This window comes from Pseudomonas sp. B6(2017) (assembly GCF_002112765.1).
GTDB classification, from domain to species: Bacteria; Pseudomonadota; Gammaproteobacteria; order Pseudomonadales; family Pseudomonadaceae; genus Aquipseudomonas; species Aquipseudomonas piscis.
On the sequence record NZ_NEIQ01000019.1, the window covers coordinates 1 to 56,524 of the forward strand.

The window sequence follows — 56,524 nt, forward strand, 5'->3', positions numbered from 1 at the left end:
GGCGCGTAGCGGCCGTGGGGCGTGGGGGTGGGAGGCTGGGGCTAGAGCCTTTGTCCGGTGCATTTGTCTGTGGGCGCCGGGGTATGTCGTAAACGCATCTTTGCGTGGCGTCCATAGGCATCTGGGCTCTGCGTGGCGGTCATACCATCGCATCCAAAGGGCGCAGCTTCAGGGCTGGCCTCACCGAGACGAAAGGCGCAGCGCCGCCGCTGGGAGAGACGTGATGTTCAGCAAGCAAGACCAGATCCAGGGCTACGACGATGCACTGCTGGCGGCGATCAATGCCGAGGAGCAGCGCCAGGAAGACCATATCGAGCTGATTGCGTCGGAGAACTACACCAGCAAGCGAGTGATGCAGGCCCAGGGCAGCGGCTTGACCAACAAGTACGCCGAAGGGTACCCGGGCAAGCGCTACTACGGCGGTTGCGAGCATGTGGACAAGGTCGAGGCCCTGGCCATCGAGCGGGCCAAGCAGTTGTTCGGTGCCGACTACGCCAACGTCCAGCCGCATTCCGGTTCGTCGGCCAACAGCGCCGTGTACCTGGCCTTGCTGCAGGCTGGCGACACCATCCTCGGCATGAGCCTGGCCCACGGCGGGCACTTGACCCACGGGGCCAAGGTGTCGTCCTCGGGCAAGCTGTACAACGCGGTGCAATACGGGATCGACACCAACACCGGGCTGATCGACTACGACGAGGTCGAGCGCCTGGCCGTGGAGCACCAGCCGAAGATGATCGTCGCCGGCTTCTCGGCCTATTCCAAGACCCTGGATTTCCCGCGCTTCCGGCAGATCGCCGACAAGGTCGGGGCGCTGCTGTTCGTCGACATGGCCCACGTTGCCGGGCTGGTGGCAGCCGGCTTGTATCCCAACCCGATCCCGTTCGCCGACGTGGTCACCACCACCACCCACAAGACCCTGCGCGGTCCCCGTGGCGGGCTGATCCTGGCCAGGGCCAACGAGGAGATCGAGAAGAAGCTCAACGCCGCGGTGTTCCCCGGCGCCCAGGGCGGCCCGCTGATGCATGTGATCGCGGCCAAGGCGGTGTGCTTCAAGGAGGCCCTGGAGCCTGGCTTCAAGGCCTACCAGAAGCAGGTGGTCGACAATGCCCAGGCCATGGCCGGCGTGTTCGTCAAACGTGGCTACGATGTAGTGTCCGGCGGCACCGATAACCATCTGTTCCTGGTCAGCCTGATCCGCCAGGGCCTGACCGGCAAGGATGCCGATGCCGCCCTGGGCCGCGCCCATATCACCGTGAACAAGAACGCCGTGCCCAACGACCCGCAGTCGCCGTTCGTCACCTCCGGCCTGCGCATCGGTACCCCGGCGGTCACCACCCGTGGCTTCAAGGTCGCCCAGTGCACCGAGCTGGCCGGCTGGATCTGCGACATCCTCGATCACCTCGGCGATGCCGATGTCGAGGCCAATGTCGCCCGCCAGGTGGCGACCCTGTGCGCCGATTTCCCGGTCTACCGCTGAGAGCCGCCATTGGAGCAATGACTATGCAACGCTACTCGGGCTTCGGCCTCTTCAAGCACTCTCTCAGCCACCATGAAAACTGGCAGCGCATGTGGCGCACGCCGACCCCGAAGAAGGTCTACGACGTGGTCATCGTCGGCGGCGGCGGCCATGGCCTGGCCACGGCCTATTACCTGGCCAAGGAACACGGCATCACCAACGTCGCGGTGGTGGAGAAGGGCTGGCTGGGCGGCGGCAACACCGCGCGCAACACCACCATCGTGCGTTCCAACTACCTGTGGGACGAGTCGGCGCAGCTCTACGAGCATGCGATGAAGCTCTGGGAAGGCCTGTCCCAGGACCTGAACTACAACGTGATGTTCTCCCAGCGCGGGGTCTACAACCTGTGCCACACCCTGCAGGACATCCGTGACTCCGAGCGCCGGGTCAGCGCCAACCGTCTCAACGGCATCGATGGCGAGCTGCTCAACACCCAGCAGGTGGCGGACGAGATTCCCTACCTGGACTGCTCGAAGAACACCCGTTATCCGATCCTCGGCGCTACCGTCCAGCGCCGTGGCGGCGTGGCCCGGCACGATGCCGTGGCCTGGGGTTTCGCCCGGGCCGCCGACGCCCTGGGCGTGGACCTGATCCAGCAGACCGAAGTGATCGGCTTTCGCAAGGAAAACGGCGCCTGCATCGGCGTCGAGACCACCAAGGGCTTCATCGGGGCCAAGCGCGTGGGCGTGGTCACCGCCGGTAACTCCGGGCACATGGCCAAGCTGGCGGGCTTTCGCCTGCCGATCGAGTCGCACCCGCTGCAAGCGCTGGTATCGGAGCCGATCAAGCCGATCATCGACAGCGTGATCATGTCCAACGCGGTGCACGGCTACATCAGCCAGTCCGACAAGGGTGACCTGGTGATCGGCGCCGGCATCGACGGTTGGGTCGGTTATGGCCAGCGCGGTTCCTATCCGGTGATCGAGCACACCATCCAGGCCATCGTCGAGATGTTCCCGATCCTTTCCCGGGTACGCATGAACCGCCAGTGGGGCGGCATCGTCGATACCAGCCCGGATGCCTGCCCGATCATTTCCAAGACCCCGGTGCCGAACATGTTCTTCAACTGCGGCTGGGGTACCGGCGGCTTCAAGGCCACCCCGGGCTCGGGCAACGTATTCGCCGCCAGCCTGGCCAAGGGCGAGATGCACCCGCTGGCCGCGCCGTTCTCCATCGACCGTTTCCACAACGGCGCCCTCATTGACGAACATGGCGCTGCGGCCGTCGCCCACTAACTAAAGGCCCCGTGAAAACTACTGCGCTCGGCAATACCACGTTAAAAACAGGCTCGAAATGCTCACTTAGTAAACTAAGCTCCGCTTTCTCCCCTGTTTTTGCCTTGTCTTGCCTTCGCTCGCTACGTTTTCACGGCGCTTTAGAGGAGAAACCCCATGTTGCATATCTTCTGTCCTCACTGCGGCGAGCTGCGCTCCGAAGAGGAATTCCATTCGTCCGGCCAGGCCCATATCCCTCGGCCGCTGGACCCCAATGCCTGCACCGACGAGCAGTGGGGCGAATACATGTTCTTCCGTGACAACCCCCGTGGCCTGCACCACGAGCTGTGGATCCATGCCGCCGGGTGCCGCCAGTACTTCAACGCCACCCGCGACACCGTGACCTACGAAATCCTCGAAACCTACAAGATCGGTACCAAGCCGCAATTCACCGCCAAGGCCGCGGGAGAGAAGGTATGAGCCAGACCAATCGCCTGTCCAACGGCGGACGCATCGACCGCAACAAGGTCCTGACCTTCACCTTCAACGGCCAGAGCTACAAGGGCTTCGAGGGCGACACCCTGGCCTCGGCGCTTCTGGCCAACGGGGTCGATATCATCGGCCGCAGCTTCAAGTACTCGCGGCCCCGGGGCATCTTCGCCGCCGGTTGCGAGGAGCCCAACGCGGTGCTGCAGATCGGCGCCACCGAAGCGACCCAGGTCCCCAACGTGCGGGCCACCCAGCAGGCGCTGTACCAGGGCCTGGTGGCCACCAGCACCAACGGCTGGCCCAGCGTCAACAACGACATGATGGGGATTCTCGGCAAGGTCGGCGGCAAGCTGATGCCGCCGGGCTTCTACTACAAGACCTTCATGTATCCGCAGTCGTTCTGGATGACCTACGAGAAGTACATCCGCAAGGCCGCAGGCCTGGGCCGCTCGCCCACCGAGAACGATCCGGACAGCTACGACAACATGAACCACCACTGCGACGTGCTGGTGGTCGGTGCCGGGCCTGCGGGCCTGGCCGCCGCCCTGGCTGCCGCTCGCAGCGGTGCGCGGGTGATCCTCGCCGATGAGCAGGAAGAGTTCGGCGGCAGCCTGCTGGACAGCCGCGAGAGCCTGGACGGCAAGCCTGCCGCCGAGTGGGTGGCCAGCGCCCTGGCCGAGCTCAAGGCCCTGCCGGAAGTGATCCTGCTGCCACGGGCCACGGTCAACGGCTACCACGACCACAACTTCCTGACCATTCACGAACGCCTCAGCGACCACCTGGGAGACCGTGCGCCCATCGGCCAGGTGCGCCAGCGCATCCACCGGGTGCGGGCCAAGCGTGTGGTGCTGGCCACCGGCGCCCACGAGCGGCCGCTGGTATACGGCAACAACGACGTACCGGGCAACATGCTCGCGGGCGCGGTTTCCACCTACGTGCGTCGCTACGGCGTGGCCCCGGGCAAGAAACTGGTGCTGTCCACCAACAACGACCATGCCTATCGCGTGGCCCTGGACTGGCTCGACGCCAGCCTGAACGTGGTGGCCATCGCCGATGCTCGGCACAACCCCCGTGGCGCCCTGGTGGAGGAAGCACGGGCCAAGGGCATTCGTATCCTGACGTCCAGCGCGGTGATCGAGGCCCGCGGCAGCAAGCACGTGACCGGCGCCCGGGTGGCGGCCATCGACGTCAAGGCGCACAAGGTCACCAGCCCCGGCGAGTGGCTCGACTGCGACCTGATCGCCAGCTCCGGCGGCTACAGCCCGGTGGTGCACCTGGCTTCGCACCTGGGCGGCAAGCCGGTATGGCGCGAAGACATCCTCGGTTTCGTACCGGGCGAAGCGCCGCAGAAACGCGTGTGCGTGGGCGGCATCAATGGTGTCTACAGCCTGGGCGACTCCCTGGCCGATGGTTTCGAAGGTGGCGTGCGCGCGGCCAGCGAGGCTGGGTTCCAGGTAGTCGAGGGTGTGTTGCCCAAGGCCCTGGCCCGGCATGAAGAGCCCACCCTGGCGCTGTTCCAGGTGCCCCACGAAAAAGGCACCGCACGGGCGCCCAAGCAGTTCGTCGACCTGCAGAACGACGTCACCGCTGCCGCCATCGAACTGGCGACCCGCGAGGGCTTCGAGTCGGTGGAGCACGTCAAGCGCTACACCGCCCTGGGCTTCGGCACCGACCAGGGCAAGCTGGGCAACGTCAACGGCCTGGCCATCGCCGCCCGTTCGCTGAACGTCAGCATCCCGCAGATGGGCACCACCATGTTCCGCCCGAACTACACGCCGATCACCTTCGGCGCCGTGGCCGGTCGTCATTGCGGGCATATCTTCGAGCCGGTGCGCTTTACCGCGCTGCATGCCTGGCATGTGCAGAACGGCGCCAAGTTCGAAGACGTCGGCCAGTGGAAGCGGCCCTGGTACTTCCCGAAGAACGGCGAAGACCTGCATGCCGCGGTCAAGCGCGAATGCCAGGCAGTACGCGACAGCGTCGGCCTGCTGGACGCCTCGACCCTGGGCAAGATCGATATCCAGGGGCCGGATGCCCGTGAATTCCTCAACCGCATCTACACCAACGCCTGGACCAAGCTCGACGTGGGCAAGGCCCGCTACGGCCTGATGTGCAAGGAAGACGGCATGGTCTTCGACGACGGCGTCACCGCCTGCCTGGCCGACAACCACTTCCTGATGACCACCACCACCGGTGGCGCGGCCCGCGTGCTGCAATGGCTGGAGATCTACCAGCAGACCGAATGGCCGGAGCTGAAGGTGTACTTCACCTCGGTCACCGACCACTGGGCCACCCTGACCCTGTCGGGCCCCAATAGCCGCAAGCTGCTCAGCGAAGTGACCGACATCGACCTGGACAAGGACGGTTTCCCGTTCATGACCTGGAAGGAAGGCCTGGTGGGCGGCGTGCCGGCCCGGGTGTTCCGGATTTCGTTCACCGGCGAGCTGTCCTACGAGGTCAACGTCCAGGCCAACTACGCCATGGGCGTGCTGGAGCAGATCGTCGAGGCGGGCAAGAAATACAACCTGACCCCTTACGGCACCGAGACCATGCACGTGCTGCGGGCCGAGAAGGGCTTCATCATCGTCGGCCAGGACACCGACGGCTCCATGACCCCGGACGACCTGAACATGGGCTGGTGCGTGGGCCGTACCAAGCCGTTCTCGTGGATCGGCTGGCGCGGGATGAACCGCGAGGACTGCGTGCGCGAGGAACGCAAGCAACTGGTGGGCCTCAAGCCGCTGGACCCGACCCAGTGGCTGCCCGAGGGCGCGCAGCTGGTGTTCAACCCCAAGCAGGCGATCCCCATGAGCATGGTCGGTCACGTGACTTCCAGCTACGCCCACAACTCCCTGGGGTATTCCTTCGCCCTGGCGGTGGTCAAGGGTGGCCTCAAGCGCATGGGCGAGCGGGTCTTCGCGCCCCTGGCCGATGGCCGGGTGATCGAGGCGGAAATCGTTTCTTCGGTGTTCTTCGATCCCAAGGGCGATCGGCAGAACGTCTAACCAGATCCCGTAGGAGCGAGGCTTGCCCGCGAAACGATAGGTGCGGCGCCTCAGCCAGAGCGCGATGTGCTCATCGCTGGCAAGCTCCGCTCCTACGGGTGTGATGCAAGAATTTGAAGACAGGTGCTCTATGACCGCAGTCAACGTTTACCAACAGCGCCCGAACGACGAAGCCAAGGCGCAATCGCCATTGCACCACGCCGACCTGCCGAGCCTGGTGGGCAAGGGCCGCAAGAACGCCGGGGTGATCCTGCGCGAGAAGAAATTCCTCGGCCACCTGACCCTGCGTGGCGATGGCCATGACCCGGCCTTCGCCGCGGGGGTGCACAAGGCCCTGGGCCTGGAACTGCCGGCCGCCTTGACCCTGGTGAGCAAGGGCGAGACCAGCCTGCAATGGCTGGGACCGGACGAGTGGCTGCTGATCGTGCCCGGTGGCGAGGAGTTCGCCGCCGAGCAGAAGCTGCGCGAGGCCCTGGGCCAGTTGCATATCCAGATCGTCAACGTCAGCGGTGGCCAGCAGATCCTTGAGCTGTCCGGCCCCGATGTGCGCCGGGTGCTGATGAAGTCCACCAGCTACGACGTGCACCCCAGCAACTTCCCGGTGGGCAAGGCGGTGGGCACGGTGTTCGCCAAGTCGCAGCTGGTGATCCGCCGCACCGGTGAGGAAACCTGGGAACTGCTGGTGCGCCGCAGCTTCTCAGACTACTGGTGGCTGTGGTTGCAGGATGCCGCCGCCGAATACGGCCTCAGCGTTCAGGCCTAGCAGCCTGCCAAGCCCTTGTCGCGGGCACGCCTCGCGCCTGCGGCCGGATTGTAGGAGCGAGGCTGCCCGCGATTCGACCGCCTAGCGGTTGCCTATCAAGAACAGGAGTTGTCCAGCATGAGCCGCGCCCCCGACACATGGATCTTGACCGCCGACTGCCCCAGCGTGCTCGGCACGGTGGATGCGGTGACCCGCTTCCTGTTCGAGCAGGGCTGCTACGTCACCGAGCACCACTCCTTCGACGACCGGCTCTCGGGGCGGTTCTTCATTCGCGTGGAGTTCCGCCAGCCCGATGGCCTCGACGAGGAGGGCTTTCGTGAGGGCCTGGCCGAGCGCGCCAGGGCTTTCGAGATGAACTTCGAGCTGACGGCCCCGCATTACCGGCCAAAGGTGGTGATCATGGTCTCCAAGGCCGATCACTGCCTCAACGACCTGCTCTATCGCCAGCGTATCGGCCAGTTGCCCATGGACGTGGTGGCGGTGGTGTCCAACCACCCGGACCTCAAGCCCCTGGCCGACTGGCACCAGATTCCCTACCACCATTTCCCCCTCGACCCCAACGACAAGCCGGGCCAGGAGCGCCAGGTATGGCAGGTGATCGAGGCGTCCGGCGCCGAGCTGGTGATCCTCGCCCGCTACATGCAGGTGCTGTCGCCGGACCTGTGCCGCAAGCTCGACGGCAAGGCGATCAACATCCACCACTCGCTGTTGCCGGGGTTCAAGGGTGCCAAGCCCTATCACCAGGCCTACAACAAGGGCGTGAAGCTGGTGGGGGCCACCGCCCACTACATCAACAACGACCTGGACGAGGGCCCGATCATCGCCCAGGGCGTGGAGGTGGTGGACCACAGCTACTACCCCGAGGACCTGATCGCCAAGGGCCGCGATATCGAATGCCTGACCCTGGCCCGGGCGGTGGGTTACCACATCGAGCGGCGGGTGTTCCTCAACGGCAATCGCACGGTAGTGCTTTAAACCAAGCGACAAGCCTCAAGCGGCAAGCTGCAAGCGAGAGGCGACAGGCAAAAAAGCGACACGCTCCAAGCCGCAAGAACGCGGTGTGTACTCTTCTTGCGGCTCGAAGCTTGCCGCTTGAAGCTGGCTCCACTTTCGTCACAACAACAACTACAGAGGTGACAAGCATGTCTGGTAATCGTGGTGTGGTGTATCTGGGCAGCGGCAAGGTCGAGGTACAGAAGATCGACTATCCGAAAATGCAGGACCCACGCGGCAGGAAGATCGAGCACGGTGTCATCCTGCGCGTGGTTTCCACCAATATCTGCGGTTCGGACCAGCACATGGTCCGTGGCCGTACCACCGCCCAGGTCGGCCTGGTGCTGGGCCATGAGATCACCGGCGAGGTGATCGAGAAGGGCAGCGACGTCGAGAACCTGAAGATCGGTGACCTGGTCTCGGTTCCTTTCAACGTGGCTTGCGGGCGCTGCCGTTCCTGCAAGGAGCAGCACACCGGGGTCTGCCTGACCGTCAACCCGGCCCGCGCCGGCGGTGCCTATGGCTACGTCGACATGGGCGACTGGACCGGTGGCCAGGCCGAGTACGTACTGGTGCCCTACGCCGACTTCAACCTGCTGAAGCTGCCGGATCGCGACAAGGCCATGGAGAAGATCCGCGACCTGACCTGCCTGTCCGACATCCTGCCTACCGGCTACCACGGCGCGGTGACCGCCGGTGTCGGTCCCGGTAGCACTGTGTATGTGGCCGGTGCTGGCCCGGTGGGCCTGGCGGCGGCTGCTTCCGCGCGCCTGCTGGGGGCGGCGGTGGTGATCGTCGGTGACGTCAACCCGGTGCGCCTGGCCCATGCCAAGGCCCAGGGCTTCGAGATCGCCGACCTGTCCAAGGACACCCCGCTGCACGAGCAGATCGCCGCCTTGCTGGGCGAGCCGGAAGTGGATTGCGCGGTGGATGCGGTGGGCTTCGAAGCCCGTGGCCATGGTCATGCCGGTGCCCAGCACGAGGCCCCGGCCACCGTGCTCAACTCGCTGATGGGCGTGGTGCGGGTGGCGGGCAAGATCGGTATTCCCGGGCTGTACGTCACCGAAGATCCGGGCGCGGTGGATGCCGCCGCCAAGCTGGGCAGCCTGAGCATTCGCTTCGGCCTGGGCTGGGCCAAGTCCCATAGCTTCCATACCGGCCAGACCCCGGTGATGAAGTACAACCGCCAGTTGATGCAAGCCATCATGTGGGACCGGATCAACATCGCCGAAGTGGTGGGCGTGCAGGTCATCAGCCTCGACGACGCGCCACGTGGCTACGGCGAGTTCGATGCCGGCGTGCCGAAGAAATTCGTCATCGACCCGCACAAACTGTTCAGCGCCGCCTGAACCCTGCGATAGCGACAAAGGGCGACCCACGGTCGCCCTTTTTCGTTGCCGAACCCTGTCGCCGCTGTCGAGCACCAGCGAGGCTGCGTACGGGCACGCAGCGCCCGCCAACCACCCCCCGCGTTGCATCAGTCACACCCTGGACTCAGGCCTGGCGGCCCGTGCCGTGCGCAGCCTGCGGCAGCGGCTACACGAAGCGAGGTTGTCGCCAGTTCATTGTCGGGCCCGCCAACCGGCCACAGGATCAATAGCCTTGGCCGGGATAGCTGAACCAGTGCTGTCCGTTGAGCACCTGGCTGACGAAGGCCGGGTCATACAAGCCCGGCGCATCGCGCTGGAAACGCGAACGCCATTGCGGCAGCCACCAATAGTCGAGCGCCGTACTCCTTGGGAACACCACCAGCTGCATGACGGCCTGGCCGATGGCGCCACGCTGGTACAGCCCGTGGGTGGCGTCCATCCAGCCCAGGTAGTGATCGATGGGCAGCGCGAGCATCAAGGCCGTGGCATGCACCTTTTGCGTCTCGCTGCGTTGCGGGTCGGCCAGCAGCGCCAGCGCTTCGCAGTAGTGGGCCGCGGGCCGTTGGACGATCGCCTGGGCCGCCGGGTCTTGAAGAATACCCAGGGGCCCGCCGTCGTCTCGCCAGTCGGCGCCCTGGCTGTCGTTGACATACTGGTCGATGAATTCGCTCAAGGGGCCGGAGACCACGGGCGAGCCCGGGCAGGAGGCGCCATCGACCGGGGTGCCGATGCGCCAGATGGCCACGCAGGCCGTGAGGGCTAGCAGGGTGCAGCAATAGAGCATGGGTTTCATTGGGCGCTTCCGTGCGGCGTTGGCCAGTCTGGAACCAGGCACATGCAACCATGGCCCTGGTTTTGGCGTGCGAAGTGTACCGTGCGCCGTTTTGCTGGCAAGCCGGATGCAACAAGGGGCCCTGCCGGTACAGGGGCACGTCAGAGCGCTGCCAACTGCCCCCGGTACAGCACCGGTCCGGTCGGTTGCCCGGTCGGCGAGCCACCGGAGGGCTCAAGGCTCACGGCCAGGGCAATCGGCGCGCCCAGCAGAGTGCGCTGGGCTTGGCTCAGGTTGATTCTGCCCTTGCCTCCGACCGGCACCACGCCAAGGGAGATTGGCTTGCCGTCGGCGGTAATCGCCCACAGCTCCAGGCTACGATCCAGACCCAGCGCCGGGAGGGTCAATGGCTCGACTTGCAGGTACTGGGCGTGGGCCAGGATGCGCAATGCCGGTTGCTGCTCGGCACTGAGCAACGTGGCGCTGTAGCGCACCTGGTCGTGCTGCTGGATAAAGCCGATGTACAAGGTTGCCAGCACGGCACAGGCGGCAAGAGCCAGGCGCAGGCGTATCCACAATGGATTCTTTTTCGGCAGGTGCAGCACTTGTGGTTCGATGCGTGCCTGGATGTTGTGCCACACACGCTCCGGCACATCCTTCTCCGGTAAGGCGTCCGTTAGCGCGCCCAGGCTCTCCTGCCATTGCGCCAGCTCTTGGCGCAGTGCCGGATCGTCCAGCAACAACATCTCGAAACGCCGCCGGGCAGCGCCCCGCATCAGGCCGATGGCGTAGTCGCCAGCCAGGGCGCGACGTCGCTCAGGGGTTTGGTAGTTCATGATTCCAGGCACCGGCGCAGGCGTTCCATGCCACGGCGAATCCAGGACTTCACCGAGCCCAGGGGCGCAGCCAGGTACTCGGCCAGCTCCGAGCTGGACAGGCCCCGGAAATAGGCCACGGTAATGGACTGGCGCTGCATCCCCTCTAGGCTTTCCAGGCAGCGGTTCAGGGCCTTGGCTTGTCGGGCACTGTCCAGTTGGTCGAGGGCCGAGGCCGTCTCGTCCAGCAACTGTTGTTCTTCGTGATCCTGCAAGGGGCGTTCACGTTGTTTACGCAGCTGGTCGATGGCCTGGTTGCGAGTGATGTTGATCATCCAGGTCATGGGGGCCGACAGGTGCGGCTGATAGTGGGTGGCGTTGTTCCAGATGCGTACGAAGCTTTCCTGAAGAACCTCCTCGGCCAGGTCCCGCCGCCCCATGAAGTGCAGCGCAATGCCATGCAGGCGCGGAGCAACGCTGTGGTACAGCGTCTCGAAAGCGTGACGGTCTCCCAGTGAACACTGGGCCAGCAAGTGTCTGAGAGGATCAGGATCGAGGCTGGAAATAGCGGTTCTCCAGACAAGCGGGAAGAGGGCAAATGACGACCGGCGACAGGGCATGCAGCCTGAGGTTAGTCCAGGGTCGGTCGTTGTTCCATTCACCTTCGTCCACCTCATGGCTGTACCGGTCCCGACGGACGGGGCCGGCACTCGGGACTCAGCCTTTGGGCAAGAGCACCCTGTCGATCACCTGGATCACGCCGTTGGACTGGTTGACGTCATAGGTGGTGATGTCGGCGACACCCCCTTTCTCATCCTTGATCTGGATGTTGTGCGGGCCATTCATCATCAGCCACAGCTTGCCACCGGACACGGTGGTCAGTTCGGCCTTGCCGCCGCCCGCCTGGATCCGCTTGAACAGCTCCATCATGTCCAGCTTGCCGGCGACCACGTGGTAGGTGAGCACGTGGGTCAGGGCTGCCTTGTTCTCCGGCTTGAGCAGGGTGTCGACAGTGCCGGCAGGAAGTGCGGCAAAGGCTGAATTGACAGGGGCGAACACGGTGAACGGACCTTTGCCCTTCAAGGTCTGGACCAGCCCGGCGGCTTTCACCGCTGCTACCAGGGTGGTGTGATCGGCGGAATTGACCGCATTGTCGATGATGTCCTTGGTCGGCAGCATGGCCTGGCCGCCAACCATGACGGTGTCGTGGTTCATTTCGGCGGCCTGGACGCTGGCCAGGCCCATGGCGGTGCCCAAGGTCAGGCTCAACAGGCTGGCAATCAATGGGGCTTTGATCGAGTGGCGCTTCATGATGGTGATCCTTGTGAGAGTACGGCCAGACAATTTCTGCCCGTGTGGGGTATACGCAGACCACCGGCACTTGGATGCAGCTTTTTTCGACTAGATTTCAAGCAGCCATGGATCTTGCGGCCCCTCGGAACATTCGTCCGCGCCATGAGTCCAACGGCTGTTTTCCCGCCACTCGATTCCGGGTGGTTTCTCGCCCCATGAGGTTGTTTCGATGAATATTCCACGCGGTTTCGCCCTGGCTACCCTGATGACCCTGGCAGCCGGTTCGGCCCTGGCCGGCGGTTTCAGCCTGAACGATGCGGCCAATGCCATTTCCGGCATGCAGGGTGGCGACAAGGCTGCCGCTGCGGCACCGACCTCGCAGACCGCCGGCCTGCTCGGCGCCCTGGGTTCGCAGCTCAATGTCACCCCCCAACAAGCCATCGGCGGCACCGGCGCCATGCTCGGCCTGGCGAAGAACCAACTGAGCGGCTCGGACTACTCGCAACTGAGCAAGAGCGTGCCGGGCCTGGACAAACTGTCGGGCAGCAATGCCCTGGGCAGCCTCGGTGCCTTGGGCGGCCTGCTCGGCCAGTCGTCGGGCCAGAACGCCGGGCTGGACAACGCCCTGGGTAATGTCAAGAACACCAGTGACCTGAACAATGCGTTCAGCGCCCTGGGCATGGACAGCGGCATGGTCGGGCAATTCGCCCCGGTGATCCTGCAGTACCTGGGCCAGCAAGGGGTGGGCGGCTCGCTGCTGCAAAGCCTGAGCAGCATCTGGGGCGTGGCCAAGTAAGGCGACGGCCCCGGTGCCAAGGTGCCGGGGCCAATCCTCCAGTATTCGGCGAATCGGGCCTGTGATATATCTCGCGCCCCGTTTTCCAAGGAAGCCCGAACGCGATGTTCATGGATGCACTGAAGATGTCTCTGCCCGCCAATGCGGTGCTTGGTTTTACCCTCTACATGCTGGGCGCGGCCCTGGTTTTCGCCCTCTACGCCTTCATCTACACCCGCCTGACGCCCCATAACGAATTCGCCCTGATCCGCCAGGGCAACAGTGCGGCGGCCATCGCCCTGGCCGGTGCCTTGCTGGGCTTCGCGATCCCGGTGGCCAGCGCCATTTCCCACTCCATCTCGATCATCGACTTCCTGCTCTGGGCGGCGATTGCCGCCGTGGTGCAGTTGCTGGCGCTATTGGCCGTGAGCCTGACGCTCAAGGGCTTGTCCCGGCGCATCGTCGACCAGGAGAACGCCGCGGCGATCCTGGTGGCTGCGGTTTCCGTCGGTGTCGGCCTGCTGAATGCGGCCTGCATGACTCCATCGACCTGAGGGCGCAGCGATGAAACGCAGTAGAAGCGTGCGCCTGGTACTGCTGGGCAGCGTGCCGTTCGCCCTGGCGGCCTGTGATGGCCAGCCCCAGGCGACCCGGGTCGTGCGCCAGGTCCAGCATTTCAGCACCCCAGAGGAGTGCGCCCAGGCGCAGGTTCCCATGGATATCTGCCTGGACGCCCGTCACGATGCCTGGGCATATGGCCAGGAGGAGGGTCCGCGTTATTGGGACCTGAAGCGTTGCGAGGCGGATTTCCTGCCGGGCGCTTGCACCATCTCCAGCGATGGCCGGGCCTATGTGCCGATGTTCTATGGGTTCGCCCTGACCACTGATCGCACGGTGCCGGTTACTCCAGAGGACGAGCAGCAGGCCGCGACCGATAGTTCCAGCAGCAGCTCCAGTAGCACGGGCTCCAGTAGCGGCAGCAGCTCGTTCAGCGGCGGCGGTGGTCACGGTTCGAGCTCTTCGGGTTCGAGTTTCTGGCGCTGGATCGGCCTGGACTCGACGCCTGAGCCACGCTACTTCACCGAAGGCCTGTACAAGGAGCGTGACGCCCAGGGCGGTGAACGCTTGAGTACCCTCGCCCAGCAGGTCGAGGGCGGCAAGAGCTTCCCCGGCGCCAGCAGCGGCCGTTTCGCTATCTCCAGCCCCGAGCACTTCACCAGCACGGGCAGTTCCTTCTCCGGTGCCCATGAGGTGGTCAGTCGCGGCGGTTTCGGCTCCAGCTCCAGCTCCGGCCACAGCAGCTGGGGGTTCGGTTCTTGAAGCGGGTCCACAGCACGCCGCGCCCGGACTGGCAGGCCACGGCGCAGCGACTGGGGTTCGCCTTCCACACCTTCGATGGCGAGCCCTATTGGGACGAGTCGGCCTATTACCAGTTCAGCCTGCGGCAGATCGAGGAGCACCTGGAGGACCCGACCCAGGCGCTGCATGAGTTGTGCATGGAGCTGGTGGCCGAGGTGGTGGAGAGCGAGGAGCTGCTGCAGCGCCTGGCCATTCCCGAGGCGTTCCACGAGCTGGTCCGCAGCTCGTGGAAGCGCCGCGACCCACACCTCTATGGCCGCATGGACCTGTGCTACGACGGCCACGGCCCGGCCAAGCTGCTGGAGACCAACTACGACACCCCGACCTCGCTGTATGAGGCCAGCTTCTTCCAGTACGTCTGGCTCGAACAGCAGATGCAGCGTGGCCAGCTGCCGGCGCGGTGCGACCAGTTCAACAGCATCGAGGACAAGCTGCTGCAAGCCTTCGTGCAGGGCGGTTTCGGCTCGCCGTTGTACTTCTCCTCGGTCCGTGGCTCGGTGGAAGACCGGGGCACCGTCGAGTACCTGCGCGACATCGCCCGCCAGGCCGGCCTGCGCACGCGGATGATCGATATCGAGGACATCGGCCTCGATGCTGGCGGGCGTTTCGTCGACCTGCAGGGCACGCCCATCGACAATCTGTTCAAGCTTTATCCGTGGGAGCAGATGTTCAACGAAGACTATGGCCGGGCCATCGCCGCTAGCCGCACCGGCTTCGTCGAGCCGCCATGGAAGGCGATCCTCTCCAACAAGGGCGCCATGGCCCTGCTCTGGGAACGTCATCCGGGGCATCCGAACCTGCTGCCGGCGTTCATCGACGAGCAGCCGGCCGGCGACCTGCAACCGGGCTGGGTACGCAAGCCGTTCTTTTCCCGGGAGGGCGCCAATGTGCAGATCCGTACAAACGCTGGCGAACGGTTGAGCGAGGCCGGGCCCTACGGCGCGGGCCCGAGCATTCGCCAGCAGTTCCAGCCGTTGCCGAACTTCGCCGGCAACCACACCGTGATCGGTAGCTGGGTGATCGGCGACCGGCCGGCGGGGATCGGCATTCGCGAGGACAATTCGCCGATCACCAAGGACAGCAGCCGTTTCCTGCCCCATGTGATCCTCGACTGAACCTTGTCCGATACCGCCTCGCAGGGGGGCGTGTCGTCGTTTACAAAAAAATCCCCGCTAAGCCTGGCGCTGCAAGTGCCGGGCTAGAGGGTTCTTTTTGGCATGGGCCGATCCTGCTGGCGCGCCGGGGGTTGCGCGGTGCTTGACAAGGTTTCAGGCGCGGCGCTTAGATAAGCCCCATCAGGAAAAGCGCATCAGCGTCGATGTCGCCGATCCATCCAGGTCGTACATGCCAAAGAGCAAATGAGCTCTCCCGGGGTTATCCCCGGGAGGGCTTTTTTTCGTCCGCAAAAAATAAAAATAGAGGTATCAGATATGCGTCATGGCGATATTTCCAGTAGCAACGATACCGTTGGCGTCGCAGTGGTGAACTACAAGATGCCACGCCTGCACACCCGCGCCGAGGTCCTGGCCAACGCGCAGAAGATCGCCGACATGGTGGTCGGCATGAAGCAGGGCCTGCCGGGCATGGACCTGGTGATTTTTCCCGAGTACAGCCTCCAGGGGATCATGTACGACCCGGTGGAAATGATGGAGACGGCGGTCGCCATCCCCGGCGACGAGACCGAGCTGCTGGCCCGTGCTTGCCGCAAGGCCAACGTCTGGGGGGTGTTCTCGCTGACCGGCGAGCGCCACGAAGAACACCCGAACAAGGCGCCGTACAACACCCTGGTGCTGATCGACAACAAGGGCGAGGTGGTCCAGAAGTACCGCAAGATCATCCCCTGGTGCCCGATCGAGGGCTGGTACCCCGGCGGCCAGACCTTCGTCAGCACAGGGCCCAAGGGCATGCAGATCAGCATGATCATCTGCGACGACGGCAACTACCCGGAGATCTGGCGTGATTGCGCGATGAAGGGCGCCGAGCTGATCGTGCGCTGCCAGGGCTACATGTACCCGGCCAAGGAACAGCAGGTGCTGATGGCCAAGGCCATGGCCTGGGCCAACAACACCTACGTGGCGGTGGCCAATGCCGCGGGCTTCGATGGCGTCTATTCCTACTTCGGCCACTCGGCGATCATCGGTTTCGATGGCCGTACCCTCGGTGAATGCGGCGAGGAGGAAATGGGCATCCAGTACGCCCAGCTGTCGATCTCGCAGATCCGTGATGCCCGGGCCAACGATCAGTCGCAGAACCACCTGTACAAGATCCTCCATCGCGGCTACACCGGCTTGAACAACTCCGGCGAGGGCGACCGTGGCCTGGCCGAGTGCCCCTTCGAGTTCTACAAGACCTGGGTGACCGACGCCGAGAAGGCCCGGGAAAACGTCGAGAAGATCACTCGCTCGACCTCGGGCGTTGCGCAGTGCCCGGTGGGGCGGCTGCCCTACGAGGGTGTGGAGAAAGAGGCCTGACCTGCGCGGCAGGTTGAACGGCGGGCTGTCGCAGCCAGGCGGCCCGCGTCCTTTTCTTCCCTGCGCAAGATGGAGTCATTCCCATGCCCTTCCTGACCGACATGCTGGAGCAGTCGCAGCGTCGCCAGGCCCAGGACCAGGCTCTGGCCAGCGAGAACCGCGCCGATGCGCCGCTGGTCCAGGCCCACCTGGCCAGCCAGGCGGCGCTGCACAGCCGTTACCGTTTCGATATCGAGGCCATCATGGCCAGTTTGCGCGCCGAGATCCTCGGCCAGGACCAGGCCTTGGACCGTGTCCAGGACATGCTCCGGGTGGTGCGCGCAGACATCACCGATCCACGCCGACCGCTCTACACCGCCTTGTTCCTGGGGCCCACCGGGGTGGGCAAGACCGAGATCGTGCGGGCCCTGGCCAGGGCCCTGCATGGCGATGCCGATGCCTTCTGCCGCATCGACATGAACACCCTGTCCCAGGAGCACTATGCCGCCGCGCTCACTGGCGCGCCGCCCGGCTACGTGGGGGCGAAGGAGGGCAATACCCTGTTCGACCAGGACAAGCTCGACGGCAGCCTCGGGCGCCCCGGCATCGTGCTCTTCGACGAGCTGGAGAAGGCCAGCCCGCAGGTGGTCCAGGCGCTGCTCAACGTGCTGGACAACGGCATGCTCACGGTGGCCTCGGGCGAGCGCAGCTACAGTTTTCGCAACAGCCTGATCTTCATGACCAGCAACCTCGCGGCCCGGGAGATCCAGGGCTACGACCAGCGGCGCAAGGGCTGGCTGGGCTGGTTGCTGCCCTCCACCGCGGCTTCACGGCATCGGGCGGTGGAAAAGCTGGTCAGGGCCCGCTTGCTCAAGGCCTTCGCCCCGGAGTTCGTCAACCGTCTCGACAACATCATTACCTTCAACTGGATCGAGCGTGGCCTGGTGGAGCAGTTGGTGGCGCTTGAGGTGCAGCGGCTCAACCGGCGCCTGGAGAAGCATCGCTGCAGCCTGGTGGCCACGCCCCAGGTGCTGGCCCAGGTGGCCCGCGCCGGTTTCGACCGGCAGTTCGGCGCCCGTGCGTTGCGCCGCAGCGTGCGCCAGCATCTGGAAGTGCCCCTGGCCGAATTCCTCCTGGAGTACCACGCTCCGGTCATGGGCGAGCCACCGGTGGTCTATGCGGCGCACATGGCGCAGGGCAGGATCGGGTTCAGCCGCCAGTAGGCCGCGTCGAACAAGGAGCAGTCATTCATGGTTTCACATCCGGACCAGCCCCAGATCGGGCTGCTGTTTTCCGAGACCGGCGTCACCGCCGACATCGAGCGTTCGCAGCGCTACGGCGCCTTGCTGGCCATCGAGCAACTGAACCGCCAGGGCGGCGTGGCCGGCCTGCCGATCCAGGCACTGGCGCGGGACCCCGGCGGCGATCCGGATCGCTATCGGCTGTACGCCGATGAGTTCATCCGCAACCACGGGGTACGCCTGCTGGTGGGCTGCTACATGTCCCACACGCGCAAGGCGGTGATGCCGGTGGTGGAGCGCACCGACGCGCTACTCTGCTACCCGACGCCCTACGAGGGCTTCGAGTATTCGCCGAACATCATCTACGGCGGCCCGGCCCCGAACCAGAACAGCGCGCCGCTGGCGGCCTACCTGATCCGCCACTACGGGGAACGGGTGGTGTTCATCGGCTCGGACTACATCTACCCCCGGGAGAGCAACCATGTGATGCGCCACCTGTATCGCCAGCACGGCGGCACGGTGCTGGAGGAGATCTACATCCCGCTGTATCCCTCGGACGAGGACCTGGCGCGAGCCGTGGACCTGATCGTCAAGGCCCAGGCCGACGTGGTGTTCTCCACCGTGGTGGGCACCGGCACCGCCGAGCTGTACCGGGCCATTGCCCGGCGCTATGGCGACGCGCCCCGGCCCCGGATCGCCAGCCTGACCACCAGCGAGGCGGAGATCGCCAAGATGGGCAGCGAGGTGGCCGAGGGGCATGTGGTGGTCGCGCCGTATTTCTCCAGCATCGATACCCCGGCCAGTCGCGAGTTCGTCCGCGCCTGCAATGCCTTCTTTCCCGAGGACGTCAGCATCACCGCGTGGACCGAGGCGGCCTACTGCCAGACCCTGATGCTCGGCCGGGCCATGCAAGCGGCCCAGGGCTGGCGGGTGGAGCAGGTGCAGCCCGAGCTTTACCGCCAGCGCCTGGACGCCCCCCAGGGACCGATCTGGGTGGAACAGCAGAACAACCACAGCCACTTGACCTCGCGCATCGCCGAGATCGATTCACGCGGGACGTTCCAGGTGCGCTGGCAATCCCCCGAGCCCATCCGGCCGGACCCCTACGTGGTGGTGCACAACCTGGACGACTGGTCCGCCAGCATGGGCGAGGGCTTGCACCGATGAGCGCCAACTCGATCCTCGGTTCCCTGCGCGAGCTGCAGGTGATGGTGCTGAACCCGCCCGGGGCCTTGAGCGATGCCCTGGTGTTGCAGCTGATCCGTATCGGTTGTTCGGTGCGCCAGATCTGGCCGCCACCCAAGCACTTCGATGTGCCGGTGGACGTGATCTTCACCGGCATCTTCCAGAACCATCATCACGAGCAGATCAGTGCGCTGGTCGGCAGCGGCTCGCCGCGCACCACCGTGGTGGCCCTGGTGGAGTACGAGAGCCCGGCGGTGCTGTCGCAGATCATCGAGCTGGAGTGCCACGGGGTGATCCTCCAGCTGTTGGACGCGCACAAGATCCTGCCGGCGCTGGTCGCCGCGCGCCGGGTCAGCGAAGAGCTGTTCAAGCTCAAGCACAAGCACGCGCAGTTGCAGGAACGCCTGGCCAGCCAGGTGGATATCAACCGGGCCAAGGTGCTGTTGATGCAACTGCATGGCTGGGAGGAAGGCCAGGCCCATGGGTTCCTCTGCCAGGAGGCGATGAAGAGCCGGGAGCCGATTCTCAAGGTCGCCCAGGACCTGCTGCGCCAGCACCCGGACAAATGAGCCAAGAACAACAATAACGCGAGGGTATCGTCATGCTGCTTGGATTGATTCTGCTGTACGTGGGCGCCGTGCTGTTCGTCAACGGCATCTGGCTGATGGAGCGCATCAGTGGCAGGGAGGTCGCGGTGATCAATGCCCTGGTCGGCAGCCTGAGCCTGCTGGTGGCCCTGTACATGATCTTTCTCGCCGGCGAGGTGCGGGGTGGGGCGCTGACCCTGCTGTTCGCGTTCACCTACCTGTGGGTGGCGGCCAACCAGTGGCTGGGCAACGACGGTCGGGGGCTGGGCTGGTTCTGCCTGTTCGTCAGCCTCACCGCGGCCACGGTGGCGATCCAGGCGCTGGGCGATCTGGGCGGGGCTTTCGGGGTGTGGAACGCGCTCAACTGGCTGGCCTGGACCCTGTTGTGGTTCACCTTCTTCCTGCTGCTGGGGCTGTCGCGCAAGATCCAGCGCCAGGTGGCGTTGTTGACCCTGGCCTGCGCGATCGGCACCGGCTGGATTCCCGGGCTGTTGATCCTCGGGCAGGTGCTCAAGCCCTAGGGGCGGCGCCCCCAGGGTAGCGGGATGGGGCTCAGTCGGCCCCGGCCAGCAACGCGTCGATACGCTGGTCCTTGTCGGTCCACAGCTGGTTGACCCAGTCCTGGACCTGCTGGCGGAACGCCGGGTCGTTCTCGTAGTCGCCGTGCCACAGGGCCGGGTCCAGCTCGCGAGTACGGATATCGATGATCACCTTGGGCACGTTGCCGCTGATCAAGTCCCAGAAGCCGGGAATGCGTTCCTGGGGGTAGACCACGGTGACGTCCAGCATGGCGTCCAGCTGTTCGCCCATGGCGGCCAGGACGAAGGCCACGCCGCCAGCCTTGGGCTTGAGCAGGTGGCGGAAAGGCGAGGCTTGCTGCTCGCGCTTGGCCGGGGTGAAGCGGGTGCCTTCCAGGTAGTTGACCACGGTCACCGGCTGGCGCTTGAACAGCTCGCAGGCGGCCTTGGTGATCTCCAGGTCCTTGCCTTGCAGTTCCGGGTGCCTGGCCAGGAAGGCCTTGCTGTAGCGCTTCATGAAGGGGTAGTCCAGCGCCCACCAGGCCAGGCCCAGGAACGGCACCCAGATCAGTTCCTTCTTGAGGAAGAACTTGAAGAACGGCGTGCGCCGGTTGAGGGTCTGGATCAGGGCCGGGATGTCGACCCAGGACTGGTGGTTGCTGACCACCAGGTACGAGGTGTCTTCACGCAGGCCTTCGCCACCGCGAATGTCCCAGCGGGTGGGGATGCAGGTGGCGAAGATCAGCTTGTCGATCTCGGCCCAGGTCTCGGCGATCCACATCACCGCGCCGGAGGCATAGTCCCGCAGGCGGCCCGGCAGGACCAGCTTGAGCAGGGCGAACACCATCAAGGGTCCGAACAGCACCAGGGTGTTGAGCAGAAGCAGCAGGGTGACGAGACAGCCGGTGAGCAGTCGGCGCATAGGGCACTCTTCAGATTTCTCGGGGCGCGCAATGATAAGCAGCTTCGGCGAGCAGGCCAAATTCTAGTGTGCTGACGAATGTTTCACCTGCGCTGTGACAAGCTTTTTACAAGTGTCCTGCAGACTGGTTGCGGCAGCGTCCGAACCAATCGCCCGGCGGCGGTCTAAAATCCCGCAGCCCCTTTCCTCGAGGAATCCATCGTCGTGAAATCCGTCCTTGCACTGCTGTCTCTTGTGGCGTTGCCGGTCCTGGCCGCCGAGCCGACCCTGTACGGTCGCTATGAATACATCCGCCTGCCGGAAATCGGCGAAACCCTGGCCGCCAAGATGGATACCGGGGCCCTGACCGCGTCGCTGTCGGCCAGGGACATCCAGACCTTCACCCGCGATGGCGAGAACTGGGTGCGCTTCCGCCTGGCCACCAAGGATGCCGGCGACAAGGTCTACGAACACAAGGTGGCGCGGATCAGCAAGATCAAGAGCCGTTCCGACGAAGACGACGAGCGCGACGAGCCCCAGGCCGCCAAGCGCCCGGTGGTGGAGCTGGAAATGTGCCTGGGCAACGTCAAGCGTACGGTGGAGGTCAACCTCACCGACCGCAGCAGCTTCAACTATCCGCTGCTGATCGGCGCCAAGGCCCTGCGCGAATTCGGCGCGGCAGTGAACCCGGCACGGCGCTACACCGCCGACAAGCCTGACTGCTGATTGGGCTGGCGCGCGGCGCAGGCGGCGGTGCAAGCTCCGATTGACTGTCCATAAGGCATCCGGCACCGTTCGCCCATTGAATTTGCGTGCCTGGATGCCATGCCCCATATCCTGATTGTCGAAGACGAAGCGGCGATTGCCGACACCCTGGTTTTTGCCCTGCAGGGCGAAGGCTTCAGCACCACCTGGCTGAGCCTGGGACGCGCGGCACTGGAGTACCAGCAGGCGACCCCGGCGGACCTGGTCATCCTCGATATCGGCCTGCCGGATATCAGCGGTTTCGAAACCTGCAAGCAACTGCGGCGCTTCAGCGAGGTGCCGGTGATGTTCCTCAGTGCCCGGGACGGCGAGATCGACCGGGTGGTGGGCCTGGAGATCGGCGCCGACGACTACGTGGTCAAGCCCTTCAGCCCGCGGGAAGTGGCGGCCCGGGTCAAGGCCATCCTCAAGCGCATGGTCCCGCGCCCGGCACCGGAGTCGGAAGCGGCGGCCTTGTTCACCATCGATCCCGAGCGGGTGCAGATCAGCTATCGCGGCCAGGCCCTGAGCCTGACCCGGCATGAGTTCCGCCTGTTGCAATGCCTGCTGGAGCAACCCGAGCGGGTGTTCAGTCGCGAGCAGTTGCTCGATGCCCTCGGGGTGATGGCGGACGTGGGCTACGAACGCAACATCGACAGCCATGTGAAGAGCCTGCGGGCCAAGCTGCGCCTGGTGGCGGCCCAGGCCGAACCGATCCAGACCCATCGCGGCCTGGGCTACAGCTACAGCCCGAGTCACGCCTGATGACCCTGGGCCTGCGGATCTTCCTGGTCTACCTGCTGTTCATCAGCTTCACCGGTTATTTCGTGCTGAGCACGGTGATGAAGGAGATCCGCCCCGGGGTGCGCCAGTCCACCGAGGAAACCCTGGTGGACACCGCCAACCTGCTGGCGGAGATCCTGCGCGACGACTTCAAGGCCGGCACCCTCAGCGAGAACCGCTGGCCGCAATTGCTGCGGGCCTACGGCGAGCGCCAGCCGGCCGCGACCATCTGGGGCCTGCCGAAGAACCAGGTCAACCACCGGATCTACGTGACCGACGCCCGGGGCATCGTGGTCCTGGACTCCAGCGGCCTGGCGGTGGGCCAGGACTACTCGCGCTGGAACGACGTCTACCTGACCCTGCGTGGGCAGTACGGCGCGCGCTCGTCACGGGCGGTGGCCGATGACCCGAATTCTTCGGTGATGCACGTGGGCGCGCCGATTCGCGACAACGGCCAGATCATCGGCGTGGTGACGGTGGCCAAGCCCAACAGTTCGTTGCAGCCCTATGTCGACCGCACCGAGCGGCGCTTGCTGTGGTACGGCGCCGGACTGATTGCCATGGGCCTGTTGTTCGGCGCTTTGCTGTCGTGGTGGTTGAGTGCCGCGCTGCGGCGCATGACCGGTTATGCGCTGGCGGTGAGCGAAGGGCGGCGGGCCGAGTTGCCGCATTATCGCGGCGGCGAGATGGAACAACTGGCCACGGCGGTGGAGCGCATGCGCACCCAGCTGGAGGGCAAGGCCTATGTCGAGCGCTACGTGCATACCCTGACCCATGAGCTGAAAAGCCCGCTGGCGGCGATCCGTGGCGCGGCGGAGCTGCTCCAGGAAGACATGCCCCAGGCCCAGCGCCAGCGCTTCGTCGGCAATATCGACAGTGAAAGCGCACGCATGCAGCAGCTGATCGAGCGCCTGCTGAACCTGGCCCAGGTGGAACAACGCCAGGGCCTGGAGGAGCGGGTCAAGGTGCCGCTGGCGCCCCTGGTCCAGGACTTGCTCGACAGCCAGCACGGGCGTATCGAAGGCAAGCAGTTGCAGGTGGAGCAACAGGTGCCGGCGGACCTGGCCTGGTCCGGCGAGCCCTTCCTGCTGCGCCAGGCCCTGGGCAACCTGCTGGCCAATGCCCTGGACTTCAGCCCGCCCCAGGGCTCGCTGCGATTCTCTGCCCGGCCTACGGAAGGCGGCGTGGAGCTGGAGCTGTTCAACCGGGGCGAGCCGATTCCTGACTACGCCCTGCCACGCCTGTGCGAGCGTTTTTATTCCCTGCCGCGCCCGGACAGCGGGCGCAAGAGCACTGGCCTGGGGCTGAACTTCGTCGACGAGGTGGTGCAGCTGCATGGCGGCCAACTGCGGATCGACAACGTGCCCGGCGGCGTCCAGGTGACGTTGCGCCTGCCTTGACCTGCGGATGTGGCGAGGGAGCAAGCTCTCTTGCCACAAAGGCCTTGGGGATTCTCCATAGAGTCTCCACACGGGCTCCATAAAACCCCCATGGCGGGGTCCCAGACTCTCCTGCATTCACCCAGGGAGAGCCCCATGAACCGAAATCTGTCCTTCAAGCTCGGGGCCATCGGCCTCTTGATCATGCTGTTGCTGATACCGCTGCTGATGATCAGCGGGCTGATCAGCGAACGCCAGCAATTGCGCGATGGCGTGCTCGAGGATATCGCCCGCAGTTCCAGCACCCAGCAGCAGCTTCGCGGCCCGGTGCTGGTGGTGGACTACCGCAAGACCGTGCGCACCTGGAAAACCGACGAAAAGACCAAGAAGCGCTATCAGGAGGTGGGCGAAGAGCAGGGGCGCATGTTCTTCCTGCCGGAGCAGTTCGAGCTGGACGGCAAGGTCCAGACCGAGCTGCGCGCCCGGGGTATCTACGAGGCGCGGCTGTTCCACGCCGACAACCACATCAGCGGCCAGTTCGTGGTGCCCGAGCAATACGGGATCAAGGAGGATTTTGCCGACTACAAGTTCGACCAGCCATTCCTGGCCGTGGGTATCAGTGATATCCGTGGGATCGAGAATGCCCTGCAACTGCAGCTCAACGGCCAGGTCCTGGATTTTGCCCCGGGCACTTTCGTCAGCTGGCTGGATGAAGGGGTGCATGTGACGTTGCCACCCCTGGACCTGAGAAAGGCCAGTCGCCTGGACTTCGCCTTCGACCTGCGCCTGCAGGGCACCGGCCAGTTGGCTGTGCTGCCGGTGGGCAAGACCAGCAAGGTCCTGCTGACGGCCAACTGGCCGCACCCGAGCTTCATCGGCAACTACCTGCCGGTACGTCGGGAAGTCACCGAGAAAGGCTTCTCGGCCATCTGGCAGACCTCGTTCTTCTCCACCAACCTGGAACATGCCATGGAGCGTTGCGCATTCGGCAGCCAATGCCAGGGCTTCAACAGCCGCAGCTTCGGCGTGAGTTTCATCGATCCGGTGGACCAGTACCTCAAGAGCGACCGGGCGATCAAGTACGCCTTGCTGTTCATCGGCCTCACCTTCGCCGGCTTCTTCCTCTTCGAAGTGCTCAAGAGCCTGGCGGTGCACCCGATACAGTACGGCCTGGTGGGCGTGGCGCTGGCGTTCTTCTACCTGTTGCTGCTGTCGTTGTCCGAGCACCTGGGCTTCGAGTTGGCCTATGGCGTGTCGGCCACGGCCTGCGTGGGGTTGATCGGTTTCTATGTCAGCCATGTGCTGCGCAGCTGGCGTAACGGCGCGATGTTCGCAGGCGCCCTGGCTGCCTTGTATGGCCTGCTCTACGGCCTGTTGAGCGCCGAGGACTACGCGCTGCTGATGGGTTCGTTGCTGCTGTTCGGCCTGTTGGGCGTGTTCATGGTGCTGACCCGCAAGCTGGACTGGTACGGCGTTGGCCAGCGCAAGGAGACGCAACCGCTGCACTTCGACCTGGGAGTGATCCGTGAGTAGGTCGTTGGGGTTGCGTGAGGACCAGCGCCAGCGAGAGAACCTGGCGCTGCGGATTGCCGGCTTGTTTCCAGCCAATGCCTGGTGGTTGCTGCGCCAGCCGGCCGGTCCCGGAAAACCGCTCGGGCCAAGCACTGCGCGGCGCCCAGGGCCCGACCGGTTGACCGACTAGACCGGCGGCTGGGTCGCCAGCAACGAGGCGCGCTGGCTGGCCTCGGCATACCAGGCGGCGAGCCGGGGCTGGGCCTGGCGCCACTCCAGGTCGGGGTGGCGGAAGTCCAGGTAGCCCAGGGCACAGGCGACGCTGATGGCAGCGATGTCGAAGTGGCTGGCCAGCTCGGCAATGGCGTGGGCCTCGAGCTCTGCCAGGCCCCGACGGATCTTGTCGCGCTGACCCTCGACCCATGGCTCCCACTGTTGTTCGGGCGCACGCAGGATCAGTTCGTAGCGCACCAGCAGCGAAGCATCCATGATGCCGTCGGCCAGGGCCGCGAGGGTCAGGCGCCGCCAGCGGGCCGAGCCCTCGCGGGGGATCAGCGGGTTGCCGACGTGCTGCTGGTCGAGGTACTCGAGGATCACCCGGCTGTCGTACAGCACTTGGCCGTCGGCCAGGCGCAGGGCGGGGATCTTGCCCAGGGGGTTGTCCTGGTTCAGCGTGGCATCGGGCTTGATCGGGGTCAGCTGGCAGTCATGCAGGGCGACTCGATCCAGCTGCCCGGTTTCGTGTAGCAGCACCATGACTTTGCGTACATAGGGTGATGCCGGGTTGTGGAACAGCGTCATGCTGGGGATGGACATGAATATTCCTCGTGGATAGGGGAGCACAGGCTCTCGCCCGAGGATCTTAGCGCAGCCGCTGGCACAGGCCACAGTTGCGCATGGATATGGACCAGGAGGAGTGGATGCGCAGTTCTTATCTTCGGCATGGGCTGATCAGCCTGGCCCTGACCTTGCTGGGGGCCCTGACGGTGTACCTGGCCTTGCAGTACGAGTTTCGCCGCAAGGGCGAGGGCGAGCCGGAGCTGATCATGGCGTTCGCCTACATGGCCTGGTACTGGGCCCTGCCGGCGCTGGCGCTGCCGGCCCTGGGCTGTGCCCTGCTGGGCCTGCGCGGCCCGGCCCGGGTGACCCGCCCCTGGCGCTGGGCGCTGGCCGCCAGCTACGTACCACTGCTGGGGCTGGCGCTGTTCAGCGTGCTGGTGGCCATCGAGGCGCTGCTGGAAAACCGTGGGTTCATCCCGGTGATGCTGGTCGGCCTGGTGCTGTCCATGTACCTGTGGCGCGGTTTTCCGCCCGCCGGGGTCAAGCCGCGCCCTGGCGCTTGAACAGGCCACGCAGGGCGATCAGCGCCGGCAGGCCCAGGCCGATCCAGCTGAGGCTGTCCCACAGGCCGTCGCCCAGCAATGCCGCGAACAGCCCGGCGGCGCTGAGCAGGCCGATGGCCAGGGGCGCGGCGAAGACCTTCCAGAAGCTCGCTTGACGGCGTTTCATGGGCGCACCTCCGGTAACGGCCTGGCGGCTCGACGGCGGATGATCCACAGGTACAGGCCGCTGCCCAGGACGATGATTGTCAGCACGTCCATCACGGCCCACAGCACCTTCATCGGCATGCCGCCGTAGTCACCGAAATGCAGCGGTTGCGACATGCCCATGGCATCCATGTACCAGGGGCGGCCGGCCACGGCGGTGACTTCCAGGGTGCTGGCGTCGATCAGCACCGGAGTCAGCAGGTGCGAGGTCAAGTGGCTGTCGCCCTTGAGGAACACCGCATAGTGATGCTCGCTGGAGAAGCGCGTGCCGGGGAAGGCGATGAAGTCCGGTTGCATGCCCGGAGCCGCGTCCCGGGCGATGTCCAGCAGGCGACTGGCCGGCGCCAGCGTTTGCAGCGGCGGCGCATCGCGGTAGGGCGCGACCATTGCCGCGAGGCTGTCGTTGCGCCAGGCGGCGATGATCAGGTCGGCGCAGGCGCTGATTACCCCCGTCACTCCCACCACCAGGGCCCAGGTCAGGGTCACCACGCCGATCAGGTTGTGCAGGTCGAGCCAGCGCAGGCGGCGAGACTTATCCTGGCGCACGGTGGCGAACTTCAGGCGGCGCATGAACGGCAGGTAGAGCACGGTGCCGGAGACGATCGCCAGCACGAACAGCACGCCCATGAAGGCCAGCAGCAACTTGCCCGGCAACTCGGCGAGCATGTCCACGTGCAGGCGCAGGATGAACATCATCAGGCCGTCGTTGGCCGAGGGCGTCTCCAGTGCCTCGCCGGTACGGGCGTCGAGCATGAAGGTATAGGAGAGGTTGGGATCGGTGCCGGCGGTCTTGGCCATGATGGTGGTCACGCCGTTGGGCTCGTCTTCCTCCCAGCCGAAGTACTGCAGGACCTCGCCCGGCCGATGGGCCTCGGCGGCCTTGACTAGCTGCTGCAAGTCCAGGCGCGGTGTATCGGCAGGCATCTCCCGCAACTCGGGGGCATTGCCCAGCAGGTGGTCGATCTCGTGGTGGAAGATCAGCGGCAGCCCGGTGAGCGCCAGCATCAGTAGGAACACCGTGCAGATCAGGCTGGTCCAGGTGTGGATGAAGGACCAGCGGCGGATGGTTGTGCTTTTCATGGAGCATCCAGATGCAAAAGGGCCACGGCAGTGCCGTGACCCTTGTTTCAACGGGTAGTGATCAGCCGATTACCACTTGTAGTTGACGCTGGCCATGACGTTGCGGCGGTCGCCGTAGTAGCAGTAGGTGCCGTCGCAGGTCGACATGTATTCCTTGTCGAACACGTTATTGGCGTTCAGAGCCACGCTGGCGCCCTTGAGCGAATTGCTCAGGCGTCCCAGGTCATAGTGCACGGCGGCATCGTAGACGGTGTAGGAGTCGGTATGACCGTCGGATTTGTTGGCGACATAGGGCAGGCTGCCCGCAGGGATATTGTTGGTCTCACCGATGTAGCGGGCACCGAAGCCTACGCCGAAGCCATCCAGCAGGCCGTTGTGCCAGGTGTAGTCAGCCCAGACCGCTGCCTGGTTTTCCGGGGTGATGGGCAATGGACGGTTCTTGTCCTGAGGGTCGCCGACCTTGGTCATCTTGCTGTTGGCATAGGTGTAGGAGGCGGTCAGCTTGAGGTTCTCGTTGACGTTACCCACGGCTTCCAGCTCGAAACCACGCACCTTGACCTCACCCAATGGCCGGCTGACGCCCAGGTTGTCGGTGAGCACGATGTTCTGGCGGGTCAGGTCATATACCGCAGCGGTGAACAGCATCTCGCTGCCCGGGGGCTGGTACTTGAGGCCCAGTTCGTACTGCTTGCCGGTGCTGGGCTCGAAGGCTTTGCCGGTGCTGCTGCCACCGGCTTCGGATTGGAAGGACTCGGCATAGGAAACATAGGGCGTGAAGCCCGAATCGAAGACATAGCTCAGCGCCGCGTTGCCGGTGAAGGCGTGGTCGTCGCGTTTGTCACGGGGCTGGTTGTCGATGTTGTAGAACTTGGTATCGGTGTGCAGCCAGTCCTGGCGGCCGCCAAGGGTCAGGCGCCAGTTGTCCAGGGCCATCTGGTCCTGGAGGTACAGCCCGGTGCCCTGGCGCTTCTGGTTGTAATCGTTGAACGCGGAATAGCTGACCTTGCTGAAGTCCTGGCCGTAGATCGGGCGGATGATGTTGCTGGTGGGGGCCTCGCCGTACAGCCACTTGTAGTTGGTGTTGATGCGTTGGTGATCGAGGCCTAGCAACAACGTGTGCTTGAGTTCACCAGTGTTGAAGTCGGCCTGGAAGTTGTTGTCCACGGCAAACTGGCTGATGTCTTCGTTGACGATGTTGGCCCCACGGCGGACCGTGCCATCCGGGCTTACAGCCTGGTCGGGTTTGTTGGGCCAGTAGCCGCCGCCAGCGGTGATGCCCTGGAACGACAGGTCGCTCTTGGTGTAGCGCAGGTTCTGACGGAACTGCCAGACGTCATTCATGCGGTGCTCGAAGGCATAACCCAGCGCGTAATAGGTCTTGTCGTAGAACTCCCAGCTCGGATCGCCGAGGTTCTTGTGGTATTTGATCTTGCCTGCGGGGGTCGCCAGCTTGGTGCCTTGCAGCGGCAGGAACTGGCTGGTGATACCGGTATCGTCACGGTTGAACTGGCTGAGGAAGGTCAGCTTGGTGTCTTCATCGATGTTCCAGGTCAGGCTGGGAGCCAGGTTGTAGCGTTTGTCCTGGTTGTGTTCGATGGCGGTGTTGGCATCGCGGACTACACCACTGACGCGGTACAGGAAGCGGCCTTCGTCATCGATGGGGCCTGTGCTGTCGAAGCTGATCTGTTTGCGTTGATAGCTGCCGATCTGCAATTGCACTTCGTGGCTGGCGACTTCTTCAGGGCGACGGCTGACCATGTCCAGCAAGCCTCCCGGAGGCGTCTGGCCGTAGACCGACGACGCCGGCCCACGCAGCAGGGCTACTCGTTCAAGGTCCCAGGTTTCCATCTTCGGCATGGTGTAGGTGCCCTTGGGGAGCGGCAAACCATCGAGGAATTGGGTGGGTTCGAAGCCTCGTACGGTCAGCCACTCTGCACGGCTGTCGCTGCCATAGCTGCTGGCGGTGACGCCGGGCATGTAGCGCACGGCGTCATCGAGGTTTTGCACGGCGCGGTCAGTCATCTGCTGACGGGTGGCGACGGAAATCGAGCGTGGCACTTCCCGCAGTTCCGTGTCGGTCTTGGTTCCCGCTGCGGTACGAGTGGCGGCATAACCTTCTACGGGGCCCCAGGCGGTTTCATAGCTGCCTTGGCCACTGATATTGGTTTCCGGCAGGGCCACGACGCCGTCCGGTGCGGCCACCAGGCTGTAGGTGCCGGCGCTGCTGTGCTGCAGTTGCAGGCCAGTGCCGCGCAAGGCTTCGCGCAGGGCGCCGGCGGCGTCGAACTGGCCCTGGACCGGGGCCGAGGTCTTGCCGGCCGCCAGCGACGGATTCAGGCTCAGGGCCAGGCCGGCCTGGCTGGCGATCTGGTTCAGGGTGCTGGCCAGGGGCGCCGCCGGCAGGTTGTAGGCGCGCACGCTGGAGGACTGCTCGGCCGCCATCAGCAACGGGCTGGCCAGGGGGGCGCTCAGGGCAATGGCAATGGCCAGCAGGCTGGGGCGCAACAGGGTGTCTAGGGGGCGGGACATACGGCGGCTCCTGGATGGAAATGTTTCGCAATTGCCTATGAGCCGGACGAGATTCGAAAAGTGATAGGGCGAATTGAAAATAATTTAGATTTGCGAAAGAAGGGCAGTCGCCCACCGGCTCCAAGGCAGGTTGGAGTCGGCGGGCAAAGGAGGTGTCAGGGCTTGAGGTCGGCCTTGGCGACGACGTTGACCCACCAGTCGGTGCGCCGCTCGATCTGTACCGGCAGGGTCGGCAGCAGGGCGTCGAGCGCCAGGTCGGTGTTGTGCAGCGGGAAACTGCCGGTGATGCGCAGGTCGGCCACTTCGGGGGCGACGCCCAGGTAGCCGTGGCGATAACGGCCCAGCTCCTGGATCAGGTCGCCCAGGCGGGCGTTGTCCACCACCAGCATGCCCCGGCTCCAGGCATCGGCGCCCAGGGCCAGAGCCTGTGGTGCTTGCAGGCCATCGCGCTGCATCAGTACCTGCTGGCCTTCCTTGAAGACTTTTTCGTCCTGGCCGTCCTGGGGCCGTGCGGCCACCGCCGATTGCAGCACGCCCAGGCGCGTGCCCTGGTCTTCGCGCTTGACCAGGAACCGGGTGCCCAGGGCCCGTAGCCGGCCGTCGCGGGTTTCGACGATGAACGGGCGACTGTCGCCGTGCCCGGTTTCAATCAGGACCTCGCCTTCCTGCAGGATGATGCGCCGCTGCTTGTCATCGAAGCGCACGTCCAGCGCGCTGTGGGTATTGAGGTTGACCAGGGTGCCGTCGGACAGGCGCAGCATGAGCTGCTCGCCGGTCCCGGTGCGCTGGTCGGCCAACCAGTAGTCCAGCGGCAGGTAGTGCTGCTCGAGGAACAGCGCCAGGCCTCCCACCAGCACCACGCTGGCGATCCCGCGGCCAAGCTTGCGCACGCGCCGGCGCAGGCCTTCGCGCGATTGCGCCAGGGCATTGCGCGCCGGGCCAGGAGCCAGGTTGAAGCGTTGGTCGAGCATGCCCAGTTGGCGCCAGGCGCGGGCGTGTTCTTCATGGGCGCAGTGCCATTTGGCGAACTCTTCGTGCTCCAGGGCACTGCCGCCGCCGTCCAGCGACAGCTGCCAGGCGATGGCGGCGTCCAGCACTCGGGCGGACACCGGTTTGGAACTGATGGGGGTCATGTCGGCTCCCCGTAGAGGGCGATATAGCATTGGCGGATGCCCTGGGCCAGATACTGGCGGACCCGGGGCACCGAGACCCCGAGACGGGTGGCGATCTCGGCGTGGCCCAGGCCATCGAGGCGGTTGTAGAGAAAGGCCGCGCGGGCCTTGCTCGACAGTTTATCGAGCAGGCGGTCGATAGTCTTGAGGTCTTCGAGGATCATCTGCTGTTCTTCCGGCGAGGGCTGTTCGGCCTCGGGGATCAGCAGCAGCTCGTTGAGATAGGCCTGCTCCAGGGCGGCGCGGCGGAAGTGATCGAACAACAGGCCCTTTGCGATGGCCGCCAGGAAGGCCCGGGGTTCACGGGGGGCCTTGAGTTCATCGCGGCCCAGCAGGCGCACGAAGGTGTCCTGGCTCAGGTCCTCGGCGCGTTGGGCACAGGCCACGTTGCGTCGCAGCCAGGCCAGCAGCCAACCACGATGGTCGCGGTAGAGCGCACCAACCAACTCATTGCGGGGGCTTGGGGCTGACGACAACGGGAATCACCCAGGGAGAAGTTTCAAATAACGAGAATTATTCGCGATTGTGGCAGAGGCGAAACAGTGGCGCAATTCACGCTGGTCGGCTGTCTTGTCGCTGAGGATCGCGGGTGCCCAAGGCCAGGTTCCTGTTGTGGCGAGGGCGCAAGCACGCCCAAGGCGTTGTGCCAGCTAGCCCCGGGACTCAGGGGCTACGACCGCTGCGCGACCGAGCGCGAGCACGCTCCCTCGCCACAGTAGGGGGATCAGAACGAGGGGGCCTGCTGCCGGCGCTTCCACTGGCTGAGACGCTGTTGCAGGTTCAAGGGGCTGTGGATCTGTTGCTGGCGTGCGCGGTGAAACAGGATCAGCGCCAGCTCGGCGGTGGCCAGGGCGTCGGCCGCGGCGTGGTGACGCTCCACCACCTGGAGCTTGAAGCCGTTGACCCAATCGTCCAGGCCGGCGTCGCGGATATGGAACTCCGGACACAGCAGGGGTGCCATGTCCGCCACGTCGAGAAAGTCGTGCTGCAGGCGGTAGCCCAGGCTGTCCTTCAGTGCCCGAGCGAGCATGTGCTGGTCGAAGGGGGCATGGAACGCCAGTAGCGGGCTGTCGCCGACGAACTCCATGAAATCCAGCAGGGCCTCGATCGGATCGCAACCGGCCGCGATGGCGCTGGGACCCAGGCCATGGATCAGCACGCTGGGGCTGAGCTTGTGGCCCTCGCGCTGCAAGGTGCGCTCGAATTGCTGGCGGAAGTCGATGGCGCCGTCCTCGATCGCCACCGCGCCAATGGACAGGACCTGGTCGCGATTGAGGTTCAGGCCGCTGGTCTCCACGTCCACCACCACCCAGCGCTGTTCGCGCAGGCTGCCTTCGCCCAGCGGGGCGAAGGCTGGCAGGCGCTCGCGGCGCAACTGCTGTTCGCCGTTCAAGACGCTGGCTGCCGGGCGGAACCAGTTGAACAGGCTCATAGCTGGTACCGCAGGGCCAGGCTGCTTTGCAGGCGCTGGGCCTGGCGCAGGGACTCACGCAGGATGCGCCGGTCCAGGTGGTTGAGGCTGTCCGGGTCGAGCCGGTTGGAGTAGGCCTGGTTGTCCCGGGTCTGGCGCTGGTGCTGCTGCATGCGGGTCTGCTGGATGAAGTGGTAGGCCTCTTCATAGGCGGCGCCATCGAGTGGCTCGATGACTTGCCTGGACACCAACTGGCGCAGACGCTCCAGGGTGTTGATGGCGCCGATGCCGTTGGCCAGGGCCAGCAGCCGGGCGCCGTCGACGAAGGGCGTGAGGCCCTGGACCTTGAGGTCGAGGGTGGCTTTCTCGCCGTTCTCCTTGGCCAGCACGAATTCGCGAAAGCGCCCCACTGGTGGCCGCTGGCGCAGGGCGTTCTCCGCCAGCATGCGCTGGAACAGGCGATTGTCGGCCACTTGGTCGAGGATCCCGCGGCGCAGTTGTTCGGCGCCTTGTTCGTCGCCCCAGACCACCCGCAGGTCGAAATAGATGCTCGAGCCCAGCAGGTTCTCCGGGGTCGCCTCGCGGATGAACGCCGCAAAGCGCCGGGCCCACTCGGCGCGGGACAGGCACAGCTCAGGGTTGCCGGCCATGATGTTGCCCTTGCACAGGGTGAAACCGCACTGGGCCAGGCTGTGGTTGATCTGCTGGGCGATGGGCAGCAGCTTGCCGCGGATCTCGGCCGCGTGGGCCGCATCCCGGGCCTCGAACAGGATGCCGTTGTCCTGGTCGGTGTGCAGGGTCTGTTCGCGCCGGCCTTCGCTGCCGAAGCACAGCCAACTGAAGGGCACGCCCGGGTCGCCCTTGTCGGCCAAGGTCAGTTCGATCACCCGGCACACGGTGTGGTCGTTGAGCAGGGTGATGATGTGGGTGATCTGGGTCGACGAGGCGCCGTGGGCCAGCATGCGTTCCACCAGTTGGCCGATCTCGCCGCGCAGGGCCACCAGGTGCTCCACCCGTGGTGCATTGCGAATGGTCCGCGCCAGGTGCACCAGGTCGACCCGTTGCAGGGAGAACAGATCGCGCTCGGACACCACGCCGCACAGGCGCTGTTCCTTGACCAGGCAGACGTGGGCGATATGGCGCTCGGTCATGGCGATGGCCGCGTCGAAGGCGCTGTGGTCCGGGCTGAGGAAGAACGGCGCCTGGGTCATGTGGCGGTCGATGGGCTGGTTGAGATCCTGGCTGCCGTCGGCCACCACTTGGCGCAGGTCGCGCAGGGTGAAGATCCCCAGGGGTGCCTTGTGCTCGTCCACCACCACGATGCTGCCCACCTGCTGTTCATGCATCTGCGCCACGGCTTCGCGCAGTGGCGTGGCCGGCGAGCAGGTCACGGGATGGCGCATGGCCAATTCGCCGAGGCGGGTGTTCAGCGAGTATTGGGTGCCGAGGGTTTCCACCGCCTTGCGCTTGACCTGCTGGTTGACCTGGTCGAGCAGGCTGCTGACCCCACGCAGGGCGAAATCGCGGAACTCCGCCGACAGGGCGAACAGCTTGATGAAGGCGCCCTTGTTCAGTTGCAGGCAGAAGGTGTCTTCGGCGGCCCGGTGTTCGGTGCGGGTGGCTCGCTCGCCCAGCAGCGCGGCCAGGGGAAAGCATTCGCCGGTGGTGATCTCGAAAGTGGTCTCGGTGCTGCCCTTGGCGGCGTGGGTACGTTCGCCCACCACCCGGCCCTGCTTGACGATATAGAAGTGCTCCACCGGACCGTCGGCCGGCTTGATGATGCTGTCGCCGGGGCCGTAGAAGCGCAGCTGGCATTGTTCCACCAGGTAGGCCAGGTGCAGGTTTTCCATCTGGTTGAAGGGCGGGAAGCGTTGCAGGAACTGCACCGTACCCTGGATGTTCTGTAGTACCGCGGTCTTCCCGGCCTGGGTGAAGGCGTCCGTTTTACTCATGACGATTACCGCAATCTTCTTGGATTTGTTGTGTTCGGATTCCGGTAATAGTCGGCCCAGGTGCCCGCCAGCGCCCATTGGACGTAAGTCTAGGTGCGACATGCCGCGCGGGCGTCTGGCGCGGGTGTGTTGCAGGTGGTGGCGGTCAGCGTTCACGGGGGCCGGACATTTGGCTTTGAGCCGCTGGCGATCGATGCAAAAAAGCTCTGATCAAGATGCTTGGAAATTTTTCCGACGAAGTGCACATTGGAGGCCTGCCTGGCGATGTCTGACCACTGTGCTAGGTGATTCGATCCTGTAGAGAACTGTATGTCCGACCACGATATCTTGAGCGATGCCGAGCGCGAGGCGCTGAGTGCCGTCATGCTGGAACCCGACCTGCCGCCGCAGCGGGTGCTGATTGCCGATGACGACAAGGATGCCCGCGAGCTGCTTTCGGAAATACTCGGTCTCGATGGCATTCGCTGCATGACCGCGGCCAGTGGCAAGGCGGCGTTGGAGATGCTCGAGTCGAACAAATCCATCGGCTTGCTGATCACCGACCTGCGCATGGCGCCCTGTAGTGGCCTGGACCTGATTCGCCAGGTGCGCGAATCGGAACGGGCGGCCCTGCCGATCATCATCATTTCCGGCGACGCCGATGTGCGCGACGCCATCGCCGCCATGCACCTGAGCGTGGTGGACTTCCTGCTCAAGCCCATCGATACCAGCAAGCTGCTGGCGCTGGTCAAGCATGAGCTGGGCGTGGTGCTGTAGCGCCACCGGCACGACGAGCAGGCATGAAAAAGCCCCGGTCATGGACCGGGGCTTTGCTTTACCGCTGGCGCTGCGTTGTTACAGGCCGTTCTTGGCCTTGAACTCACGACGGCGACGATGCAGGACCGGCTCGGTGTAGCCGTTTGGCTGCTTGGTGCCTTCGATCACCAGTTCCAGGGCGGCCTGGAAGGCGATATTGCTGTCGAAGTTCGGGGCCAGTGGGCGGTACAGCGGGTCGGTGGCGTTCTGCCGGTCGACCACCGGGGCCATGCGCTTGAGGCTTTCGATCACCTGTTCGCGGGTCACCACGCCGTGGCGCAGCCAGTTGGCGATGTGCTGGCTGGAGATGCGCAGGGTGGCGCGGTCTTCCATCAGGCCGACATCGTTGATGTCCGGCACCTTGGAGCAGCCCACGCCCTGGTCGATCCAGCGCACCACGTAACCCAGGATGCCCTGGGCGTTGTTGTCCAGTTCGTTCTTGATCTGTTCCGCGGTCCAGTTGGTGTCGGGAGCCAGGGGAATGCTCAGGATGTCGTCCACCGAAGCGCGGGCGCGCTTGGCCAGCTCGGCCTGGCGGGCGAACACGTCGACCTTGTGGTAGTGCAGCGCGTGCAGCGCGGCGGCGGTCGGCGATGGCACCCAGGCGGTGTTGGCGCCGGCCAGCGGGTGGGCGATCTTCTGTTCGAGCATGGCGGCCATCAGGTCGGGCATCGCCCACATGCCCTTGCCGATTTGCGCACGACCTTGCAGGCCGGTGCTCAGACCGATATCGACGTTCCAGTTCTCGTAGGCGCCGATCCATTTCTCGGCCTTCATGTCGGCCTTGCGCACCATGGCGCCGGCTTCCATGGAGGTGTGGATCTCGTCGCCGGTGCGGTCGAGGAAGCCGGTGTTGATGAACACCACGCGCTCGCTGGCCGCCTTGATGCAAGCCTTGAGGTTGACCGTGGTACGGCGCTCCTCGTCCATGATCCCGACTTTCAGGGTGTTGCGCGGCAGGTTCAGCACCTCTTCGATGCGGCCGAACAGCTCATTGGTGAACGCGGCTTCTTCGGGGCCGTGCATCTTCGGCTTGACGATGTACACCGAGCCGGTACGGCTGTTCTTGCGCGAGGTATTGCCGTTGAGGTTGTGGATCGCCGCCAGGCTGGTGACCAGGCCGTCGAGGATGCCTTCCGGCACTTCATTGCCGTGCTGGTCGAGGATCGCGTCGATGGTCATCAGGTGGCCGACGTTACGCACGAACAGCAGCGAGCGACCATGCAGCTTCAACGACGAGCCGTCGACGCCGGTGTATTCGCGGTCGGCGTTCATGGTGCGGGTGAAGGTGTTGCCGCCCTTGGCCACTTCCTCGGCCAGGTCGCCTTTCATCAGGCCCAGCCAGTTGCGGTAGATCACTACCTTGTCGTCGGCATCGACCGCGGCGACCGAGTCTTCGCAGTCCATGATGGTGGTCAGCGCCGCTTCCATCAGCAGGTCCTTGACCCCGGCGGCGTCGGTCTGGCCGATCGGGCTTGCGGCGTCGATCTGGATCTCGAAGTGCAGGCCGTTGTGCTTGAGCAGGATCGCGGTCGGCGCCGCGGCATCGCCCTGGTAGCCGACCAGCTGGGCGTCGTCGCGCAGGCCGCTGTTGCTGCCGCCCTTGAGGGTCACCACCAGCTTGCCGCCAGCGATCTTGTAGTTCACCGAGTCGACGTGGGAGCCGGCGGCCAGGGGCGCGGACTCGTCGAGGAAGGCGCGGGCGAAGGCGATGACCTTGTCACCGCGGACCTTGTTGTAGCCTTTGCCCTTTTGCGCGCCATCGGCTTCGCTGATGGCGTCGGTGCCGTACAGCGCGTCGTACAGCGAGCCCCAGCGGGCGTTGGAGGCGTTGAGGGCGAAGCGGGCGTTCATCACCGGCACCACCAGCTGCGGGCCGGCCATGCGGGCGATTTCTTCATCGACGTTCTGGGTAGTGGCCTGGAAGTCCGCCGCTTCCGGCAGCAGGTAGCCGATGTCTTGCAGGAAGGCTTTATAGGCTACGGCATCATGGGCCTGGCCGGCACGGGACTGGTGCCAGGCATCGATCCGCGCCTGGAAATCATCGCGTTTGGCGAGTAGGGCTTTGTTCTTGGGCGCCAGGTCGTGGATGACCTTGTCGGCACCTGCCCAGAATGCGTCGGCGGTGAGGCCGGTACCGGGAATGGCTTCGTTGTTCACGAAGTCGAACAGGACTCTGGCGACCTGCAGGCCACCGACTTGAACGTGTTCAGTCATTGCTTGCCTCACTCTGCTCAGCTATTTCGCTTTTCAGCTCTTCAAATTAACAATGAAGCCGGCGGCCATTTAAAACACAACCTTGTTCACCAGTACATGCCATCGCTGGCGGCTGGGTGCTTCCAATCAACGGCGGAGCCTTGCTGACGGGGATCGCGGGGGTTGTGATCAAGCCTGGGCAGACATCGTTCCAACATTATGTAGTGCGCGCTGCGGCATACTACATGATGAATTGCGGTTGTGAAAATTAGACTAAATACGTCGTTTCGCGACTCGCCAGTGCAATGCGGTCACGCTGGGAAGCTTGGTGTTCGCAAAAATCCGAAGGATTGTTCCACATAAATACAAAAAGTTGTACACGATTTGCATTCCTGGTCTACCGGCCCCTTTTCCGGGCCTCGACCGGAGGCGCCGGGTGTGGCCTGCAGCCTGCCTATAATTGCTCTTCCACCCCCCAAAAGAGGGCTGCGCCATGGACCATCTGGTTCTCACGGTATTCGCTGCGGACAAGGCCGGCCAGGTCGAACGCATTGCCCAGTGCATCGCCGCCCACGGTGGCAACTGGCTGGAAAGCCGCCTGTCGCGGATGGCCGGGCAATTCGCCGGAATCCTCCGGGTGGCGGTGCCGGCCGAAGCCTACGATGAGCTGGTGGATGCCTTGCAGGGGCTCTCGGCCCAAGGCATCCGCGTGCTGATCGCGCAAAGCGGCATCGAGCAATCATGCACCTGGAAACCCATCGCCATGGAGCTGGTGGGCAACGACCGCCCGGGGATTGTCCGGGATATCACCCGCCTGCTGGCGGAGCAGGGGGTCAACCTGGAGCGGTTGGTGACCGAGGTGCGGCCGGCGCCCATGAGCAGCGAGCCGCTGTTCCACGCCGAGGCCATCCTGGCGGTACCCCTGACCCTGTCGCTGGAAGTCTTGCAGGCGCGCCTGGAGAGCCTGGCCGACGACCTGATGGTGGAACTGGTGCTGCGCAGCGAAGGCTGAAGGCGGTTGGCTGGGTTATCCCGATAAAGCGTGCATGCGCCTGTGGATAACCTGTAGAGAGCGGGCGCTGGCCCAGTGGTATCGCGGCTTTGCGTGAATTGATCAAAAAACCGGCAATTTCAAGGGCTTGTGCACAAATGGCGGGGACCAGGCTGTGGATAAGCTTGGGAAGAACCGCCGCAGGCCACAGGGGACGTGGCCTGCAGATGATTGATCGTTTATTGATCAGCTGCGTCCGCGCAGGCTCAGCCAGGCATCGACGCTGTACACCGCCAGGCCTGCCCAGATGAACATGAAGGCCACCAGGGTGCTGGAGGACAGTTGCTCGCCGAACAGCAGTACCGCCTGCAGCAGCACCAGGGTCGGGGCCAGGTACTGCAGGAAACCCAGGGTGGTGTAGGGCAGGTCCCGGGCCGCGGCGTTGAAGCACACCAGCGGGATCAGGGTCACCGGGCCTGCCGCCACCAGCCACCAGGCCTGGGAACTGGCCCAGAACGCGGCATGGGCGCTGCTGGCATCGGGGTGCAGCAGCAGCCAGGCCAGGGCGATGGGCACCAGCATCCAGGTCTCCACCACCAGCCCGGGCAGGGCCTTGACCGGCGCCTGCTTGCGGATCAGGCCGTAGAAACCGAAGCTCAGCGCCAGCGCCAGCGACACCCAGGGCAGGCTGCCCAGTTGCCATACCTGCTGCGCCACCCCGACCGCCGCCAGCAGCACCGCCAGCCATTGCAGGCGGCGCAGGCGCTCACCGAGGATCAACATGCCCAGCAGCACGTTGATCAAGGGGTTGATGTAGTAGCCGAGGCTGGCCTCGACCATGCGCCCGTTGTTCACCGACCAGACGTAGGTCAGCCAGTTGGCGGCGATCAGGGTGCCGCTCAGGGCCAGGATCGCCAGGCGCCGGGGGTTGTCCCGCAGTTCGCGCCACCAGCCGGGATGCTTCCAGACCATCAGCAAAAGGCCGCCGAACAACGCTGACCAGAGCACCCGGTGGACGATGATTTCCACGGCGGGCACGCTGGCGATGGCTTTGAAATAGAGCGGAAACAGGCCCCAGATGATGTAGGCGGTCAGGCCCAGTATGTACCCGCGGCGCAGGTTGGCGGCTTGCATGGAGAATCCTTGCTTAGGCAACTAACAAAGGCGCGATTGTAAGGACAAATGTCTAGACCTGTCCTGACTTTTCCCGCGCCCGTGCCGTGGCCATCGCGTCCTTCAGAACAGCCGCAGCGGTTCCTCGTCGAGCGCCGCCAGCTGCTCGCGCAAGGCCAGTACCTGGTCGCCCCAGTAACGTTCGCTGCCGAACCAGGGGAAGCTGCGAGGGAACGCCGGGTCGTCCCAGCGCCGCGCCAGCCAGGCGCTGTAGTGCATCAGGCGCAGGGCCCGCAGCGGTTCGACCAGGGCCAGCTCCCGTGGGTTGAAATCGTGGAATTCGCTGTAGCCGTCCATCAGTTCGGAGAGCTGGCCGAGGCGCTCCTGGCGATCGCCGGCGAGCATCATCCACAGGTCCTGCACCGCAGGGCCCATGCGACAGTCGTCGAGGTCGACGATATGGAACACCTCGTCGCGGCACATCAGGTTGCCGGGGTGGCAATCGCCATGCAGGCGGATGTTCTGGTGCGGGGTGGACTGGTAGAGGGTTTCCACACGCTTGAGCAAGTCACGAGCGACGGACTCGTAGGCCGGCAACAGGCTCTTGGGTATGAAACCGCCTTGCAGCAAGGCCGCCAGGGAGTCGTGGCCGAAGTTCTGCACCCCCAGGGCCTCGCGGTGGCTGAACGGCCGGTTGGCGCCGACGGCGTGCAGGCGACCCAGCAGTTGCCCGAGGCGGTAGAGCTGGTCGAGGTTGCCCGGCTCCGGGGCGCGGCCGCCACGCCGCGGGAACAGGGCGAAACGAAACCCCGCATGCTCGAACAGGCTGCGGCCTTCGTGGACGATCGGCGCTACCACCGGCACTTCGCATTCGGCCAGTTCGAAGGTGAAGCTGTGTTCTTCGAGGATCGCCTCGTCGCTCCAGCGTTGGGGCCGGTAGAACTTGGCCACCAGCGGCTCGTCCTGGTCGATGCCGACCTGGTAGACGCGGTTCTCGTAGCTGTTGAGGGCCAGGACCCGGGCGTCGCTAAGAAAGCCGATGCTTTCCACTGCGTCCAGGACCAGATCGGGGGTGAGGGTATCAAACGGGTGCGACATGCTTACTCCTGCGCGCAGCAGGCTGCCGCGTCCGGCCCAGCATGGTAACGCAGACGGGCAGGCCGGTGGAGGGCGCTGTGGCGCCTGCCTTGGCTAGGGGCTGTTGCCATTTCGCCGCGACCGCGCCGGAGCCAGTTTTAGCGCGGAGCTAGGCACGAGACGCGAAGTTTGGCATTCCAAATGAGCCGTCGAGTAACGACGCGCCGCGCTAAAACTGGCCCGTCCCTTCGGGTTGCGCGGCAAATGGCGCCATGCGTCGTTGCAGGACTTGGCAAGGGAACGACCATTGCCCGCGTCCTGCGCCTAGCCTGGCGCCATTTGTCGCGGCAACGCGGTTTGCGCCGAAACGGCAACAGACCCTACGGGCAGGCGCGGGTTCGGCACGGGGTTGGATCAGGCGCCGATGATGCCGCCGTCTTCCCGGGTAATGGCCATCACCGAAGAGCGCGGCTTGCCGTTGGGCAAGTGCTCGGGGAAGGTCGAGCCGCCATTTTCCCCAGGGTGCTGGATGCCCACGAACAGCGTCTTGTAGTCCGCAGCGAAGGCGATCCCGGTGACTTCGCAGCCCACCGGCCCGACCATGAAACGGCGGATCTCGCCGCTGTCGGGATCGGCGCAGAGCATCTGGTTGTTGCCCATGCCGGCGAAGTCGCCGCTGTTGCTGTAGTCGCCGTCGGTGAGGATCCACAGGCGCCCGGCCTTGTCGAAACCCAGGCCATCGGGGCTGTTGAACATGTTCTGCGGGGTGATGTTGGCGGAACCGCCCTTGGGCTTGCCGGCGTGCACGCCAGGGTTGCCGGCGACCACGAACAGGTCCCAGGAAAAGTTCAGCGAGCCATGGTCGTCGCCACCGGTGCGCCAGCGCAGGATCTGCCCATAGACGTTCTTCTCCCGCGGGTTGGGGCCGCCCACCGGCATGCCATCCTCACCACGCTTGGAGTTGTTGGTCAGGGTGCAATAGACCTGGCCATCCTTGGGGCTGACCACGATCCATTCCGGGCGATCCATGCGCGTGGCCTGGACCACGCTGGCGGCCAGGCGGGCCTGGATCAGCACCTGGGCCTGGTCGGCGAAGCCGCTGCTGGCGTCGATGCCGTTCTTGCCGTGGGTCAGCTCGATCCACTGGCCCTGGCCCTTGGGCCGGTCCGGGTTGCCGTCGCCGGCGTCGAAGCGCGCCACATACAGGGTGCCGTGGTCCAGCAGGTCACGGTTGGCCTTGGGGTTACGGTGGTTGATGCGATCGCGGCTGATGAACTTGTAGATGAACTCGCCGCGTTCATCGTCGCCCATGTAGACCACTGCGCGGCCATCGCGGGTTTGCGCCAGGGCGGCGTTCTCATGCTTGAAGCGGCCCAGGGCGGTGCGCTTGGTCGGGGTCGATTGCGGATCGAAAGGGTCGATCTCCACCACCCAGCCGTGGCGGTTGAGTTCGTTGGGGTTCTTGGCCAGGTCGAAGCGCGGGTCGTGCTGGTGCCAGTTGATGTCGCGGCTGGCCACCGAGGCGCCGTAGCGCTTCTGGGCAGCGTCGAACTGGTGCTCGGCGTTGCTGCTGCCGAAGCAGTCGGTGAAGTTCTCTTCGCAGGTCAGGTAGGTGCCCCACGGGGTCTTGCCGTTGGCGCAGTTCTGGAACGTGCCCAGGACTTTCTTGCCCTTGGGGTCGGCGCTGGTCTTGAGCAACGGGTGGCCGGCGGCCGGGCCGCTGAGGCGGATCGGCGTGTTGCCGTGGATGCGCCGGTTGTAGCGCGAGCCCTGGACGAACTGCCACTGGCCATTCTTGCGTTGCACCTCGATCACCGACACGCCTTCGCTGGCCTGGGCCTTGTGCACGTCTTCGGCCGACTGCGGCAGGCCGCCATGGGGATAGAGGTAGCGGTAGTTGGTGTACTCGTTGTTGATCGCCATCAGCGCCCGATGCCGGTCATCCGGGAAGGCGAACAGGCTCATGCCGTCGTTGTTGTCGCCGAACTGCACTTCCTGGGCCAGGGCGGTGCCGTTGCCGCTGGGGTCGAAGGCCGGGCCGTTCTTGTGCAGTGGCTGGCCCCAGCTGATCAGCACCGAGGACTTGTAGCCCGGTGGCAGGGTGATGGTGTCGCTGGTGGCGCTGGGGATGCTGGCAAAGCCCAGCAGCTGGCCGTTGCCGGCGCTGACTCCAGCGGCCAGGGCGCTGCGGCTCAGCAGGTTGCCGCCCAGGAACAGGGCCGCGCCGCACAGGGCGCCGGCACCGATGAAGCCACGGCGGCTGAGGCCGACGATCTGTTCCAGGTCGGTGGGTTGGTCTTCTTCTAACAGGCTCATATCAGGCTCCCTGCGGGTTTTTGCAGCCACCTTAATGAGCACCGATGACGAATTTGTTGCAGTGCCGAGCCCCGGGATCAGGGCGTACGGGAGCTGGGGGCCAGGGTCAGAGGGGGGTGCCCAGCAGCACATGGGACGGCGAGAACTGCACCTGGACCGGCCGCTCCTGCGCCAGGTCCAGGGTTTTCAGCAGCAGCGGTTCGGCCAGGGCGCAGAGGACCTGGCCATTGGGCAGGGCGATGCGGACTTCGCAGGGGCCATCCTCGGCATCGAGGATCCGCTCGATGATACCGGTCAGGTAATTGTGTCCAGTTGTTACTGGATCGCCGACGGCTTGCACATCCAGCCAGCCGGCCTTGATCAGCGCCACCACTTGGGTGCCGGGCGCCAGCTCCAGGCGCTGGGTGCTGTCGTGGGTGATCCGGGCCTTGAGCCGCACCCCCTCGGGCAGTTCCAGGCTGACCAGGTCGTTGCAGCCATGGGGTTCGATCCCGTGGACCTTGCCGTGCAGCTGGTTGCGTGCGCTGGTGCGCAGCATCAGGCGTCCCAGCAAGTCGAGATCGCTGGCGTCTTCAGCGGCCTCCAGTACCTGGGCCTGCAGCACCTGCAGCCGCTGGTAGAGACGCAAGACCCGCTCGCCCTCGGCGGACAGCCTGGCGCCACCGCCGCCCTTGCCGCCGACGCTGCGTTCCACCAGTGGGTTCTGGGCCAGGTTGTTCAGCTCGTCGATGGCGTCCCAGGCCGCCTTGTAGCTCAGCCCGGCGCTTTTCGCTGCACGGGTGATGGAGCCCTGCTCGGCGATGTGTTGCAGCAGCGCGATGCGTTGCGGGCGGCGGACGATGTGCTGGGTCAACAAAGTGGGCAGGGACATGGCAAGAGCGCTTCGGGCACGGAAGGTGGACAGGAAGTTTGCGGCTTGAGCGGCGAGAGTCAAGTCAGGCCTCGGGCCTGGGGGTGCGGGCCAGGCAGTAGACGTCCACCCGCCTGGCTCCGGCAGCGACCAGCAACCGGGCCAGGGCCTGGGCGGTGGCGCCCGTGGTCAGCACGTCGTCCACCAGCGCCAGGTGGCGGCCGGCGATCCGCGCATCGGGGGCCAGGCTGAAGGCGCCGCGCAGGTTGCGCTGGCGGGCCCGGGCATCCAGTCCTTGTTGCGCGGGAGTGTCCAGGGTGCGCAGCAGCAACCGCGCTTCCACCGGCAGCTTCAGGTGTTGTCCAAGCCAGTGGGCGAGCATCCCGGCCTGGTTGAACCCCCGCTGGCGCAGGCGCCGACGGGATAAAGGCACTGGCACCAGGGCATCCGGGCTGGGCAGGTCTTCATCGAAGCGATAAAGCAGGAACTGCACGAGAAGTTCGGCCATCAGTCGGCCAAAAGGCCATTTCTCATGGTGCTTGAAGCGGCTGATCAGGCTGTCCACCGGGAACTCGTAGCGCCAGGGCGCTATGACCCGTTCGAATGCCGGTGGCCGTTGCAGGCATTGACCGCAAGCTGGGCCGGGAGCCGGCAGCGGCAGCGCGCAAATGGGGCATTGGCTGCCGAGCCAGGGCAGTTCGTCCAGGCAAGGCGCGCAGAGCGCCTGGGGCGAATCGCTGGGTTCGTCACAAAGCAAACAGATTTGTTTGTTTTTTAGCCAGATGTAAGCCTGTGTTTTTCTTTCTGGTTGACAGCTCATGGCGGCTTCCTTAAATATGCCGAACATCCGTGTTGCGGCTGTGGACTTTCCCTGTCCCGCACCGCCTGCCAAGCATAATCAAGGAACCGCCCATGAGCGCCAGCACCACTGCCACCCTGCGTCATGACTGGACTTTGGCTGAAGTCAAAGCCCTGTTCACCCAGCCGTTCAACGACCTGCTGTTCCAGGCGCAGACGGTGCACCGCGCGCATTTCGACGCCAACCGGGTCCAGGTTTCCACCTTGCTGTCGATCAAGACCGGCGCCTGCCCGGAAGATTGCAAATATTGTCCGCAGTCCGGTCACTACAACACCGGCCTGGAAAAGGAAAAGCTCCTGGAAGTGCAGAAGGTCCTGGAAGAGGCCGCCCGGGCCAAGGCCATCGGCTCCACGCGCTTCTGCATGGGCGCGGCCTGGAAGCACCCGTCCGCCAAGGACATGCCCTACGTGCTGGAGATGGTCAAAGGGGTCAAGGCCATGGGCCTGGAGACCTGCATGACCCTGGGCCGCCTCGACCAGCAGCAGACCGAGGCCCTGGCCCTGGCCGGCCTGGACTACTACAACCACAACCTCGATACCTCGCCGGAGTTCTACGGCAATATCATCACCACCCGCACCTACAGCGAGCGCCTGCAGACCCTGGCCTATGTGCGCGATGCCGGGATGAAGATCTGCTCCGGTGGCATCCTGGGCATGGGCGAGTCCCTGGACGATCGTGCCGGCCTGCTGATCCAGCTGGCCAACCTGCCGGAGCATCCGGAGTCGGTGCCGATCAACATGCTGGTGAAGGTGGCCGGTACGCCGCTGGAAAATGCCGAAGAGGTGGATCCGTTCGACTTCATTCGCATGCTGGCCGTGGCGCGGATCCTCATGCCGCAATCCCATGTGCGCCTCTCCGCTGGTCGTGAGGCGATGAACGAGCAAATGCAGGCCCTGGCGTTCTTCGCCGGCGCCAACTCGATCTTCTACGGCGAAAAACTGCTGACCACCGCCAACCCGCAGGCCGACAAGGACATGCAGCTGTTCGCCCGCCTGGGGATCCAGCCCGAAGCGCGTGAAGAACACGCCGACGAAGTGCACCAGGCGGCCATCGAGCAGGCCCTGGTGGAGCACAAGAGCAGCGAGCAGTTCTACAACGCCGCCGTCTGATCCCAGGCTGACGTCATCCCCGCCGCCGCGGGCGACTCCAGGGCCGCTGAGGATCCCGCAGGGACTTCGGCGCCCGGTCGCCTGCGATGTTGGATTTCTTCCCGATCATCGAGGCCAGCATGTCTTTTGATCTTTCCGCGCGCCTCGCGGCCCGCCGTGCCGAGCATCTGTATCGCCAGCGCCCCTTGCTCGATAGCCCCCAGGGGCCGCAAGTGGTGGTCGATGGCCAGCCGCTGCTGGCGTTCTGCAACAACGACTACCTGGGCCTGGCCAATCATCCACAGGTGATCGAAGCCTGGCGGGCCGGTGCCAGCCGCTGGGGCGTGGGCGGTGGCGCCTCGCACCTGGTGGTGGGCCATAGCGGTCCGCACCATGCTCTGGAGGAGGCCCTGGCCGACCTCACTGGAAGGCCCCGGGCCTTGCTGTTCAGCACCGGCTACATGGCCAACCTCGGGGCGGTCACGGCCCTGGTGGGGCAGGGCGATACGGTGCTGGAAGACCGTCTCAACCATGCTTCGCTGCTGGATGCCGGCCTGCTCAGTGGCGCGCGCTTCAACCGCTATCTGCACAACGATGCGGCCAGCCTGGCCAAGCGCCTGGAGAAGGCTACCGGCAATACCCTGGTGGTCACCGACGGCGTATTCAGCATGGATGGCGATGTGGCCGACCTGCCGGCCCTGGCCCGTGAAACCAAGGCCCGAGGCGCCTGGCTGATGGTCGACGACGCCCACGGCTTCGGTCCCCTGGGTGCCAGCGGCGCCGGCCTGGTAGAACATTACGGCCTGGGCCTGGATGAGGTGCCGGTGCTGGTGGGCACCCTGGGCAAGGCTTTCGGAACCGCTGGGGCCTTCGTCGCCGGCAGCGAGGAGTTGATCGAGAGCCTGATCCAGTTCGCAAGGCCCTATATCTACACCACCAGCCAGCCACCGGCGTTGGCCTGCGCCACCTTGAAAAGCCTGGAACTGCTGCGCAGCGAGCACTGGCGGCGCGAGCACCTGGCGAGCCTGGTCCGCCAGTTCCGCCGGGGCGCCGAGCAGATCGGCCTGGAGCTGATGGACAGCTTCACCCCGATCCAGCCGATCCTGGTCGGCGACAGTGCGCGAGCCATGGCACTGTCGCAGAAACTGCGCGAGCGCGGGATCCTGGTCACCGCCATTCGCCCGCCGACGGTGCCGGCCGGCAGTGCCCGGTTGCGGGTGACGCTGTCTGCCGCCCACAGCGAGAGCCAGGTGCAGCTATTGTTAGACGCATTGGCCGATTGTCACGGTGAACTGCAAGTGGAGCCGAGCCATGCGTGATCGACTGATCCTGTTGCCCGGCTGGGGGCTGGGCGTGTCGCCCCTGGAGCCCCTGGCTGCGGCGTTGCAGGGGCTGGACCAGCACCTGCGGGTACAGGTCCAGCCGTTGCCGGAACTGATGTCCAGCGACCCGGACGATTGGCTGGATGAACTGGACGACGCGCTGCCGGACGATGCCTGGCTGGGTGGCTGGTCCCTGGGCGGGATGCTGGCCTCGGCGCTGGCGGCCCGTCGTGGTGAACGGTGCTGCGGGCTGCTGACCCTGGCCAGCAATCCCTGCTTCGTCGCCCATGCGCAGTGGCCGAGCGCCATGGCCCAAGACACCTTCGCCGCCTTCCTGGCGGGCTGTGCCGCCGACCCGCAAGGCACCCTCAAGCGTTTCTCGTTGCTCTGTGCCCAGGGCGCCCTCGACCATCGCGGCTTGTCCCGGGCGTTGTCGGGGGGCGCGCCGGTGTCCCGGCCACAGGTGTTGCTGGCGGGTCTTGAATTGTTGGCGCAACTCGACACCCGTGAGGCCTTGCAGGGTTTTCGTGGGCCGCAGTTGCACCTGTTCGCCGGGCTCGATGGCCTGGTACCGGCTGAAACGGCCGCCGAGTTGCTGGCGTTGTTGCCGGATGTGGAAGTTGGCCTGATCGAACAGGCCAGTCACGGTTTTCTTCTGGAGGACCCCCATGGAGTGGCGGGTGCGATCCAGGCGTTCTTGCATGAGTCCGGTGATGACTGATCTGTCTATTCCTGTGCTGGCCACCGGCTTGCCTGACAAGCGCCAGGTGGCGGCTTCGTTTTCCCGCGCGGCGGCCAGCTACGACAGCGTGGCCGAGTTGCAGCGGGCGGTTGGCCAGCAGTTGCTGAGCCGCCTGCCGGCTGACTGGACGCCCGGACGCTGGCTCGACCTGGGCTGCGGCACCGGGCATTTCAGCCGGGCGCTGGGAGAGCGGTTCGCGGGTAGCCAGGGCCTGGCCGTGGATATCGCCGAAGGCATGCTCCAGCACGCACGGCCCCTGGGTGGGGCCGAGTACTTCATTGCCGGGGACGCCGAGCGCCTGCCATTGCAGGCGGCCAGTTGCGAGTTGATCTTCTCCAGCCTGGCGGTGCAGTGGTGCGCCGATTTTGCCGCAGTGCTCAGCGAGGCCCGGCGGGTGCTCAAGCCTGGCGGCGTCCTGGCGTTCGCCAGCTTGTGCGTGGGGACCCTGCAGGAGCTGCGCGACAGCTGGGGGCAGGTGGACGGGCAGGTGCACGTCAACCGCTTCCGTGCTTTCGAGCGCTATGGCCAGTTGTGCGATGCCAGTGGCTTGCGGGTGCGTAGCCTGGAGCGGGTGCCCCATGTCCTGCATTACCCGGATGTGCGCAGCCTGACCCACGAACTCAAGGCCCTGGGGGCGCACAACCTCAACCCTGGCCGTCCTGGTGGTTTGACCGGACGGGCGCGCATCGCCGGATTGATCGCCGCCTACGAGGGCTTTCGCCAGGCCAGGGGGCTGCCGGCGACTTACCAGGTAGTCCATGCCGTATTGGAGAAACCACTATGAGTCCTGCCTATTTCATCACCGGCACCGACACCGAGGTGGGCAAGACCACCATCGCTGCCGGCTTGCTGCATGCCGCGCGACTGGCCGGGCTGAGCACGGCGGCGGGCAAGCCGGTGGCGTCCGGTTGCGAGCTGACGGCCAAGGGCTTGCGCAACGCCGATGCCTTGGCGTTGCAAGCGCAGGCGTCGTTGCCGCTGAGTTATGAAGAGGTCAATCCGCTCGCCTTCGAGCCGGCGATCGCTCCACACCTGGCCGCACGCGAGGCGGGCGTGGCACTGACGGTGCAGTCGCTGTTGCTGCCCATGCGCCACGTCCTGGCCAAGGGGGCGGATTTCACCCTGATCGAAGGCGCGGGTGGCTGGCGCGTGCCCCTGGCGGGCCAGGATAATCTCTCGGACCTGGCCATGGCCCTGGGGCTGCCGGTGATCCTGGTGGTGGGCGTGCGGCTGGGGTGCATCAACCATGCCTTGCTGACTGCCGAAGCCATTGCCCGGGACGGTCTGCAACTGGCCGGTTGGGTGGCCAACATCGTCGATCCGCAGACCTCTCGTCTGGAAGAGAACCTGGCGACCCTGGCCGAACGCCTTCCCGCGCCGTGCCTGGGCAGGGTGCCCCGGCTCAGGCTGGCTGGGGCCGCGGCGGTGGCCGAACACCTGCAACTGGATTTGCTGGACTAGATTTTGCCTATGACAGGGCAGATGGCCATTAGTGTTTTTGACGGGTGTTTTCTTGACGGGTCTGCTTCAATTGGCAACGTCATTCATTTTCCAGGTCGAGTCATCCCATGGAAATTTCCGGGAACAGCGCTTACTACGCCGGGCTGAACGCGATTCAGACCGGGCAGAACCGGGTCGATCAAGCCGCTGGCCAGATCGCCAGCACCGCCGTCGAGCGTTCCGCCAGCAGCCAGTCGTCGGAGCTCCAGGTCAATCGCCTGCGGGGCGTGGACCGCAGCCAGGAGTCGGACGTGGCCAGCAGTGTGGTGGAAATGTCCGCCGGCAAGTTCCAGGTCGAATTGGGCGTCAAGGTCGCCAAGGCCTCGGATGAAGCCCTGGGTACGCTGATCGACACCTACGCCTGATCGTCTTTCGTTGAAGCCCGGCCCCCGTTTTCGGGGGCCGGGCTTTTTCATGCCTGCCTTTATGCCATTTCCTCGGCTGATTTCCCTCGCTGGCTGATTGCCGGCTACCCGGCTTCTACACTTTATGGCGGTGCCATGCGCCTTGGCCTGCGTGGGTGTTACATGCCGATGACGAAAGGTATTTGTCCGGCGCTTGACAAGATTTAGGCGTAAACGTATGTTTCAAACAACTGTTTGACCGCTATAAAAACTCAACGCGGTTGTTCATTCCCGGTTACATCAGCAGAGGTTTATCGCTATGCCTGACTACAAGGCCCCCTTGCGTGATATTCGCTTCGTTCGTGACGAGCTGCTTGGTTATGAGGCGCACTATCAGAGCCTCCCGGCTTGCCAGGACGCCACTCCGGACATGGTTGACGCCATTCTCGAGGAAGGTGCGAAGTTTTGTGAGCAGGTGCTGGCGCCGCTGAACCGTGTAGGCGACCTGGAAGGTTGCACCTGGAGTGAATCCGGCGTTAAGACCCCAACCGGCTTCAAGGAAGCCTACAAGCAGTTCGTCGAAGGCGGCTGGCCAAGCCTGGCCCACGATGTCGAGCACGGCGGTCAGGGCCTGCCTGAGTCGCTGGGCCTGGCTGTCAGCGAAATGGTCGGCGAGGCCAACTGGTCGTGGGGCATGTACCCAGGCCTGTCCCATGGCGCGATGAACACCATTTCCGCCCACGGTACGCCTGAGCAGCAAGATGCCTACCTGACCAAGCTGGTGACTGGCGAGTGGACCGGCACCATGTGCCTGACCGAGCCACATTGCGGCACCGACCTGGGCATGCTGCGTACCAAGGCCGAGCCTCAGGCCGACGGTTCCTACAAAGTCACCGGCACCAAGATCTTCATCTCCGCCGGTGAACACGACATGGCCGACAACATCGTCCACATCGTGCTGGCCCGCCTGCCGGACGCTCCGGCCGGCACCAAGGGTATCTCGCTGTTCATCGTGCCCAAGTTCCTGCCCAACGCCGATGGCTCTGTCGGCCAGCGCAACGCGGTGAGCTGCGGTTCCCTGGAGCACAAGATGGGTATCCACGGCAACGCCACCTGCGTGATGAACTTCGACGCGGCCACCGGTTTCCTGATCGGCCCGGCGAACAAGGGCCTGAACTGCATGTTCACCTTCATGAACACCGCTCGCCTGGGTACCGCGCTGCAAGGCCTGGCCCACGCCGAGATCGGTTTCCAGGGTGGCCTGAAATACGCTCGCGACCGCCTGCAAATGCGCTCGCTGACCGGCCCGAAAGCGCCGGATAAGGCTGCCGATCCGATCATCGTGCACCCGGACGTGCGTCGCATGCTGCTGACCATGAAGGCGTTCGCCGAAGGCAATCGCGCCATGGTCTACTTCACCGCCAAGCAGGTGGACATCGTCAAGTACGGTGTGGATGAAGAAGAGAAGAAGAAGGCCGACGCACTGCTGGCCTTCATGACCCCGATCGCCAAGGCCTTCATGACCGAGGTCGGCTTCGAATCCGCCAACCACGGCGTGCAGATCTATGGTGGCCACGGCTTCATCGCCGAGTGGGGCATGGAGCAGAACGTTCGCGACAGCCGTATCTCGATGCTGTACGAAGGCACCACCGGCATCCAGGCCCTGGACCTCCTGGGTCGCAAGGTGCTGATGACCCAGGGCGAAGCGCTGAAGGGCTTCACCAAGATCGTCCACAAGTTCTGCCAGAACAACGAAGGCAACGAGGCCGTGAAGGAGTTCGTGGCACCGCTGGCGGCACTGAACAAGGAATGGGGCGAGCTGACCATGAAAGTGGGCATGGCCGCGATGAAAGACCGCGAAGAAGTCGGTGCCGCTTCGGTGGACTACCTGATGTACTCCGGTTACGCCTGCCTGGCCTACTTCTGGGCCGACATGGCACGCCTGGCAGCCGAGAAGCTGGCCGCCGGCACCACCGAAGAGGCCTTCTACACCGCCAAGCTGCAGACCGCGCGCTTCTACTTCCAGCGCATCCTGCCGCGTACCCGTACCCATGTCGCCACCATGCTGTCGGGCGCCAACAACCTGATGGACATGAAGGAAGAGGATTTCGGCCTGGCTTACTAAGCCCGTCCGGTTCCACTGCGAAGCCGCTCGCCCCCTCGGGACGAGCGGCTTTTTTGCATCTGCGGACCGTCGGTAAAAATTCCCGACTAAAACGCTAAGCTGAAGCGATTCCCTGCCGTTACAGAGGTGGCAATGTGACGCCTGTCACATCGCATGTGCTTAACTTCTTCAATGAAGGCACAATGCCATCTACTGATAAGCCGGGTTGGAGTTTTACCCTTGCCGCGTTCTTCCGCTGTACGTTTCAGTCACTTTCTTCCGTCTTTACTGCTTCTGCTTGCTGGGCTGGCGGCCGCCTACGTCAAGGATCTCAACGTATTCTTCACTTCGCTGTTCAACGTGCTGCCGACGCTGGTGCTGTTGCTCGGCGGGGCGTATTGCGCCGTGTATCGACGCCAGCGCGAGCTGTTCCTGATGGTCACGGTGTATATCGCCTACTTCCTGCTGGATACCCAGACCGACTTCTACCGTGACAATGGCCGGGTTCGTGAGGATGCCGCAGTGGTGTTCCACCTGTGTTGCCTGTTGCTGCCCTTGCTGTTCGGTTTGTTCGCCGCCTGGCAGGAGCGCACGCACCTGTTCCAGGACATGGTGGCGCGCTTCGCCGTGCTGCTCGCCTTCGGCAGCGTGGCCCTGGGCCTGGAGCAGAGTTATCCCCAGGCGCTGCTGGCGTGGCTGGCGGAGATCCGCTGGCCAGCCCTGCATGGCAGCTGGATGAGCCTGATCCAGTTGTCCTATCCGGTGTTCCTTGCGGCCTTCCTGCTGTTGGCGATCCAGTACTGGCGCAGCCCGCGCCCCTTGCATGCGGCGCAGTTGGTGGGCTTGCTCGGGCTGTTCTGGATGTTGCCCAAGACCTTCATCTTGCCCTTCACGTTGAACATCATGTGCAGCCAGGTGATGCTGATGATCGCCGCCGCGGTGGCCCACGAGGCCTACCAGATGGCCTTTCGCGATGAGCTGACCGGGCTGCCGGGGCGCCGTGCCCTGAACGAGCGCATGCAGCGCCTGGGACGCAACTACGTACTGGCCATGACCGACGTCGATCACTTCAAGAAATTCAACGACACCCATGGCCACGACGTTGGCGACCAGGTGCTGCGCCTGGTGGCCAGCAAGTTGTCGAAGGTCACCGGTGGCGGTCGCGCCTACCGTTATGGCGGTGAAGAGTTCGCCGTGGTGTTCGCCGGCAAGAGCCTGGACGAATGCATGCCGCACCTGGAGATGATCCGCGAGATCATCGCCGGCTATAACATCCAGTTGCGCAACCAGGAAAATCGCCCCCAGGACGACCAGCAGGGGCGCCAGCGGCGCGGGGCGGCCGGTGCTTCCAGCGTGTCGGTGACCATCAGTATCGGTGTCGCCGAGCGGTTGATGGAGCACCGTACTCCCGAGGAAGTGCTCAAGTCCGCCGACCAGGCGCTCTACAGCGCCAAGGGCGCGGGGCGCAACTGTGTCATGGCCTTCGGGCAGAACCGTCGCGGTGCGGTGCGGATGGACACCGCCGCAGGCTGACTGATGGCGAGGCATTCAGCTTCCGCAGGGTGATTGGCAGGCCCCGGTGCCGACAGTAGGTTGCAACGACCTGCTGTCGGGGCATCGCCATGGCTCAGGGCCAAGCGCCAAGCGCTTTCGCGCGTTTCTACTCGATGACTTTTTGCCAGCGGCTCTGCCTGGGCGCGAGGCTGCCCGTGGATGTTTTCACTTGCCCACGCCTAACTGCCGGCAGAGCGCCTGGCCCAGCGGACAAGCGGGCGGATTCCCGGCAAGGCCCGCCCTTGGCGGGTTTTCCTGTTTCATGGCTGGAAATTGACTAAAAATAACAAAAAAGTCACCAGATGACCCTATGTGTCGCAAAAGTTGTTCGGGTACACTCGGTTTTTCGTGAATGGGCCCGTTCCGGCCCGCCTGTTTAGATCTTGCGAGGTTTGCCATGGCTGACTACAAAGCGCCCCTGCGCGATATGCGCTTCGTCCTCAATGAAGTGTTCGAGGTCGCCAAGCTCTGGGCCCAGTTGCCAGCGCTGGCGGAAACAGTGGACGCCGAGACTGTCGAGGCGATCCTGGAAGAAGCGGGCAAGGTCACTGCCCGCAGCATTGCCCCGTTGAGCCGTAGCGGCGACGAAGCAGGTTGTCGCTGGAATGACACCGTGGTGACCACTCCGGAAGGTTTCCCGCAGGCCTACCAGACCTATGCCGAAGGTGGCTGGGTCGGGGTCGGCGGCGATCCTGAATTCGGTGGCATGGGCATGCCCAAGGCGGTATCGGCCCAGGTCGAGGAAATGGTCAACTCCGCCAGCCTGGCCTTCGGCCTGTATCCGATGCTGACCGCCGGCGCCTGCCTGTCGATCAACGCCCACGCCAGCGACGAGCTCAAGGCCACCTACCTGCCGAACATGTATGCCGGCGTCTGGGCCGGTTCCATGTGCCTGACCGAACCCCATGCCGGCACCGACCTGGGGATCATCCGCACCAAGGCCGAGCCACGGGCGGACGGCGCCTATGCCATCACCGGGACCAAGATCTTCATCACCGGCGGCGAGCACGACCTGACCGAAAACATCATCCACCTGGTACTGGCCAAGCTGCCGGACGCCCCAGCCGGGCCCAAGGGCATTTCCCTGTTCCTGGTGCCCAAGTTCATGGTCAATGCCGATGGCAGCCTGGGCGAGCGCAACCTGGTGAGCTGCGGCTCCATCGAGCACAAGATGGGCATCCAGGCTTCCGCCACTTGCGTGATGAACTTCGACCAGGCCGTTGGCTACCTGGTGGGCGAGCCGAACAAGGGCCTGGCGGCCATGTTCACCATGATGAACTACGAGCGCCTGGGCGTGGGCATCCAGGGCCTGGCCACGGGCGAGCGTTCCTACCAGAACGCCGTGGAATATGCCCGCGATCGCCTGCAGAGCCGCGCCCCGACCGGCCCGCAAGCCAAGGACAAGACTGCCGACCCGATCATCGTCCACCCGGACGTGCGGCGCATGCTGCTGACCATGAAAGCCGCCAACGAAGGCGGCCGGGCTTTCTCCACCTATGTGGCGATGCAACTGGACACCGCCAAGTTCAGCGAGGACGCCGAGACCCGCAAGCGTGCGCAAAGCCTGGTGGCGTTGCTGACTCCGGTGGCCAAGGCATTCCTCACCGACCTGGGCCTGGAGACCACGGTCCATGGCCAGCAGATCTTTGGTGGCCACGGTTACATCCGCGAGTGGGGCCAGGAGCAGCTGGTGCGCGACGTGCGCATCACCCAGATCTACGAAGGCACCAATGGCATCCAGGCCCTGGACCTGGTGGGGCGCAAGATCGTCGGCAGCGGCGGCTCGTTCTACAAGTTGTTCGCCGATGAGATCCGCCACTTCACCGCCACCGCCGATGCCCAGCTCGGGGAGTTCGTGCGGCCGTTGAATGCCGCGCTGGACAACCTGGATGAGCTGACTGCCTGGGTACTGGACCGCTCGGCCAGCAACCCCAACGAGATTGGCGCGGCGTCCGTGGAGTACCTGCAAGCGTTCGGCTACACCGCCTACGCCTACATGTGGGCACTGATGGCCAAGGCGGCGTTGGGCAAGGAGCAGCAAGACGAGTTCTACGCCAGCAAGCTGGGGACTGCGCGCTTCTACTTCGCCCGCCTGCTGCCGCGTATCCACTCCTTGAGCGCTTCGGTCAAGGCGGGCAGCGAATCGCTGTATCTGTTGCCGGCGGAGCAGTTCTAAGAGGCAAAGTGCCTGTAAGTCATTTCTTACGTTACGTGCTGCAGATCGCCCATATCGGCGAACGAGGTGCATCGCTAATCTACGTTACATGGACGTAGCGCAGGAAGCGCAAAGAAATAACACGGACACGTAGGATTCCGCC

General features: G+C 64.8%; 52 protein-coding genes. 33 read left to right on the forward strand and 19 right to left on the reverse strand.

Annotated features, from left to right (window positions below; translation table 11 throughout):
- The first annotated feature begins 223 nt into the window (after window positions 1-223).
- The 7 genes from CAG11_RS26900 (at window position 224) to fdhA (ending at window position 9,329) form a co-directional block, all read left to right on the forward strand.
- A complete protein-coding gene (locus CAG11_RS26900) occupies window positions 224-1,477 on the forward strand; it encodes a serine hydroxymethyltransferase (protein WP_085599034.1) in 1,254 nt (417 codons plus the stop codon).
- A gap of 23 nt (window positions 1,478-1,500) precedes the next feature.
- Window positions 1,501-2,751: a sarcosine oxidase subunit beta gene (locus tag CAG11_RS26905; RefSeq protein WP_022641501.1), complete on the forward strand. Its 1,251-nt coding sequence runs from the start codon at window positions 1,501-1,503 to the stop codon at window positions 2,749-2,751.
- Between the two features lie 156 nt (window positions 2,752-2,907).
- Window positions 2,908-3,210, forward strand: a complete 303-nt coding sequence (locus CAG11_RS26910) for a sarcosine oxidase subunit delta (RefSeq protein WP_085599036.1) — start codon at window positions 2,908-2,910, stop codon at window positions 3,208-3,210.
- Entirely contained in the window at window positions 3,207-6,224 is a 3,018-nt protein-coding gene (locus tag CAG11_RS26915; RefSeq protein WP_085599038.1) for a sarcosine oxidase subunit alpha, read from the forward strand. The genes CAG11_RS26910 and CAG11_RS26915 overlap by 4 nt, the downstream gene beginning before the upstream one ends.
- A gap of 130 nt (window positions 6,225-6,354) precedes the next feature.
- The gene (locus CAG11_RS26920) at window positions 6,355-6,987 is read left to right on the forward strand and encodes a sarcosine oxidase subunit gamma (protein ID WP_085599040.1); all 633 of its coding nucleotides are present in this window, start codon (window positions 6,355-6,357) and stop codon (window positions 6,985-6,987) included.
- Window positions 6,988-7,104: 117 nt separating this feature from the next.
- A complete protein-coding gene (gene purU, locus CAG11_RS26925; protein ID WP_085599042.1) occupies window positions 7,105-7,962 on the forward strand; it encodes a formyltetrahydrofolate deformylase in 858 nt (285 codons plus the stop codon).
- A 167-nt stretch (window positions 7,963-8,129) separates the two neighbouring features.
- Window positions 8,130-9,329, forward strand: coding sequence for a formaldehyde dehydrogenase, glutathione-independent (gene fdhA, locus CAG11_RS26930; RefSeq protein ID WP_031320644.1), 1,200 nt, complete (start codon window positions 8,130-8,132; stop codon window positions 9,327-9,329).
- Between the two features lie 244 nt (window positions 9,330-9,573).
- Here fdhA and CAG11_RS26935 read toward each other — a convergent pair whose 3' ends face one another.
- From CAG11_RS26935 to CAG11_RS26950, 4 genes are all read right to left on the reverse strand, one after another.
- Window positions 9,574-10,143 carry a hypothetical protein gene (locus CAG11_RS26935; RefSeq protein WP_085599044.1) on the reverse strand — a complete coding sequence of 190 codons (570 nt, stop codon included), beginning with the start codon at window positions 10,141-10,143 and terminating at the stop codon, window positions 9,574-9,576.
- Window positions 10,144-10,283: 140 nt separating this feature from the next.
- Complete coding sequence (locus CAG11_RS26940) at window positions 10,284-10,958, reverse strand: anti-sigma factor domain-containing protein (RefSeq protein WP_085599045.1); 675 nt, start codon at window positions 10,956-10,958, stop codon at window positions 10,284-10,286.
- Complete coding sequence (locus CAG11_RS26945; RefSeq protein WP_371857919.1) at window positions 10,955-11,599, reverse strand: sigma-70 family RNA polymerase sigma factor; 645 nt, start codon at window positions 11,597-11,599, stop codon at window positions 10,955-10,957. Before CAG11_RS26945 ends, CAG11_RS26940 begins: the two co-directional genes overlap by 4 nt.
- 55 nt (window positions 11,600-11,654) lie before the next feature.
- On the reverse strand, window positions 11,655-12,248 hold the full coding sequence (locus CAG11_RS26950; protein WP_085599049.1) for a fasciclin domain-containing protein: 594 nt from the start codon (window positions 12,246-12,248) through the stop codon (window positions 11,655-11,657).
- Window positions 12,249-12,459: 211 nt separating this feature from the next.
- Between CAG11_RS26950 and CAG11_RS26955 the strand changes: the two genes are divergently transcribed.
- From CAG11_RS26955 to CAG11_RS26995, 9 genes are all read left to right on the forward strand, one after another.
- The gene (locus tag CAG11_RS26955) at window positions 12,460-13,026 is read left to right on the forward strand and encodes a DUF2780 domain-containing protein (protein WP_085599051.1); all 567 of its coding nucleotides are present in this window, start codon (window positions 12,460-12,462) and stop codon (window positions 13,024-13,026) included.
- 104 nt (window positions 13,027-13,130) lie between these two features.
- The gene (locus CAG11_RS26960) at window positions 13,131-13,559 is read left to right on the forward strand and encodes a DUF350 domain-containing protein (protein ID WP_022641493.1); all 429 of its coding nucleotides are present in this window, start codon (window positions 13,131-13,133) and stop codon (window positions 13,557-13,559) included.
- Window positions 13,560-13,569: 10 nt separating this feature from the next.
- Window positions 13,570-14,325, forward strand: coding sequence for a DUF1190 domain-containing protein (locus tag CAG11_RS26965; RefSeq protein ID WP_085599053.1), 756 nt, complete (start codon window positions 13,570-13,572; stop codon window positions 14,323-14,325).
- The gene (locus tag CAG11_RS26970; protein ID WP_085599055.1) at window positions 14,322-15,479 is read left to right on the forward strand and encodes a glutathionylspermidine synthase family protein; all 1,158 of its coding nucleotides are present in this window, start codon (window positions 14,322-14,324) and stop codon (window positions 15,477-15,479) included. Before CAG11_RS26965 ends, CAG11_RS26970 begins: the two co-directional genes overlap by 4 nt.
- 315 nt (window positions 15,480-15,794) lie before the next feature.
- Complete coding sequence (locus CAG11_RS26975) at window positions 15,795-16,835, forward strand: aliphatic amidase (protein ID WP_085599057.1); 1,041 nt, start codon at window positions 15,795-15,797, stop codon at window positions 16,833-16,835.
- Window positions 16,836-16,918: 83 nt separating this feature from the next.
- The gene (locus tag CAG11_RS26980; RefSeq protein WP_085599059.1) at window positions 16,919-18,037 is read left to right on the forward strand and encodes an AAA family ATPase; all 1,119 of its coding nucleotides are present in this window, start codon (window positions 16,919-16,921) and stop codon (window positions 18,035-18,037) included.
- Between the two features lie 27 nt (window positions 18,038-18,064).
- Window positions 18,065-19,222 (forward strand): aliphatic amidase expression-regulating protein AmiC, encoded by a 1,158-nt coding sequence (amiC, locus tag CAG11_RS26985; protein ID WP_085599061.1) that lies wholly within the window; start codon window positions 18,065-18,067, stop codon window positions 19,220-19,222.
- On the forward strand, window positions 19,219-19,809 hold the full coding sequence (locus tag CAG11_RS26990; protein ID WP_085599063.1) for an ANTAR domain-containing response regulator: 591 nt from the start codon (window positions 19,219-19,221) through the stop codon (window positions 19,807-19,809). The genes amiC and CAG11_RS26990 overlap by 4 nt, the downstream gene beginning before the upstream one ends.
- Window positions 19,810-19,841: 32 nt before the next feature.
- On the forward strand, window positions 19,842-20,348 hold the full coding sequence (locus CAG11_RS26995) for an AmiS/UreI family transporter (RefSeq protein ID WP_022641486.1): 507 nt from the start codon (window positions 19,842-19,844) through the stop codon (window positions 20,346-20,348).
- Between the two features lie 31 nt (window positions 20,349-20,379).
- On the opposite strand, the gene CAG11_RS27000 is transcribed toward CAG11_RS26995, so the two are convergent.
- A complete protein-coding gene (locus CAG11_RS27000) occupies window positions 20,380-21,267 on the reverse strand; it encodes an acyltransferase (protein WP_085599065.1) in 888 nt (295 codons plus the stop codon).
- A gap of 204 nt (window positions 21,268-21,471) precedes the next feature.
- Between CAG11_RS27000 and CAG11_RS27005 the strand changes: the two genes are divergently transcribed.
- The 5 genes from CAG11_RS27005 to CAG11_RS33675 all read left to right on the forward strand — a co-directional run bounded on the left by CAG11_RS27005 (window position 21,472) and on the right by CAG11_RS33675 (window position 25,854).
- On the forward strand, window positions 21,472-21,972 hold the full coding sequence (locus CAG11_RS27005; RefSeq protein WP_085599067.1) for an ATP-dependent zinc protease: 501 nt from the start codon (window positions 21,472-21,474) through the stop codon (window positions 21,970-21,972).
- Between the two features lie 99 nt (window positions 21,973-22,071).
- Window positions 22,072-22,755, forward strand: coding sequence for a two-component system response regulator CreB (creB, locus tag CAG11_RS27010; protein WP_085599069.1), 684 nt, complete (start codon window positions 22,072-22,074; stop codon window positions 22,753-22,755).
- Window positions 22,755-24,173 (forward strand): two-component system sensor histidine kinase CreC, encoded by a 1,419-nt coding sequence (gene creC / locus CAG11_RS27015; RefSeq protein WP_085599071.1) that lies wholly within the window; start codon window positions 22,755-22,757, stop codon window positions 24,171-24,173. Before creB ends, creC begins: the two co-directional genes overlap by 1 nt.
- Window positions 24,174-24,308: 135 nt before the next feature.
- Entirely contained in the window at window positions 24,309-25,685 is a 1,377-nt protein-coding gene (creD, locus tag CAG11_RS27020) for a cell envelope integrity protein CreD (protein ID WP_085599073.1), read from the forward strand.
- Window positions 25,678-25,854, forward strand: a complete 177-nt coding sequence (locus CAG11_RS33675; RefSeq protein WP_158091443.1) for a hypothetical protein — start codon at window positions 25,678-25,680, stop codon at window positions 25,852-25,854. Before creD ends, CAG11_RS33675 begins: the two co-directional genes overlap by 8 nt.
- On the opposite strand, the gene CAG11_RS27025 is transcribed toward CAG11_RS33675, so the two are convergent.
- A complete protein-coding gene (locus CAG11_RS27025) occupies window positions 25,851-26,480 on the reverse strand; it encodes a glutathione S-transferase (protein ID WP_085599075.1) in 630 nt (209 codons plus the stop codon). The two genes, CAG11_RS33675 and CAG11_RS27025, sit on opposite strands and share 4 nt — an antisense overlap.
- A gap of 104 nt (window positions 26,481-26,584) precedes the next feature.
- On the opposite strand from CAG11_RS27025, the gene CAG11_RS27030 reads away from it, so the two are divergent.
- Window positions 26,585-27,007, forward strand: a complete 423-nt coding sequence (locus CAG11_RS27030) for a hypothetical protein (protein ID WP_177409185.1) — start codon at window positions 26,585-26,587, stop codon at window positions 27,005-27,007.
- Here the strand turns inward: CAG11_RS27030 and CAG11_RS27035 are convergent.
- The 7 genes from CAG11_RS27035 to CAG11_RS27065 all read right to left on the reverse strand — a co-directional run bounded on the left by CAG11_RS27035 (window position 26,985) and on the right by CAG11_RS27065 (window position 35,355).
- A complete protein-coding gene (locus CAG11_RS27035; protein WP_022641477.1) occupies window positions 26,985-27,173 on the reverse strand; it encodes a hypothetical protein in 189 nt (62 codons plus the stop codon). The genes CAG11_RS27030 and CAG11_RS27035 overlap by 23 nt on opposite strands.
- The gene (locus CAG11_RS27040; RefSeq protein WP_085599077.1) at window positions 27,170-28,291 is read right to left on the reverse strand and encodes a PepSY domain-containing protein; all 1,122 of its coding nucleotides are present in this window, start codon (window positions 28,289-28,291) and stop codon (window positions 27,170-27,172) included. The genes CAG11_RS27035 and CAG11_RS27040 overlap by 4 nt, the downstream gene beginning before the upstream one ends.
- Before the next feature lie 69 nt (window positions 28,292-28,360).
- Window positions 28,361-30,820, reverse strand: a complete 2,460-nt coding sequence (locus tag CAG11_RS27045) for a TonB-dependent siderophore receptor (RefSeq protein ID WP_085599079.1) — start codon at window positions 30,818-30,820, stop codon at window positions 28,361-28,363.
- A 155-nt stretch (window positions 30,821-30,975) separates the two neighbouring features.
- On the reverse strand, window positions 30,976-31,953 hold the full coding sequence (locus CAG11_RS27050; RefSeq protein ID WP_022641474.1) for a FecR family protein: 978 nt from the start codon (window positions 31,951-31,953) through the stop codon (window positions 30,976-30,978).
- Window positions 31,950-32,468, reverse strand: coding sequence for an RNA polymerase sigma factor (locus CAG11_RS27055; RefSeq protein ID WP_085599081.1), 519 nt, complete (start codon window positions 32,466-32,468; stop codon window positions 31,950-31,952). The genes CAG11_RS27050 and CAG11_RS27055 overlap by 4 nt, the downstream gene beginning before the upstream one ends.
- A gap of 248 nt (window positions 32,469-32,716) precedes the next feature.
- Window positions 32,717-33,424, reverse strand: a complete 708-nt coding sequence (locus CAG11_RS27060) for a PolC-type DNA polymerase III (protein WP_085599083.1) — start codon at window positions 33,422-33,424, stop codon at window positions 32,717-32,719.
- Window positions 33,421-35,355, reverse strand: a complete 1,935-nt coding sequence (locus tag CAG11_RS27065; RefSeq protein WP_085599085.1) for a DUF294 nucleotidyltransferase-like domain-containing protein — start codon at window positions 35,353-35,355, stop codon at window positions 33,421-33,423. Before CAG11_RS27065 ends, CAG11_RS27060 begins: the two co-directional genes overlap by 4 nt.
- 309 nt (window positions 35,356-35,664) lie before the next feature.
- Here CAG11_RS27065 and CAG11_RS27070 point away from each other — a divergent pair, with 309 nt between their 5' ends.
- The gene (locus CAG11_RS27070; protein ID WP_022641470.1) at window positions 35,665-36,111 is read left to right on the forward strand and encodes a response regulator; all 447 of its coding nucleotides are present in this window, start codon (window positions 35,665-35,667) and stop codon (window positions 36,109-36,111) included.
- A gap of 78 nt (window positions 36,112-36,189) precedes the next feature.
- Here CAG11_RS27070 and CAG11_RS27075 read toward each other — a convergent pair whose 3' ends face one another.
- Window positions 36,190-38,367 carry a malate synthase G gene (locus tag CAG11_RS27075; protein ID WP_085599087.1) on the reverse strand — a complete coding sequence of 726 codons (2,178 nt, stop codon included), beginning with the start codon at window positions 38,365-38,367 and terminating at the stop codon, window positions 36,190-36,192.
- Window positions 38,368-38,839: 472 nt separating this feature from the next.
- Between CAG11_RS27075 and CAG11_RS27080 the strand changes: the two genes are divergently transcribed.
- A complete protein-coding gene (locus tag CAG11_RS27080) occupies window positions 38,840-39,358 on the forward strand; it encodes a glycine cleavage system protein R (protein WP_085599089.1) in 519 nt (172 codons plus the stop codon).
- Window positions 39,359-39,583: 225 nt separating this feature from the next.
- Here CAG11_RS27080 and rarD read toward each other — a convergent pair whose 3' ends face one another.
- From rarD to CAG11_RS27105, 5 genes are all read right to left on the reverse strand, one after another.
- Window positions 39,584-40,471, reverse strand: a complete 888-nt coding sequence (gene rarD, locus CAG11_RS27085) for an EamA family transporter RarD (RefSeq protein ID WP_022641467.1) — start codon at window positions 40,469-40,471, stop codon at window positions 39,584-39,586.
- A 102-nt stretch (window positions 40,472-40,573) separates the two neighbouring features.
- Window positions 40,574-41,548: a serine/threonine protein kinase gene (locus tag CAG11_RS27090; protein ID WP_085599091.1), complete on the reverse strand. Its 975-nt coding sequence runs from the start codon at window positions 41,546-41,548 to the stop codon at window positions 40,574-40,576.
- A 393-nt stretch (window positions 41,549-41,941) separates the two neighbouring features.
- Complete coding sequence (locus tag CAG11_RS27095) at window positions 41,942-43,843, reverse strand: PhoX family phosphatase (protein ID WP_085599093.1); 1,902 nt, start codon at window positions 43,841-43,843, stop codon at window positions 41,942-41,944.
- A 106-nt stretch (window positions 43,844-43,949) separates the two neighbouring features.
- On the reverse strand, window positions 43,950-44,714 hold the full coding sequence (locus CAG11_RS27100) for a TOBE domain-containing protein (protein ID WP_085599094.1): 765 nt from the start codon (window positions 44,712-44,714) through the stop codon (window positions 43,950-43,952).
- 64 nt (window positions 44,715-44,778) lie between these two features.
- Window positions 44,779-45,513: a ComF family protein gene (locus CAG11_RS27105; protein WP_085599096.1), complete on the reverse strand. Its 735-nt coding sequence runs from the start codon at window positions 45,511-45,513 to the stop codon at window positions 44,779-44,781.
- Between the two features lie 92 nt (window positions 45,514-45,605).
- Here CAG11_RS27105 and bioB point away from each other — a divergent pair, with 92 nt between their 5' ends.
- The 9 genes from bioB (at window position 45,606) to CAG11_RS27150 (ending at window position 56,382) form a co-directional block, all read left to right on the forward strand.
- A complete protein-coding gene (gene bioB / locus CAG11_RS27110; RefSeq protein WP_085599098.1) occupies window positions 45,606-46,661 on the forward strand; it encodes a biotin synthase BioB in 1,056 nt (351 codons plus the stop codon).
- A gap of 119 nt (window positions 46,662-46,780) precedes the next feature.
- Window positions 46,781-47,959 carry an 8-amino-7-oxononanoate synthase gene (gene bioF / locus CAG11_RS27115; protein WP_085599170.1) on the forward strand — a complete coding sequence of 393 codons (1,179 nt, stop codon included), beginning with the start codon at window positions 46,781-46,783 and terminating at the stop codon, window positions 47,957-47,959.
- Window positions 47,952-48,683, forward strand: coding sequence for an alpha/beta fold hydrolase (locus tag CAG11_RS27120; RefSeq protein ID WP_085599100.1), 732 nt, complete (start codon window positions 47,952-47,954; stop codon window positions 48,681-48,683). The genes bioF and CAG11_RS27120 overlap by 8 nt, the downstream gene beginning before the upstream one ends.
- Window positions 48,676-49,488, forward strand: a complete 813-nt coding sequence (gene bioC / locus CAG11_RS27125; RefSeq protein WP_085599102.1) for a malonyl-ACP O-methyltransferase BioC — start codon at window positions 48,676-48,678, stop codon at window positions 49,486-49,488. Before CAG11_RS27120 ends, bioC begins: the two co-directional genes overlap by 8 nt.
- The gene (gene bioD, locus CAG11_RS27130; protein WP_022641460.1) at window positions 49,485-50,165 is read left to right on the forward strand and encodes a dethiobiotin synthase; all 681 of its coding nucleotides are present in this window, start codon (window positions 49,485-49,487) and stop codon (window positions 50,163-50,165) included. Before bioC ends, bioD begins: the two co-directional genes overlap by 4 nt.
- Window positions 50,166-50,272: 107 nt before the next feature.
- Window positions 50,273-50,569 (forward strand): hypothetical protein, encoded by a 297-nt coding sequence (locus CAG11_RS27135; protein WP_053137675.1) that lies wholly within the window; start codon window positions 50,273-50,275, stop codon window positions 50,567-50,569.
- A gap of 298 nt (window positions 50,570-50,867) precedes the next feature.
- Window positions 50,868-52,673: a phenylacyl-CoA dehydrogenase gene (locus CAG11_RS27140; RefSeq protein ID WP_053137672.1), complete on the forward strand. Its 1,806-nt coding sequence runs from the start codon at window positions 50,868-50,870 to the stop codon at window positions 52,671-52,673.
- A 219-nt stretch (window positions 52,674-52,892) separates the two neighbouring features.
- Window positions 52,893-54,185, forward strand: a complete 1,293-nt coding sequence (locus tag CAG11_RS27145) for a GGDEF domain-containing protein (RefSeq protein WP_022641458.1) — start codon at window positions 52,893-52,895, stop codon at window positions 54,183-54,185.
- A 418-nt stretch (window positions 54,186-54,603) separates the two neighbouring features.
- Window positions 54,604-56,382, forward strand: a complete 1,779-nt coding sequence (locus CAG11_RS27150) for an acyl-CoA dehydrogenase C-terminal domain-containing protein (RefSeq protein ID WP_085599104.1) — start codon at window positions 54,604-54,606, stop codon at window positions 56,380-56,382.
- Window positions 56,383-56,524 lie beyond the last annotated feature (142 nt).

Coding starts and splice junctions, on each gene's coding strand:
- CAG11_RS26900 (WP_085599034.1), top strand. CDS start 224: ATGTTCAGCAAGCAAGACCAGATCCAGGGCTACGACGATGCACTGCTG.
- CAG11_RS26905 (WP_022641501.1), top strand. CDS start 1,501: ATGCAACGCTACTCGGGCTTCGGCCTCTTCAAGCACTCTCTCAGCCAC.
- CAG11_RS26910 (WP_085599036.1), top strand. CDS start 2,908: ATGTTGCATATCTTCTGTCCTCACTGCGGCGAGCTGCGCTCCGAAGAG.
- CAG11_RS26915 (WP_085599038.1), top strand. CDS start 3,207: ATGAGCCAGACCAATCGCCTGTCCAACGGCGGACGCATCGACCGCAAC.
- CAG11_RS26920 (WP_085599040.1), top strand. CDS start 6,355: ATGACCGCAGTCAACGTTTACCAACAGCGCCCGAACGACGAAGCCAAG.
- purU (WP_085599042.1), top strand. CDS start 7,105: ATGAGCCGCGCCCCCGACACATGGATCTTGACCGCCGACTGCCCCAGC.
- fdhA (WP_031320644.1), top strand. CDS start 8,130: ATGTCTGGTAATCGTGGTGTGGTGTATCTGGGCAGCGGCAAGGTCGAG.
- CAG11_RS26935 (WP_085599044.1), bottom strand. CDS start 10,143: ATGAAACCCATGCTCTATTGCTGCACCCTGCTAGCCCTCACGGCCTGC.
- CAG11_RS26940 (WP_085599045.1), bottom strand. CDS start 10,958: ATGAACTACCAAACCCCTGAGCGACGTCGCGCCCTGGCTGGCGACTAC.
- CAG11_RS26950 (WP_085599049.1), bottom strand. CDS start 12,248: ATGAAGCGCCACTCGATCAAAGCCCCATTGATTGCCAGCCTGTTGAGC.
- CAG11_RS26955 (WP_085599051.1), top strand. CDS start 12,460: ATGAATATTCCACGCGGTTTCGCCCTGGCTACCCTGATGACCCTGGCA.
- CAG11_RS26960 (WP_022641493.1), top strand. CDS start 13,131: ATGTTCATGGATGCACTGAAGATGTCTCTGCCCGCCAATGCGGTGCTT.
- CAG11_RS26965 (WP_085599053.1), top strand. CDS start 13,570: ATGAAACGCAGTAGAAGCGTGCGCCTGGTACTGCTGGGCAGCGTGCCG.
- CAG11_RS26975 (WP_085599057.1), top strand. CDS start 15,795: ATGCGTCATGGCGATATTTCCAGTAGCAACGATACCGTTGGCGTCGCA.
- CAG11_RS26980 (WP_085599059.1), top strand. CDS start 16,919: ATGCCCTTCCTGACCGACATGCTGGAGCAGTCGCAGCGTCGCCAGGCC.
- amiC (WP_085599061.1), top strand. CDS start 18,065: ATGGTTTCACATCCGGACCAGCCCCAGATCGGGCTGCTGTTTTCCGAG.
- CAG11_RS26990 (WP_085599063.1), top strand. CDS start 19,219: ATGAGCGCCAACTCGATCCTCGGTTCCCTGCGCGAGCTGCAGGTGATG.
- CAG11_RS26995 (WP_022641486.1), top strand. CDS start 19,842: ATGCTGCTTGGATTGATTCTGCTGTACGTGGGCGCCGTGCTGTTCGTC.
- CAG11_RS27000 (WP_085599065.1), bottom strand. CDS start 21,267: ATGCGCCGACTGCTCACCGGCTGTCTCGTCACCCTGCTGCTTCTGCTC.
- creB (WP_085599069.1), top strand. CDS start 22,072: ATGCCCCATATCCTGATTGTCGAAGACGAAGCGGCGATTGCCGACACC.
- creC (WP_085599071.1), top strand. CDS start 22,755: ATGACCCTGGGCCTGCGGATCTTCCTGGTCTACCTGCTGTTCATCAGC.
- creD (WP_085599073.1), top strand. CDS start 24,309: ATGAACCGAAATCTGTCCTTCAAGCTCGGGGCCATCGGCCTCTTGATC.
- CAG11_RS27025 (WP_085599075.1), bottom strand. CDS start 26,480: ATGTCCATCCCCAGCATGACGCTGTTCCACAACCCGGCATCACCCTAT.
- CAG11_RS27030 (WP_177409185.1), top strand. CDS start 26,585: ATGCGCAGTTCTTATCTTCGGCATGGGCTGATCAGCCTGGCCCTGACC.
- CAG11_RS27035 (WP_022641477.1), bottom strand. CDS start 27,173: ATGAAACGCCGTCAAGCGAGCTTCTGGAAGGTCTTCGCCGCGCCCCTG.
- CAG11_RS27040 (WP_085599077.1), bottom strand. CDS start 28,291: ATGAAAAGCACAACCATCCGCCGCTGGTCCTTCATCCACACCTGGACC.
- CAG11_RS27045 (WP_085599079.1), bottom strand. CDS start 30,820: ATGTCCCGCCCCCTAGACACCCTGTTGCGCCCCAGCCTGCTGGCCATT.
- CAG11_RS27050 (WP_022641474.1), bottom strand. CDS start 31,953: ATGACCCCCATCAGTTCCAAACCGGTGTCCGCCCGAGTGCTGGACGCC.
- CAG11_RS27060 (WP_085599083.1), bottom strand. CDS start 33,424: ATGAGCCTGTTCAACTGGTTCCGCCCGGCAGCCAGCGTCTTGAACGGC.
- CAG11_RS27065 (WP_085599085.1), bottom strand. CDS start 35,355: ATGAGTAAAACGGACGCCTTCACCCAGGCCGGGAAGACCGCGGTACTA.
- CAG11_RS27070 (WP_022641470.1), top strand. CDS start 35,665: ATGTCCGACCACGATATCTTGAGCGATGCCGAGCGCGAGGCGCTGAGT.
- CAG11_RS27075 (WP_085599087.1), bottom strand. CDS start 38,367: ATGACTGAACACGTTCAAGTCGGTGGCCTGCAGGTCGCCAGAGTCCTG.
- CAG11_RS27080 (WP_085599089.1), top strand. CDS start 38,840: ATGGACCATCTGGTTCTCACGGTATTCGCTGCGGACAAGGCCGGCCAG.
- rarD (WP_022641467.1), bottom strand. CDS start 40,471: ATGCAAGCCGCCAACCTGCGCCGCGGGTACATACTGGGCCTGACCGCC.
- CAG11_RS27090 (WP_085599091.1), bottom strand. CDS start 41,548: ATGTCGCACCCGTTTGATACCCTCACCCCCGATCTGGTCCTGGACGCA.
- CAG11_RS27095 (WP_085599093.1), bottom strand. CDS start 43,843: ATGAGCCTGTTAGAAGAAGACCAACCCACCGACCTGGAACAGATCGTC.
- CAG11_RS27100 (WP_085599094.1), bottom strand. CDS start 44,714: ATGTCCCTGCCCACTTTGTTGACCCAGCACATCGTCCGCCGCCCGCAA.
- CAG11_RS27105 (WP_085599096.1), bottom strand. CDS start 45,513: ATGAGCTGTCAACCAGAAAGAAAAACACAGGCTTACATCTGGCTAAAA.
- bioB (WP_085599098.1), top strand. CDS start 45,606: ATGAGCGCCAGCACCACTGCCACCCTGCGTCATGACTGGACTTTGGCT.
- bioF (WP_085599170.1), top strand. CDS start 46,781: ATGTCTTTTGATCTTTCCGCGCGCCTCGCGGCCCGCCGTGCCGAGCAT.
- CAG11_RS27120 (WP_085599100.1), top strand. CDS start 47,952: ATGCGTGATCGACTGATCCTGTTGCCCGGCTGGGGGCTGGGCGTGTCG.
- bioC (WP_085599102.1), top strand. CDS start 48,676: ATGACTGATCTGTCTATTCCTGTGCTGGCCACCGGCTTGCCTGACAAG.
- bioD (WP_022641460.1), top strand. CDS start 49,485: ATGAGTCCTGCCTATTTCATCACCGGCACCGACACCGAGGTGGGCAAG.
- CAG11_RS27135 (WP_053137675.1), top strand. CDS start 50,273: ATGGAAATTTCCGGGAACAGCGCTTACTACGCCGGGCTGAACGCGATT.
- CAG11_RS27140 (WP_053137672.1), top strand. CDS start 50,868: ATGCCTGACTACAAGGCCCCCTTGCGTGATATTCGCTTCGTTCGTGAC.
- CAG11_RS27150 (WP_085599104.1), top strand. CDS start 54,604: ATGGCTGACTACAAAGCGCCCCTGCGCGATATGCGCTTCGTCCTCAAT.